Here is a 57,671-nt window from a genome sequence, read left to right as displayed (position 1 = left end):
CGGTCGTCGGATGACGGAAGCGGATGGTGTAACCGGTCGATGGCGTCACACTAGGGAAGCCGTAAGCACCGTTATCGTCAGTAATGGCCGTATCAATGACCGAGCCATTCAACATTAATTCAACGCGCCAACCTTTTATGCGCTCCAGCGGCGAGATATCGTTCTTGATGCGATCATGGTTTTGATCCAGCCATACGTGACCAGATACCGCAGCCGGTTGCGCAATTGCCGTTGGATCTGTTGTCTTGTTATTGCTCTCAAAGCCAGGTGGTTCACCACCACCAGCGACGGTTGCAGTGTTCACCAGAATTTGTCCTGCAGTTCCAACAGCCACAGCGACACGAATCGTGATCGCAGGAGCATTCGCACCAGAAGCGATAACGCTATCCGTAGTACACGTCACCGACGTCACCGCATTGGTACAAATCCAGCCTGTACCACTTGCCGCCACGGCAGTGATACCAATCGGCATGGTATCCACGACTGTGATCGTGCCTGTCGAAGGAACTGCACCGATATTCGATACATTGACCGTGTAAATGCCTGTGCTTGAACCTTCAGCAAAGCTGGCTGGTGCATGCGATTTCACGATAGCCAGATCAGGGAAAGCGCCAGGTACTTCAGCAAAATTGTTATCTCCCGATACGCCGTTAGATGCGAGTGGGATATTGGAGATCGATGAGACAGCAACAGCCGGCAGCGTGGCGGTACCGCCAGTACTGCCAGCGATCGTCTTGCCGTTGATTGTTCCTACTGCTTGCGGTACCGGTTGCGTAATCGTATACGTACCTGCAGCCAAGCCGGTAAAACTGTAAGTACCATTTGCTGCAGTGGTAGTCGTTCTGCTGACGGCGAAGCCGTTCTCATCCGTACCGGTCAAATTAATGACTTGATCACCGATACCGTGATCATTGCCATCAACCAAACCATTGTCGTTAAAGTCGAGGAACACCAGACCAGAGATGCTTCCGCTATTCGGCAACTCAGCAAAATTGTTATTGAGAGAAGTCGTATTCGGCGGCAAGACGATGTTGTTGATCGCACTCACAGGAATCGTAGGTGCAGTTGCTGTACCCGGTGTTCCGCCATTGGGCACCGTACCGGCAACCGTCTTGCCGTTCGACGTGCCTGGTGGTTGCGTAGGCTGAATGACCGAATAATTACCCGGCAAGATGTTGCTGAACGTGTAATTACCGCTAGCGTCCGTCGTCGTGGTCAGATTAACGGTAGCACCATAGATATCGGTGCCGCTCAATCTTATTTCCACATCGGCGAGCGGTGTATCGGCGCCATTCTTGATGCCGTCGTTATTAATATCCTTGAAGACCATTCCTGAAATAGAGGAAGGTGCAACTTCGGAAAAATTATTATTAACAGAACCCGCTACATCGCCAGTACCGTTATCGTTCAAAACAATATTACTGATACGACTGCTGCTTGTTGTCGGATTGGAAGCGATACCGACAGTGCCCGTCGTGCTATTGCGATTGATGATCGTTCCAGCTGTTGTAATGCCGTTCGTCGTACCGACTGGCTGGCCTGGCTGACAAACGGTATATGGACCTGCCGCCAAACCGGAAAACGTATAATTACCCAAGGTATCGGTGACCGCAGTTGCAAGCGGTGCACCGCTGCAATTCGTACCTGCATGCAATTCAATTGCTGATCCTGCAATCGGCGTATCGATACCATTTTCGAAAGTGCCGTTCGGTACAACATTGTTGTCCTTGAATACCTTGCCGGACACATAACCTTGTGTGCTGATGGTCAACACTGCATTCGCAGGCTGTTGGTTATTACCCAAATCTGTTTTCAAACTACCAGCAGGAATATTGTTGGTATGCGCACCTGCCGTCATACCAGTGACGTCAACATCAATGGTGCAACCACCAAGCGGGATCGTTCCACCGTTATTCAGGCGCACACTCGTTGCACCCGCAGCTGCCACGACCGTGCCACCGCAAGTGGTCGCCAAGTTTGGCGGTGTAGCCACGCTGATTTGACCCGGTGCAATCGGCAGTACATCGTCGAAGTTGGCCGTCAAGGTCATTACCGATGCATTGTCATTACCGATCACAATGCTCAAGCGCGACTTGCCCCCTGCTGGAATCACAGCAGGGGAAAATTGCTTGCCCACCGTAGGCGGTGTAGACACGATCAATTTCGCACTCGTCGGCTCTTCATTGACGATGCCTTCGTTCGTTGTCACCGCTCCACTTGGAATCGTATTGAGATATGTGCCGGAAATATTGCTCAGCACATTGACCGTCACAAGACAGAAGCCGTTGGCCGGCACTGTTGCACCAGCCACGCGAATACTGGTGGCAGATGCTGTTGCCACTACCGTACCGCCCGCGCATGTTGTGCTGGCTCCCGGCGTTGGTGCGACCACTAATCCCGTCGGCAAGGCATCATTCACGCCCAATCCAGTCAGTGGCGCGGTATTGCTGTTTTCAAAACGCAGTGTCAATACAGCGACTGCACCTGCAGCCTTGTTATCAACGCCGGTTGTAAAGCCGCTCGGATTACCACTATCTTGCGTACGCAAGCTAAATGCTTTGTGTACTGTCAGTGGCGCTCTGGCGCGCAAGGTATCGCTGGTGGGATCTTTATTTGTTACCGGGATACCGCCAGACGAACCTATGACTGTATTCGCCGGGATCGTATTCACGTAATCGCCTGCGGCATTCACCAACACATCGATTTCTGCCACGCAGCTAGCTGCGGTCAAGCCTGTTGCCGCGATCAAGTTGCCGCCGCTCACTTTCACTTGATGCAAACCACTTACCACCGAAGAAGAAACCGTCGCACCGAGACAAGTCGATGTCGGATTCGCACCGCTAGGTACACTAATATTCGCTGGCAGTACGTCAATAACACTCAGGTTACTCAAAGGCTGCGAAGTAGGATTGAGGAAAGTAATGCGCAAACGTGAACGTTCCCCCGGCTTCACTACATTCGGTATGAACTGTTTCTCGATCCCGACATTGCTACTGGTCGCCAAACTGGTTGATGCAGGACTGCTGTTCGTCAAACCTTGATCGGTATGCAATGCGCCGGCCGGGATCACGTTGGTCACACCAGCGGCAACATTTGATGTGACATTAACCTTGATCGAACAAGCAGCATTAGCTGCCAAGGTCGCGATACTCAGACTGACCGAGCGTGATCCCGGAATCGCCACAACACTGCCGCCAGGGCAAGTCGTTGTAGCCGATGGATTAGCTGTAATGACCCAACCGTTATTAGGAGCACCTGCCGTGCCATCCGTAGTGAAATAATCTGTCACGCCCATATTGGTAACTGCTTGCGTGCCATTGTTGATATCGATCGTCAACTGACTTACTTGCCCTGGGAAGGTCAAGGTAGACGGATTGGTCGATTTCAAAATCGTCAGATTAGTTGACGCATTACGCGTCAATGTCGCCGTCACCGGCACGACATTACGTACACCACCATCGGCTTGAATGCCATTCGCAGGAATGCTGTTGACCCAATTGGTACTGCCAGTTGCCACAACATCAAACAAAAGCGAGCAATTGCCGCCAGCATTAATGTTGGCTCCTGCAAGAGAAATAGTTGCATCGCCCGCGGCACCTGTAATCACAGGTGTACCGGCACATGTTGAATACGCCTTAGGCGGCGTTGCCAATACCATGCCGGCTGGCAGCGGATCCGTTACCTTGACGTTAGTCAGCGGCAGAGTGCTGGAATTTAAAAGTTGAACCGTGACAGTTGATTTACCACTCGAGGCGATACTGGCTGGATTGAAACTTTTGTTTGCAGTTAGTGCAGATGTATACGTCAGGCTTGGCGTGTTCGTCGCAAACGGTACGAGCGCACGCGTTTGATTATCAGCCAATGTTTCAGTGCCGCCGACCGTGGCTGTATTTGGATAAACACCTGCCGGCCCAACCACATCAACGAGTAATACGCACGCGCCATCGGCACCGGTTCCACCATCTGCCCGCGCTGGTACCGTCCCGCCGTTCATTGCTATCGATGTGGAACCGGCAACAGCATTTATCGTCGGAGTACCGCAAGTACTGGCGGCATTCGACGGTGTTGCAATACGCAATTGCCCACCACCAGTATTCGCGAGCTGCAAGGTATCGGAGATGCTTACATTGGTCAGCGGATTTGCTGACTTATTCTTCAGCGTAATCGTCATACGAACGACCGTGCCTTCAGAAAAAGTATTGACGCCCGGAGCCGATTCAGCAAATGCCTTTGTCGCAGCAAGAACAGCTACCGTATTGTTAGGATTTGTTGGATTTGAGGGACTACCGTTACATACGTTTCCAGCGCCGTTGTTGTAACAAACGCCACCGGCATCAATCGTGTTGGCGGTTGAGGTATTGACTGTCAGCGACGTCATTGCCCAGAATTTGACCGTACAGGTACCCGGCACATTGATAGTGTTGCGTCCGGCAACGGAACTGAGCACAAGAACAGCAGAAGTCGCACCGACCACGCTGGTGGAACTTAACGTTCCGCAACCAGCACCTTCCACTGTCGGTGAATAGTTGATGCCATTGATATTGCCGGTCAAATAAGTTTGACCATGGCTGAACGAGTCGGTCACAGTGACGTTGTTAATCACACCTACACCGTAATTTTCCACCGTAACCAAGTATTGAATCGGATTACCCGGTGCGACGACTGTAGGTGTTGCACTCTTCAAGATGCGCAAATCATCGGCAACTAAAATGGTCGCTGAAGCCTCTTGACTGCGTATTGCCGGAATGCCGACATTGACCGCACCTTCAGCCAGAGAATTTGTATAAGTAACGGGTACGCCGGTTAATTGAACACTGCCGGTGAAATTGACGGTGACGGTACAAGTACCGTTAGCGGGGATGCTGCCGCCAGTGAGCGTAATGCCGACTGCAGTATTCGTCGTTGTGCCACCGCATGTATTAGATGCGCCGGTAACCAGCAAGCCCTTAGTCGCGGTCGCTCCGCCCACACCATCGATAGGCGTATCGCTAAAGCTGGTAATAGCCAGTGCCGTATTACCATCATTCTTCAGAGTGATCTGAAAGCTGCCGGCCTCACCGCTGGAAAGTGCCGTTTTCGAGAAGGCCTTGCTAACCTGCAATGGTGAACGTACCGTGATCGTTGCAGTTGCATTCGCAGCTGCCGGCATACCCAAACCCGTACTGAAATCGCTAGTACGATTAATCTGATTGGTTTGTGCCCCGGTTGTGTAAGCACCATTCGTTTGATTTGCTTCGACATTGACAGTGAAGGTACAACTGCCACTTGCCGGCAATGAACCAGAACCGCTTATTGTTTTGACGCCAGCGCCAGCACTGAATACGGGTGTAGAACCGTCACTGCAACTTGCCGTCGCATTCGGTACTGCTGCCACCTTGATAATTGCGTCAGCACCAAGCTGAGGAAAGGCATCGGAAATATTGAAACTACCGATGGCGACCGAATTCGGATTCGTGACTGTCACCGTCAACGGTGTAGATGTACCGCCAAGTATGAGTGTGGAGTTACCAAACGATTTCGCAATTTGCGGTTGTTGCAAGGCTTTTACACCAAATGTTTGTGTGACTAAACCACTGTTTGCCACAGCAGCAAGCCCCTCGACCCCCGTTACTGCACCACTGGCAAGCTGGTAATCATAGCTGGCTGCCGTTCCTGTCGAAGTCCCTGCCGTCACAGGAATATCGATCGTACATACGCCATCAGTGCCACTGCTTGATGCAGGAATAATCCCGTTCACCAGTTTGATTTGTTGCGTGCCCTGCACCGTTGTTAGCGTGCCACCACAAGTAGAAGTAGGTGTACCTGCGATCTTCAAACCATTAGGTAAAGTCCCTGGCAAATTATTATCGAATGCAGTGTTATCGATCTGCGTGCCTACGCTATTAGACAAAGTAATGCGCAAGACTCTCACCTCACCAGGGAAAAATGAAGAAGGGTCCGGCGTCGTCACGGAGGCCGTCAATGCCGCAAATGCAGACATCGGCAACACACCGATCAGCACAGCCAATGACGCTGAGCGCAACACAGAAAGGGAAGAGAATCCGGCAAAAAATGGGGAACGCAACATGACAGGCCTATCTACTTTTTAAATAATTTTCTAAACACGAGGTCGCAACAATCTGCTGTTTAAATAATTGATTTGATGCAAGGGAATTGCCGAACGGAATATAAAGTTCCCCCTCGGAAACCGCATGTAAACGTTCGCAAACATTTGCAAACAGAAATAAAAATGAGGTGTTGGGAGTGACGGGAAAAGACGGTTAAAAGCACCCACGCAGCAATCGTTGCCGGAGGTTAATTAGTTTCAAAATGGAAAGGCTGACAAATCCTGAGACTGCTATGAGGACGCGTAGAAAATCGCGAAGAGAAAAGAAGTGAAGTACAGAGAAGCTGGAAGAAGAATGATGTCTATCGCATGCAAAACAACACACCGTGCACACATGTAAACGCAAAGCACTGAGTTACATCCAAACAACAAGTAGTGATCACTATCCAGCTGAATTTTATTTCCATATGGAAATATTTTTAGATATTGAAGATGAATGAGAAAGGAAATAATCAGACATGCTGCATTGCACGGGCATGAGAAAAGCAAGCAAAGAAAACGAAAAACGATAGTCGAGAAAATGGCGGCAGAAAATAAAAAAGGCCGGGTAAGAACCCGGCCTTTTTAAAGAGATGCAAAGATCAGACGATTAAAACTCTTCCCAATCGTCGCCACCTGTCGCTGCGCCATTCGCAACTTTTTGACGTACGGGTGCAGCGATCGTACGTTGGGCAGGCGAACGATGCGATGCCACCGCTGAGATTTTTGCGGTTCGTTTGATCGGCGCAGACACTTCCACGCCATCCAACTTGAACACGCTAACGGCCTCAGCCAGCTTGGCTGCTTGGTCATTGAGTGATTCAGCGGCGGCCGCCGCTTCTTCCACCAGTGCGGCATTTTGCTGCGTAACTTGATCCATCTGACCGATGGCTTGATTCACTTGCTCGATACCGGCGCTTTGTTCCTGACTCGCCGCCATGATCTCGGACATGATGTCGGTCACGCGCTTCACGCTTTGCACAACCTCGTCCATCGTCACGCCAGCTTCTTCCACCAGTCTGCTACCGGTCTCGACTTTATCAACGGAATCGCCTATGAGTGCCTTGATTTCTTTTGCGGCAGCAGCTGAACGTTGTGCCAGATTGCGCACTTCACTCGCCACCACTGCAAATCCGCGTCCTTGCTCACCGGCACGTGCTGCTTCCACCGCCGCATTCAAGGCCAGGATATTCGTCTGGAATGCAATGCCATCGATGACGCCAATGATGTCCACAATTTTCTTGGCGGATGAATTGATCTCTTCCATCGTATCGACTACTTGCGAAACGACCGCTCCACCCTTTTCTGCAACGCTGGAGGCAGATACAGCCAGTTGATTGGCCTGGCGTGCATTGTCTGCATTCTGTTTCACGGTTGAAGTCAGCTCTTCCATCGAGGATGCTGTTTCTTCCAGTGAACTGGCTTGCTCTTCAGTACGGCTGGACAAATCCAGATTGCCCGCAGCGATCTGGCTCGATGCTGTCGCGATGGTATCAATGCCAGTTCTGACTTCGCTCACACTCTTGACCAAACCGTCGTTCATGTCCTTCAACGCTTGCAGCAATTGCCCTGTTTCGTCGTTCGACTTGGCTTCAATCTTGTTGCGCAGATCACCCGAAGCAACCGTGCGTGCGACTTCGACCGCATATCCCAAGGGACGCGTGATACTGCGCGACAGCAACCAGGCGAGTAAAGCACCCAGTGCCAATGCAATCGTTCCCAAGGTAATCAATACAGCGCGACCAGATACATACAAATCATCGACAGCAGTTTTCGCTTTCTGGAAAATACCTTGCTGATACTCCACCACAGCCAGAACCGATTGGTTATAAGAATCCAATGCTGGATCCATCTTGGTTGCGATCAGTTTTTTTGCCGTTGCCTCAGCGGTGGCATTGCTCTCGCCCTTGAGCTTGAAGACATCCTTGCGAATGTCCATATACTCCTTGCGCTTGTCACCCACCACACTCATCAGTTTTTTGCCTTCATCACTTTGAATCTTGCTACTGATTTGATCTTGCAGCTTGGTGATTTCGATACTTTGTGCTTCCATCTCGGTCTGGAATTGTTTCTGTACTTCAGCATCATTGCTTCTTACACGTGCCGTAGTACGCACCGCATTGGCGATATTACCTAAATACCATTGATGCGATAAACGCTCCGTCTGTGCAGCAGCTTCCATATGCACAGTTGCTTGCGCAACTTCTTGCAGGCGCCAGACACCAATCACTATCATGGATGCCATCAATGCCAGCACGACGGCGAACGCCATGCCCAGCCGTACGCCGATTTTTAAATTCGTTATTTGCATTTTTTACTTAAGATGAGGGAGGATTTGGAAGGTGATGTAAACGATGTATCGCCATGCTGCTGTGTTTTTTCCATTGCAGATAAGGCCATCGATTTGTCCAGACCGGTCGAGAACAAGATGTGTCCCCGACCGTAACAAGATTGATCAGGCAAGCGGCACAGCGCTTACCTGATTACAGCAAGTAATAACTTAAAACTCTTCCCAGTCATCACCACCTGCCGCTACGCCATTCGAAACTTTCTTATGCGCTGGTGCAGGTGCTGCAATCGCACGTTTGGCAGGTGTCACCGCAGCGATCTTTGTTGCTCTCTTCGCTGGTGCCGACGCTTCCATGCGATCCAGTTTGAAGACACTGACGGCTTCTGCCAGCTTGATTGCTTGCTCGTTGAGCGATTCCGCTGCAGCTGCAGCTTCTTCTACCAACGCGGCATTCTGCTGCGTGACTTGATCCATCTGACCGATAGCCTGATTCACTTGCTCGATGCCGGCGCTTTGTTCCTGACTCGCGGCCATGATCTCGGACATGATGTCGGTTACGCGCTTAACGCTGTGAACAACCTCTTCCATCGTGACGCCAGCTTCACCGACCAGCTTGCTGCCGATCTCTACTTTACCGACAGAGTCACCAATCAAGGTTTTGATTTCTTTTGCAGCAGCAGCCGAGCGTTGTGCCAGATTACGCACTTCACTCGCCACCACGGCAAATCCACGACCTTGTTCACCAGCACGTGCGGCTTCCACTGCAGCATTCAAGGCCAGGATATTGGTTTGGAAGGCAATGCCGTCGATAACGCCAATGATGTCCACGATCTTTTTGGCAGAAGTATTGATGTCTTCCATCGTATCGACCACTTGCGACACCACTGCACCACCTTTTTCTGCAACGCTGGAAGCAGATGCCGCAAGTTGATTGGCTTGGCGGGCATTGTCGACGTTCTGTCTCACAGTCGAGGTCAGCTCTTCCATCGACGAAGCTGTTTCTTCCAGTGAACTGGCTTGCTGCTCAGTACGGCTGGACAAATCCAGATTACCTGCTGCGATCTGTGTGGTCGCAGTACTGATCGCAGTACTGCCTTGGCGAACGTTATGTACCGTTTCAGTCAAACTAGTCTGCATTTTTTGCAGGCCGTTCATCAACACACCCATTTCATTCTTGGATTTGACTTCGATACGGCTAGTCAAATCACCAGAAGAAATCGCACCGAAATGACCAAGCATTTCTTGCAACGGTTGCATGATCGCGCGGATCAGGAAGAACGCTGATACTGAAACAGCCAACAATCCAAACAAAACACCCGCAATCGCCGCAATGCGGAACATGCTAAACATGGATTGACTGGATTCATACGCTGCAGCGGCAACCTTCAATTGAAAGTCCGTCAGCGTCTCTGCGCTCTCACGCATATCAGTGAATAAAGGTGAGGTCTTTGTAAACATGAGCTCGCTAGCTTCTGCATGGCGCCCGGCTTGTACCGCAGCGAGCAGAGGAAGTGCGCCATCACGCACATAAATATTGCGTTTTTCGGTGACGATATCAGCCAGTTTCTTTTCATCCGCATTCATAGGCAAGGCGTAGTAATCCTTCCACGCCGCATCAGATTGGGCTCGCAGCGTTGCTGAGCGCGCGATCAAGTCACCGACAGTAGGCGCATCCGGTTTAAGGACGATACGATCAATGGCTGAACGTGCCTGGAACATTCGCGTCATCGACAGATTGATGGCAATAGTAGATGCTAGTTGATTACCATAGACATCCTTCAATGAGTTGTTCGTGCTTTGCAAGCCAAACACGCCCATCGCACCACCTACGATCAGCATCATTCCCATGAAAAGCATCGTGCCGATGAGGCGCATCTTGATTGATAAATTATTGAACATCATTTCCTCAGACCAGTTAATTATGTGAAGCAGCTCTATTCTCAGGCCGCAATTTTTTCGATCAGCCCCATTTCGGAGGATGACATCAGCTTGTCAATATCAACCAAGATCAGCATGCGTTCTTCGATCGTTCCCAACCCGATCAAATAATCCGTATCCATTGCGGTTCCCATTTCTGGTGCCGGCTTGATCTGTTCGTTATTCAGCGTAATGACGTCAGAAACGCTGTCGACCACCATTCCGACTACACGATTGCCAATATTAAGAATAATGACGACCGTGAATTGGTCATACGTCGGCAAACCGAGTTTGAACATGATGCGCATATCCACAATAGGAACAATGATGCCGCGCAGATTAATGACACCCTTGATGAACTCAGGTGCATTAGCGATTTTGGTGACGGCATCGTAACCGCGAATTTCCTGCACTTTCAGAATATCGATACCGTATTCTTCGCTGCCTAGCGTAAACGCCAACACCTCGGTTCCGCCGAGAGATTGTTGTTTGTTTTGCATGGGTTGCCTGTCTAATATGAAGGATTGCTTGCGCGTTGTGAGCGATGCTTTTAGCGCAAAAATAATGGGACATTGAAGAGAAAAAATTTTCTCCACAACTCAATCCTGATTACGTCAATTCAGAGGGAATCTTTAGAGAGAAACGATGCCGTCGCAAAGATATTGCGACTGATGTGTGAATATTGGTTAAATCCGGAAAAACGCTTGTGTATTTGGTACGATTTTTAACGCTTTAATGAGAATGAAAAACGACCCAACCATCTGTGCGCAGACTGTCGATATTGAATCGACAATATGCATCCATTACTGCTTGTCTTTAGCAACCATTACTGACGAGTCAAGAAGCTTTCCTTATTAACAACTGCACGGACACCACAATTGCCATCAACTACTTGTGTCACGCCAAAGTCAGGGACATATTCGACGTAATCATTCGACAACCATCAAGCTCACTACAACTGAGCAGCCTCATCGACACGCATGTCAGAAAATATAGACTTCCGTATGATCGCGTGCACGCCCCAATTACCGTTCACAACCTGCGTCACACCAAAATCAACCGCGACTGAAATCAGCGAAATAGCTTCATCCTCAGTCAGCTTATGTGCGGTCATCAGATAGCGACGCGTTTTTCGAAATGCATCCCGCATCGCCAAATCCAACGTCGCCTTGTTATATACGTCCGTCTGGGCATGCGGCCCTAATTGAACCAAGTGGTTCGCATAGCTAAATCCTTGAATGACCCATTCTGTTTCGGTCTCAAGGAAGGGGTAGTCCAGATCGGCAAAAAAGCCTCCTTCCAAATCTTGTTTCTTGTGCAGAACAAGTTGAAATTTACCGCTCAATGAACATTCAATTGCTGTCCCACACAGCTCGGAATCGCCTTGTGATGCATGAGGATCACCAACTGAAAAAAGTGCTCCGTCTACTGCAACCGGCAAATACAGCGTGGCGCCCTTGGTCGCGCGCCAGTTATCGAGATTTCCGCCAAAATAACTGGGTGGCACGGAGTCGAGAGGCTCATCCTGCGCAGGCGCTACAGCCAGTACGCCAAAATGAGGACGCACCGGGATGCGAGCGTTCTTGAGCACTTCGAAATTTTTGACTATCGTGTCGTGATCTACCGGCACTCCTGGGTAATCTATCGTTTCATGCACGACGCCGAAAGGATCCGTTTGCGGAGTCCAGCGAAAGTTGTAAACAGCCTTGGCGCAGCTACCGTGGTCTGCATCCAGAATTTCATAAATGGTGACAACTTCGCGCGGCTTGGGTTCGGTCAACAGATCGTGATAATGAAAACCCCACCATGAGGCAGCGTTACTGCCAAATGACTGGCCGGCATGATCCGGACTTGCACTTGGTCGCGGCATGACGTCAAGAATGCGTATCTCCAGAACGTCGCCAGGCTCAGCATTTTTTACATAGACAGGGCCGGTACATATATGGACGCCGAAACCCTCACCTGCACCACGTCCAAAAATAGAAGCATTCACTGGACCAGCGCCCCGGCGATCTATCGCCTTTCTATCCTTATCCCAAAAGAAGATACTTTCGGCACCAGGGTCGCCCTTGATCATGCGTTCGTAATCATCGTAAGCATGTTGGGTAACCGTTTCTATCGTGACAAAATCGCCGGAGTTGACCGAGATTATCGGCTTGATCAGTTGGCTGAAATAACCCCAATGGACAGTTTTATCGGAAGCCGGGATGTAGTAATGGGTACTGGCCGAGCCGCCGTCACCTGACTCAGCTTCGAGATCAGATGCAGTTGAACGTTTAGGCGTCAGTGCAAGTGCTGTTTCTATCAGAGCGGCTTCAACCAATACTTCGGCAAAGCGCGCGCCACGCATCAATTCTTCGTCTGGCGTGAGTACCTTGCTATGAATGAGGGCAACGGATTCTTCTCCCTTATGCGCCGAAGAAGTACCAGGGTTTCCGCGTTGTTGATGGTTCTTTGCTACAACACGCGGTTGCGATCGATATGTCTTCGGCGATACCCCAAACTCAAGATGGAAGGCACGGCTGAAGTTTGCCGCATCATTGAAGCCCCAACGAAAACACAATTCCGAAATCGTTAGATTTTTTAAAGACTTATTAGATAGATCGATCCGACATCGATCCAGGCGTCGCTTCTTTACATATTCACCAAAGGTGGTGCCTGCAGAAGCAAACAGTTTTTGTAGATAGCGTGCGGACAATTGTTCTGATCGCGCAATGTCGACCGCGGAAAGATCTGGATCAGTCAATTGTGCTTCGATGGTTCTACAGATGCGTCTTAGATGGTTAAGCTGCATCGAAGTTGTATGCTCGCCATCGTCTTCATCTTTATGCGCCAAACTCGCAACAAACATCGCGCTCAGCGCGCCTTCCATTTGCTCCAAATCTTCCGGATCAAGTGAAGTGAGCTGCAAGGTGATCGCCTTCACAAACTCAAACGCGATGTTGCCTATGCCGGATGCCGAAGATATTTTGCAAATGTCCGTCTTGCCGGTGTGCATCAGTCTGGATATGAAGTTAGCCTTCTCCAAACGGATAACAGCAGCGCGAAATGTGGAATTTAATTCCAATCGCCATTGACGAGATGAATCCAGAAGATAAATATCCCCGGATGAAACTACCGCCGTCTCGGCGCCAACGTCAATTTGTCCGACGCCATCAAATACCACGAATGCGGTTACAGAATCCGTACGCATGAGCATCGCAGGATCACGCGCGGTAAACGCTTGCGGAGATGCGTTCAGCGTACTAAACACCGAATCAGATTGAGAAACGCCGAACGTGATGTAGCCCACCAGAGAGGATTTGTTTTTGCCTGATATCTCTGATGTCAATGCAAGACTGGCGAGCGCATTCTGCCAGGCTGCCTCGCGCAGCTCCACTGGAAACGCGTCAGTAGAAAATGTATGCGCATCGTCATGCATGTTGGACCCTTCCTTATCAATCTCCCCTTGCAATACTAGGGCAACTGACACCTGAGAATCCAGCTTTATCACGTCGAGACTACTTATTTTTTAATACAAACTTGAAGAGTGCTCCCGAAGTTTTAGCAGACTGTTATGCCAAGCTGTCATGCACGCATGCATTTCAGCTCAATTTTTAACCCAGTCTTTTCTCCGGAAGCACAAATGCCATTTTGTTTTTAGCGTAGTTCACAAGAACCATCTGTATAAAAACGTGGCGCAAGTACGCCACGGACCTTAATTACACAAACGCCAGTTGACCACGCAATGCAGCAACAAAGACAAAACCGATAAAGGTACCAAGAATGGCAAAAATGCCACCCAGAACGTTAGGTGCCGGAATCGGTGCACGTACTGAGGTATAGATCAATCCGGTAACAAGCCCGACGCAAGACGCCAGAATTTCGGTTTGACCAAAGCCAATTTCAACCATGAGTGTCTCCTGTTTTCTTTAAATGGTGATTGCGGTTTTTAATTGTTTTTCGGGCGACCGAATACAACCGCTTTGCGCAGACGCTGCACGATCAGGTAACCGATGTAGGTAAAGATGATCGCGAAAATTCCGCCGAGGACCGGTGGTGCAGGGATAGGCAAGCTCAGCCATGAATACAGAGTTCCAGTGATCAGGCCAACGACCAATGCCACGATTTCATTTCTACCGACATAAACGTGTTCAGGTTTCATTTCTATTTCTCCTCCAAGGTGATAGGTCAACATTGCCGCCTAAAATTTTGAAACTAGCCAGCCAGCTCTTCGACAGCTTTTAAGAATTTCCTGCGAACGATTTTTTGCTGCAGGGAAATCTATGCTTTTGTTTTGAAGAGCAAGCGCTTGAATTTTTAAAGTGTGCTGACGGTTTTCTCCCGTCAGCACAGTGCCTAACGATTACTTAGGGAAGATGTTTTTCCTGATGATGGCGTGCACACCCCAGTTACCGTCCACGACCTGCGTGACGCCGAAATCCACCGAGATGGAAATCAGCGAGATGGCCTCGTCTTCAGACAGATTGCGCGTATCCATGAAGAAGCGGCGCGTCTTGTTGAAGGCATCGGTCATTGCCGTGTCAAGGGAACCTTTAATCTCTGCTGCCGGATCTGCAGCGCCCGCGAACTCCTTGAGGTAGTTCGGACTGCTGAATCCATGAACAACCAGTTCGCTTTCGGTTTCGAGCAAGGGATAATCGAGTCCGTACAGCTTGGTGCCTGGCAGATCCGCTTTTTTATGCAGGATGAACTGGAACAGACCTGTCAGGGAGCATTCGATCGCGGTACCGCAAAGTTCTGCATCGCCTTGCGAGGCGTGCGGATCGCCGATCGAGAACATCGCACCCGGCGCCGCGACCGGGAAGAAGCAGGTCGAGCCTTTGCCCGTGCGCCAGTTGTCGAAGTTGCCGCCGGTGTAGCTTGGCGGGTTCGACGAAACCATGTCCGCTTCTGCAGGAGCCACGGTAATCATGCCAAAGTGCGGGCGCACAGGGATTTCATAACCCTTCAGCACATCATAGTTGAGCTTGATCTTGCTACGATCAACAGGAATACCCGGGTAATCGATGGTTGGGTGCGCTCTGCCCCAAGGATCGGTTTGTGACGCCCAGCGATAGTTGTACACAGCCTTGGCTGTGGTTTGCACACCCGTTGCATCCACTTCGTAGAGGGTGATGACTTCGCGCTGTTTTGGTTCGGTGAGCAGGTTGTTATACTGGAGACCCCAGTTGGCCGCCACATTAACCCCAAACGACTTGCCACGATAATCGGGATTGCCCGATGGACGCTGCATCGTGTCGATGATGCGTACTTCCAGCACATCGCCAGGCTCTGCGCCATTGACGTAGATGGGACCGGTACATACGTGTACGCCCATGCCGCCGCCAGCTCCCACTGGGTGATCCATTGGGCCTGCGCCGCGACGATCGATCGCCTTGTTTTCGGCATCCCAATGGAAAATGCCCTCTACACCTGGATCACCCTGGATCATTCTTTCATAATCGTCGAAAGAGTGATGTGTAACGGCTTCCATCGTGGCGTAATCGCCGGATTCCAGCTTCACCAGAGGCTCCATGGACTTGCTGAAGTAACCCCAGTGGACGGTGTCTTTATTGGCAGGAATATAGTAGTGGCTGACGTTCTCGCCGGCTTTCTTTGAAGGCAGAGGACGATACGTGACACCACCTAAACCTGCTTTACCACTAGCTTTTGTACCGGTGATGTTTGAACGTAGGCTGTGACGCGCTTCTGTGAACTCCGCGAGCAGGTCGGGATCGTTCAGGTGAGAGAAGTGATTGCATCCAGTACTGCAAGTATGATCTGACATATGTCTCCTAATCTTTTAAAGCTCCACTTGATCGTGGTCTGGATCAGATCATATGAGGGGAAGATTTTTTATTCTTGTTTGGAGGCGAACTACTTATTGTAAATTCACGCCGATTGTGGATTCGGCGCATTACTGATCACGGCAGGTACCCGTACTACTTTTCAGTTAGGTCCCGGCTCAAGAATTAAGGCAAACAGACCGGTTACTTGAGTGTGCAAGATCCATTGCAAATCCTCAGATCTGCATCGCCAGAAATATCCGATTTACCGACTGGCTCCAACACGCTCAACTGCTCACAATTCATTACTTTTTGCCGATCCCTCAAGATCAGGCCAATTACATTTACTGACAAAAGCTGACATCCTTACCCGAGGCGATCGCTAAAACCGCTAATATCCAGCTAGATACAGCCACCACTTCAACTTCTTCATTTATTCGAGCGGGTATGCAGGTTAACGTGGGCTAACTGCAACGTATTTACAAATGTTAACGTTTGCCCTCTTTATGGCATTTTTCATGCGCCTATAATCCGCAAAATTAAGAAACCATACGCATTTCAGGAATTTAAAAAAGAATTTCCACAAGGCAACAAGTGTCGAAAATTATAGCCAGTATGCTGCTGTCCCTTGCGATCGCTTCATCTGCATACGCTCAGTCCCAATCTGAAAACTCCAACAATATTCAGACGACCCGAAACGGCGTCGTGTATTCGGTTTCTCAGGATGAAACACTGTCCAGCATCTCGCAGAGATTTACCGGACATATCAAGAATTGGCGCAGCATCGGGCAATTGAATCAAATCGACAACGACAGAACCATTCCCATCGGTCGCAAGGTATTGATTCCGACAAAATTGCTTGCTCCTGCCTCCGCTTTTGCCAAAGTGAAAAGCTTTTTTGGTGAAGTCATCATCCGCGCACATGACGGCAAGGCTATCGAAACAAAAGTAGACTTGCTATTGAAAGAAGGCGATACGCTGACCACTTTGGCGAACAGCTTTATTTCACTCATGCTGGACGATGGAACGCAATTTACATTGCCACCGAACAGCACCGTCAGTCTCAAGTTACTGCGCGCTACGCAATATATAGACAGCCCCAAGACGCAACTCTTACTGCAAAAAGGTCGCGTGGAGTCGCATGTCACCCCGTTCAAACGACCAGAAAGCAGATATGAAGTCATCAGTCCGCTTGCTGTATCCGGCGTGCGCGGCACCAATTTCCGCGTCACTGCAGATACAAACAAAGTCTTGAATGAAGTGATTGAAGGCAAGGTAGCGGTTGAACAAAGCACGGTAAAAACCAGAATAAGCAAACAACTGCTCGCGGCCGGCTACGGCGCGATTGTAGAAAATGGCCGCGTCAGCAAACCCGTTACCTTGCTTGCAGTTCCTACGCTGCTTGACGGTTATCAGGAACAGCGACGCTTGCCGATTCAATTTGCACTCACCCACCCGGCTGCTATCGCTTGCCGCATCACCATTTCCACAGATGCGACCGGACAAAACAATATTGCAGAAACCAGTGTCAACAGCGCAAATGGCAAAGCAACCGCCAAACTGGATAATCTGGAAGATGGCGATTACTTTGTACGCTACAGCGCCGTGGATGCGTCTGGCCTTGAAGGCTTCCCTAGCATTCAACCCTTCCGCGTCAATGCACGCCCATTCCCGCCCTTTCTGTTGCAGCCCGGCTCAAAATTTCAAGGTGTAGGAAAAAACGATCGCATTCCAGTCACCATGCAATGGTCGCAAGTAAGCGGGGTCGCCGATTACCGTCTACAAGTTGCTACTGATGCCGCATTCGGTACCATCATCGTCGACCAAAGTACCGGCATCAATACTGACCAATCTGTGGCAATCCTGGCATCAGGCTCCTATTACTGGCGCGTAGCATCCATTATCAAGAATGGCAGCGAACAGAAACAAGGTCCATACGGTGATGCCAAGCAATTGGAAGTAATACAAGGATTGGCAGCACCTGTCGCCAACGTCCATCAGAAGGAAACCCATTTCTCATGGAGTGCGACACCTGGACAGCGCTTTACCTTTCAGGTCGCGGATACGCCTGCCTTCACCAAGCTGCTGCACAATATCGAGACCACTCAAGCTGAGACTTCCATCCCTCGTCCGGATGCAGGCATCTATTACGCACGTGTGCGCAGTACCGACGCTGATGGATTTATTGGCACATTCTCGCCGGCACAAAAATTTATCATCGAGATGCAATGGACCTCTAGTGACGGCCGCCCGGTAGAGTCACTTGGCCAGCCAATAGGGACAAATTTCTGATGCCTTGTCAGTGGATTGCTCCCTCGATAAATTTTCATGATGCCTAAGCCGCGCACCATTCGATCTCCATTAAGAAAAGAATGGCGCATCTTTCTATTACTCATGCTGCTCCTCGCTGCCGTACTGGGGTATCAAAATGGGCTGGGTCAGGCTGATCGCTTCATTTATGACAATCTGGTCAAGGCAACGCAACGTCCCGCACCACCTGAGATTGTCGTCATCGCCATCGATGAATTCAGCATTGCCGCTTTAGGTCGCTGGCCGTGGCAACGCCACACCCATGCTCGATTACTCGATATTCTGACCGAAGCCAGGACCAAGGCAATCGGTATGGATATCATCTTTGCCGAGCCGCAATACATATCGAATGACGATGCATTACTTGCAAGCGCGATTGCCGACAACCAGCGAACCGTATTACCGGTGCTGATTGAGCGTACCTCATCGGGCTTGCAAGCGACCTTGCCGCTTCCCGCATTCAGAAAGGCGGCACACAGTCTTGGGCATATTCATTTTTCCTTCGAAGCGGACGGCGCCGTACGCGGTGTTTATCTACAGGAAAATCTGCATGGCATCTCATGGCCGCAATTTGCACTGGCTGTATTCGATGCAGCACAAAGCAATAAAAACATAGGGAAATCTGCAGTCATTAATGCCAATACATCGGCTACCAGAGACGATAACCATGCTTTACGCGATATCCTGCAAGGCGATTATCTGGAACGCATTCCATACACTGGCGGCCCCGGTCATTTCAAGACTGTTTCCTACATTGATGTCTTGTCGGGGAAAATCCCGGCCAGCTTTTTCACAGATAAATATGTATTGATAGGCGCAACAGCTGCCGGCATTGCCTCGACGTTTTCCACGCCTGTTACCACCGATCATGAAGCCATGTCTGGTGTCGAGATCAATGCCAATATCCTGGCGGGCCTGATTGAAGACCGCAACATACACAGCGCAGCTCGCTGGCAAACCATCTTGTTCACGCTGCTGTCTACATCATTGGCTTTGCTGGCCTGCCGCTACTTCTCTCCTTTTGGCGCACTGGGATTAACGCTGTTTCTCGTCAGTCTGATCAGCGCCCTAACCTATGGTGCATTTCTGGAGGAACTGTGGATACCGCCTAGTGCGGCAGTCTTGATGGTCATCATTGTGTATCCACTCTGGAGTTGGCGCCGACTGGAAGCAGCACTGTCTTTCCTGAGTGAAGAATTTGCGCGTCTGAATCAAACAACGCCCATGGTCTTGCGCCATGCAAGTGAATCGGTTCGCTTCAAGAATTCCGATTATCTTGATAAGCAAATTTCCGCCATACGCATCGCAGCCAATCGCTCCCGCGATATGCACCAATTTGTGATCGACAACCTCAACAGCATGCCGGATGCGACCTTGGTGTTATCACAAACCGGCGAGCTCTTGATGTACAACCGCATCGCACGCGAATATTTCGTGACGCTCGGCTTAGACGGATCACAGACGCCAACACTGGAAACGATTTTTTCCAATTTCGATGCTCCACCAGAGATAAATGCAAAGCGCACGACATGGCGTGTAGCCTTGTTGCACTCCACACCCGGCAATACCGCAGTAGAAATCGAAACGCGCGATATCAACAAGCGTGAATTTCTGATCAAATCCGCACCATCGCGCATGACAGACGGCTCGATGCTGGGATGGATAGTCTCGTTGATCGATGTCACCTCGTTGAGAGAAGCAGAACGACGCCGGGAAGAAAGCTTGAACTTCATCTCGCACGATATGCGTGTACCGCAATCGTCGATCCTGGCCTTGATCCAACTGCAAAGAAATCCAAGTACCGCATTTGCCATTCCAGAATTCCTCAGCCGCATTGAAAAATCAGTAGAGACCACGCTCAATCTAGCCGATGACTTCGTGCATCTGGCCAAGGCAGAATCACAGTCATATCAATTGCAGGACACCAATTTTTCTTCACTGCTGGCAGAAGCTGCCGACGATATGTGGGCATTTGCACATAGCAAGACCATCACCATCGTCGTCGATACCGACGAGGTTGAAAATTGCTGGCTCAATGTAGATCGCTCTCTGCTGATACGCGCCCTCGGCAATCTACTATCGAATGCAATCAAATTCAGTCCACAGGGTTCACAAATCATCTGTAGCGCAAAACCTCTGCATACCGAAGCCGGCAGCCGTGTGGTTTGCAATATTAGCGATCACGGCAAAGGGATAGCCGAAGCAGAGTACACCGCTATTTTTTCACCCTTCCTGCGTGCCGATGAGCAGGATCGTGATGGCGTCGGACTCGGACTGGCTTTTGTAAAGATGGTGGTCGAACGTCACAACGGCACCATTGCGGTAGCAAGTACTGTCGGCAAGGGCAGCACTTTCACGATCACGCTGCCATGCGTCATCGGTTAATACATTTATAAAAACAGAACTAGAGAGCAAGCAATGAGAATAGCATCACTGGAAGATGATCCTATCGAATCACAACTCATCCATCAGGTCATTACCGATGCAGGTCACGAATGCGCTTCTTTCGCTGACGGGAAATCACTGATAAACGCACTGAAGAATCAGACATTCGACATCTTGGTGCTGGATTGGCATCTGCCCGATATGACAGGCAAAGATGTCATCGAATGGATCAGAAAACATGTGGGTGAAAACGTGATCGTGATGTTCCTCACTAATCGCGTGCTGGAAGAAAACATTGTGGCTGGCTTGATGGCTGGAGCCGATGATTACATGACAAAACCGATACGCGAGGCGGAATTATCTGCTCGTATTCATGCTTTATCCAAACGCATTCGTCGTGCATCGGAGGTAGATGCCGCTTTAGCAGCGCCTCAAGTCACTACGATAGAAGTTGGCATTTTTCATTTCGATCTATTCAGAAAGACAGCCACGATACGCGGCGAACCGGTTGAGTTGAAACCTAAGGAATTCGATATCGCAGCACTCTTTTTCCAGAATATCGGACAACTGATTTCCAGAGAAAGGATCATGGAAGATGTGTGGGGACGTGAACTGATGATGACTTCGCGCACGCTGGATACGCACATGTCACAAGTCAGGACCAAGCTGCAACTCAAGCTGGATAACAATGTGCGGCTGACGACGGTGTACACCATCGGCTACCGTCTGGATACTTTCTGATTCTTGCGGATATTCTCAGGCGATGCTGGATAGCCGTGCCAGCTTCAGTTGCGCAGCTGCCAGCATGTCCAGATATTCCTGCGAACGGAAGAAGCGATATTCAACAACGCGTTGCTTTGCAATCGCATCATCTGGATAAGCTTCCGTCGCCGGATGACACATGATCAACATGCCCGGCTGCGCTGCATCCAGCCAGTTCTTGAAACAGGCCGCATAGTCAGCCCGATCAAAACCATATACGCCGGCAAAACCGTGATTACTGGCAATGCCCGAGATCTTCAATCCCGCTGCCAAGTCCGCACCACCCAGATATTTCAGGATTTGTGGTTTGCCACGCCATGCCGGATTGGCCGGTACGGTATTACGCACCCAGAGCGGATGACCTGCGTAACGACGCTTGATGACTTGCAACAATATCTGCCGCACACCCGGTAATTGATGCACATGCTGATGCCCGTCAATAAAGTCAGGCGGCTGACCGAATCCTGCTTCGAACGCATCCAGTTGCCGCTCCAACTCATCCTGCACGCGATCCGCGTTCATACCCTTTAACAAGCTACGCAAAATGACGGCATGCAAGCTAGGCATCTTTGCCTGACCAAAACCTTCCGTCAGATTGAAATGCAAACCGATATCAGCTTGTCCTTTACGCTCACGCAATGCCGGTGCCGCCGTTTGCTGCCAGCTTGGCGCCGTACTGAAGCAACTGACCGCACTCAGACGGCCAAACGCCAGCAGATCGAGTATGCCGGCATCGATACCAGGATTCTGCGCATAATCATCGGAGCAAAGTGCAATCGGTGTCATGGTCGATGTCATCACAGTTTTCGTTTCTCAAGAATGTGCAGCGTGACGGAAGGCCCACAGTCGGCTCAAGACATAAGTCATGACTGCAACCGTGAAGACCACCAACGCCAGTGCCACGTAATACGGCAAACCCACGTAACGCAACAACAGATAAAACAGTAATTGATTCATGCAGAAGCCCAGCACCGCCACCGCCAGAAAACGCAGGAAGGATGGATGATCACCATCCGCATGCGAAGCAATCGCATCAGAAAACGTCCAATGTCTATGGCCGAAGTAACTGACCCAGAACGCCACCACAAAGCCACCAACATTCGCATGCAAAGGTGCAATATGCGCCAACTCCACCAAGCCGATCACGACCCAGTAATGCACAGCTGCAGCCGTCAGGCCGACGATGCCAAAGCGCAGTACCCGCAGCAATTCCATCAAACGCATGGCGGCGCGTCTTTATCGGTCGTCGTTGCCGGGCCGTTATTAATATCGTGCGCCACGACATAGAGAGGACGTTTTTTTACTTCGTCATACACGCGGCCAAGGTATTCACCCAGCACGCCGATGGAAATCAATTGAATGCCAGAGAAGAACATCAAACCCGCCGCCAATGTGGACCAACCCGGCACATCATTGCCAAACAGGATCGATTCACCCGCAATCCAGAACGCATACAGTATGGCGATGATGGAAATCACGACACCCACCGCGCTCCAGATGCGCAAAGGCAAAGTGGTAAATGCCGTCACACCAGCCAAAGCCAGACGGCTCAAGCTACGGTAGTTGAAGCTCGACACGCCGGTCGCACGATCAGCCGGTACAAACGGCAAGGCGATGCTGCTGAAACCAACCCAGGCATACAAACCCTTCATGAAACGATTGCGTTCCGGCAACTGGCGCAAGGCATTCACCACCTTCTTGTCCATCAAGCGGAAGTCACCGGCATTGCGCGGGATGGTGATCGGCGAGCCTGATTCCATCAATTGATAGAACATGCCGGTACCCCAACGCTTCAGGCGCGATTCATTACTGCGATCGCTGATGACGCCGTACACCATATCGATACCGCTCTGCCACAGACGCGTCATTTCCGGCAGCAATTCCAACGGGTGCTGGTAATCACTATCCATCAAAATCACCGCATCGCCCTGCGCTGCATCAATGCCAGCCGACAAAGCCGCTTCCTTGCCGAAATTGCGGGAAAAGCTGATATAGCGCAAACCGCCCTCGCTCAGCAAAGACGCCATAACTTCATCGGTATTGTCTTTGCTACCGTCATTGATGACGATAATCTCGTAACGCGTTGCAAAGGTGGCAAGCGTTTTTTTCAGATCCCGTAAAAAGTCGGCCAGATGCGCCGCCTCGTTATACGCCGGGATCACACAAGAGATCAGGGCATCGGTAGGGCGATTTTTCGGCAGTGCGGTCACTGTCACCATGAGAAAAACCTTTCTGGTTTGAATTGCAAAGCCACTTCCGGTTCTGCGAAAATCAAGGATATATGCATGGTTACGCGGCAAAAATTTCGTAGGTCATCTGACCAGCGATTATAATTCACCGCCACTGTATGCGATTGCTAAACTGGAATAGTTTCCACGCCAGACATACACCACTTCTCCTTTTTCTTACCGATGATGCCAACTCAACCAGTTTCTTCGTCCAAGCTATCCAGCCGGCTCTTTTCGCTGAATTCGTCCAATCTGGTACCGCTGGTTCTCGTGCTGTTGCTGCTCCATCTGGTTTTATGGAGCTTTTTCACCGGCATCAGCCACCGCGCGCCCGACTGGGACAATATGGAAGAGCTGGTCTGGGCGAGCGGATTGGAATGGGGTTACTACAAGCATCCACCGCTACCTTCGTGGATTTTGTATGGATTGGTATCCATCTTCGGCCGTCCGGTCTGGCTGACATTCTTCACCGGCCAGCTCAGCGTCGTACTGACCTTATGGATAGTCTGGAAATTCGGTTGCGAAATCACAACGCAAAGCCGCGCGCTCATCGCCACTTTGCTGGTATCCGTCATCGCCTACTTCACCGTGCGCGGCGTGATGAACAATCACAATACGATGCAACTGTGGTCAGTTGCCGGCGCGATCTGGATGTTTTACCGCGCCACCCGTACCGACAGCATGAAGGCATGGGCTGCGCTAGGCTTTTTCTGCGGTTGCGCCTTCCTGACTAAATACAGCGCGCTGATCCAGTTCGCCACCTTTGCCCTGTACTTGCTGATTACCGGCGGCCTGCTGCGCGCCAAAACATGGAAAGGCATCGCACTTGCGACCGCCATCCTGATCGCAATGGTCACGCCGCATCTGCTGTGGCTCAAACAACAAGCAGCCGGCCCGATAGCCTACGCTGGCAGCGAGATGATTCCGCAAGCGACTTACTGGCTGGAAGTACAAGACTTGTTCAGCTTCTTGCTAACCAATCTGGGACGTATTGCCGCGCTGATCCTGGCCGTACTGATCATCGCCTTCTGGGCTGGCCGCCAATATAAATTGACGCCAAAATCCGCTCGTCCGCCAACCATAGCCAGCGAACTGGCTGCATCGGATCGCTTCTTCCTGCTGTTTGTCGGTCTGACGCCACTATTGATAACCATGCTGGTTGCAGGCGCGTTCAAGATTCCTTTGGCGGCGCATTGGGCGACCACCTTCTTCGTGCTGTTCGGCTTCTTCTCTTTCTGGTTTCTCAAAAGCGGCAATGATGCAGCCTTGCTGCGCAAAACCATCATCGTCGTCATCGTGATGCAGGTTCTGGGTGCCGCAGGTTACGGCTTGGCCCGCGGACCATTGGCAGATAAATCCGGCCGCGCCAGCCGCGCCACCTTCCCTGGCGCCGAAGTATCACGTCAAGTGCATGCACAGTGGAAAGCGCACATGCAAACACCGTTGACGCTGGTTGCATCCGATACCTGGTTGGGCGGCAATATCGCGACGCATATCGGCCCTCAAGTGCAAGTCTTGATCGATGGCGACTTCCATAAATCGCCATGGGTCAATGAAGAGAAAGCAGAAAAATGCGGGATGCTGGTTGCGATCAACCGCAGCAAGGTCAACCCGGATCAAATCGATATCGATGCAATTGCATTGATGGCGCAAACCACAGAACACGGTACGCTGGAAATTCCTTGGACCAAGAAAGCCGGTGGCCCTACAGTTGTCGTTGAGTGGGGCATCATCCCACCGCAGCCAAGCTGTAAAGATGTGAAAGATGCCAAGTAACTCTATCTAATTCAGCTCCTCGTTCGCAGTACGGTACAAGCTGCAAACTGGAGCGAACATCAAAGATCTACCGCAATAAAAAAGCCGCTTCCCAAAAGGAGCGGCTTTTTTGTTTCCAGTAGAAACAGGCTGAACTTAGGGCTGCAAGCGTTGCCGCTGCCACTTCCCGTCTTTATCCAGCGCGTACACAATCCTGTCGTGCAAACGCGAACGACGCCCCTGCCAGAACTCGATGTAATCCGGCTTCAAACGATAGCCACCCCAATTTTCCGGCCGCGGTGGATGCTCGCCATACTTTGCTTCAACTTGTGCGTACTGTGCCTCCAGCGTCTCACGATCGGCAATTGGATGGCTCTGCGATGAAGCAAGTGCACTCAAGCGACTTTTAACCGGACGACTCTGAAAGTAGTGCTCACTTTCCTCGCTGGATACACGCTCGACCCGGCCTTCAATCCGTACTTCACGCTCCAGCGGAATCCAGTGAAACAGCAATGCTGCATGCGGATTCTTTTCCAGCTCCATGCCCTTGCGGCTGCCGTAATTGGTAAACCACGTAAAGCCGCGCTGATCGAAATCCTTGATCAGCAAAATACGCGACGATGGACGACCATTTTCACCAACAGTAGATACGCTCATGGCATTCGGCTCAGGGACTTCCGCACACAGCGCCTCATCAAACCATTTGGCAAATTGCGCGACAGGATCGGGATCGATATCGTGCTCTGACAATTTCGCTTGCGTGTAATCGGTACGAATATCTGCGATGGACATAATTGTTCTTTCTCCTTATGTAGCAATGCCACGACGTAGACGCATGGCATCGCCGAGCTGGGTCATTTGTTCCTGATCGAACAAGCGCTGTGCCATCGGCGTGACAATCGCGTCTTCTTTTTCCATGTGTGCATTGTAAAGCTTGACGAACAGATGCACATTCCCTGCCGACAATTCTGCAGCCTCGGCTGTTGCGATGGCACGTAATTGCACAGCGAGCGGCTGCCAGAGTTGATCCATGTGCCGGTGTTCGCCGATGATTTCTGCTGCAGTCGTGTTCAACAAAGCCAAATCCTCATCGATTGCGCTCGCCAACAACATCGGCAACAAATCCTGCTCTTCGTCGGCATGATGATTCGGTGCCGCATGATCAAAATAGCGCAACACTGCCATCGCCGCCTGTTGCGCATCCGGCATCTGTCCGACGGCCTGCAAATGCTCTACAAGCTTCTGCATGGTATTCAACTGCTTGCGTATCCGTCCATGGCAATGCTTCAGCACTTCTAGCGGCTGACTAAAGTCCGGTGCGGATTCGAATAAGGTATTCATCTTGTTATCTTCCTACCTGTTTGACTACATTATCCGATGCTACGCCACCTGGATTTGATCCATCGCAATCATTTTCGAGAATATCGAAAATGAATTAGCCCCACTCTTCTCTTGCCAAAGAATTATCAAAGATAAACTTAAGCACCGCCGTCCGTTAAAATGGCGACATGACTTCAATTGCCGCCTCATCTTCCCCTTCTGCCGTACCTGATATCGATTACGACCGTCGCTTCGGCGGTATTGCACGCCTGTACGGCAATGCCGCGCTGGAACGCTTCCGCAATGCCCATGTATGCGTAATAGGCGTCGGTGGCGTCGGTTCCTGGGTAGTCGAAGCTTTGGCGCGCAGTGCCATCGGTAAGATCACGATGATCGATCTGGATAATCTGGCCGAATCAAATATCAACCGCCAAATCCACGCGCTGACCGATACCTTGGGTAAAGCCAAGGTCACCGCTTTGGCCGAACGTATTGCACAGATCAATCCGTACTGCGTGGTCACCGAGATTGAAGACTTCCTCAGCGCCGACAATCTGGATGAAATGATAGGGTCGCGCCAATACGACTACATCATCGATGCCATCGACAATGTCCGCGCCAAGACCGCATTGATTGCGTATTGCCGCAAACATAAATTAAAGCTGGTCACGATAGGTGGCGCGGGTGGACAAATTGATCCAACCAAAATTGAAGTGCTCGATCTGTGTCGTACCGAGCAAGAACCGTTATTGGCGAAAGTACGCAAACGCTTGCGTGCCGAGCACGGCTTTCCACGCGGGACGAAAAACAAATTCGGTATCGATGCCGTCTTCTCGACTGAACCACTGCGCTTCCCGGAAACAGAAGAAGTCTGTGCCGTCGATGGCGATGATCAAACAGGAATTACAGGATTGAATTGCGCAGGCTTTGGTTCTGCGATGGTGGTCACTGCATCGTTCGGGCTGGTGGCTGCCGCGCATGTATTACGCAAGCTGGCAGCAGAAGCAACTGCGGTCACACCCGTCAAAACAGCTGATGACGAAGTGAAGTAAGCGGGAAGTTACTCTTCAGGATTTCCCAAACACTTCATTCAACTGCTGCGTCACGCGGATGAAGGTCGTACGCTTGGTCAGTTCCTTCAGCTTGTGCGCGCCCACATAAGTACAAGCTGAACGCACACCGCCGAGTATATCTTGCAGCGTATCTGCTACCGCACCACGATACTCCACTAACACTTCCTTGCCTTCTGCCGCTCTATACTCGGCTACGCCACCGGCATATTTCTCCATTGCTGTGCGGCTGCTCATGCCGTAGAAGCGCTTGAATTTTTTGCCATCGCGTTCTATCAAATCACCGGCACATTCATCATGACCGGCCAGCATGCCACCCAACATGACAAAATCCGCACCACCACCAAACGCCTTGGCCAAATCACCAGGTACCGAGCATCCGCCATCAGCACAAATCTGCCCACCCAAGCCATGTGCTGCATCGGCACATTCGATCACTGCAGATAATTGCGGATAACCAACTCCAGTCATCTTGCGTGTAGTGCATACCGAACCTGGACCGATACCAACCTTGACGATATCTGCACCCGCCAGTATCAATTCCTCCGTGATATCGCCCGTCACCACGTTACCGGCCATGATCGTCAGTTGCGGATAAGCCTTGCGTACCTTCTTGACGAAGTTGATAAAGCCTTCGGTATAACCATTTGCCACATCGATGCAAAGATACTCAAGCGTATCGTGGGTACGCGCCATCACGGCGGTAAATTTTTCATATTCAAGCTGGCTGATGCCCATCGAATAAAACGCGCTCGATGCGGCAATGCCCGAAGCCTGCAACGAGAGAAAATACGTCGCTAATTCATCTGCGGAATAGTGTTTGTGCAATGCTGCCGACAAGCTGTAGGAAGCCAGAGCTTGTGCCATCGCCATGGTACCGGTGGTATCCATATTCGATGCAATGATGGGTATACCGCGATAGGTATTGTGCGAATTGCGGAAGATGAATTCGCGATGAATATCGACATCCTGACGCGATGTCAGCGTAGAACGCTTGGGGCGTATCAGCACATCCTTGAAATCCAGCTTTACTGATTCTTCGATATGCATGATGCGCCTCCTGCTGGTCAATCAGCGAGTCAAATCATGTCCTCTCTGATTTTGTCGCTGAAAGTCTTTCTGACTTTGGAAACCTTAGGTGCAACGATGAAGGCGCAATAACCTTGCATCGGATTCTGGCGGAAATAATTCTGATGATAATTCTCAGCCTTGTAATACGTCTCCGCCGGGCTGAGTTCCGTCACGATAGGCGCATCCCACACGTTCGCCATTTCGGCAATGACATGCTTCGCCGTATCTTTCTGTTCCGGTGTGTGGAAATAAATCACTGAACGATATTGCGTACCAACATCGTTACCCTGGCGGTTCAATGTCGTTGGATCGTGGATAGTGAAAAACACTTCGAGAATTTCACGGAAGCTCACCACTGCAGGATCGAATGTCAGGCGCACCACTTCGGCATGGCCGGTCGTGCCCTCACAAATCTGCTCATACTCGGGGTTCTCAATATGACCGCCGGTATAACCAGATTCAACCGCCTTGATGCCTTTAAGCTGCTGAAACACAGCCTCAGTGCACCAAAAACATCCACCACCCAGCGTTGCGATTTCCATTGCCATTCGATTACTCCGTTAGTGTATGCCTATGACTTTAGCGCAAACTATACGACCTGCATACAGAATCGCAGGTAAAACCTCATTCCGGCCATAGTTGATTATTCAGGCCATCCCTTGCTATGCGCTACGATCAGCGGAAAACTATGGTGCCGCCCGCGACCAATGTCGACAGCACCTGTGGCGCAAAAACGTCAGTATCGAACAATGCTGCGACAACCCGGAACTCACCTGCAGAGCCTGTTGCCGTATCGGATGCCAGTTGATACACACTCTTTTGCTCCGACATCAAGACACCTTTGCTGTCGCTTGCAAGGGAAATCAGACTAGGCTGATGCGCATCCTCTTCGACCGGTGGCGTGTGATGGCAGCGCGTTGCAATCAAGGACGACAAGTTAACAATGGCTGGTACTGCAGGTGGCACATCGAATACCACATCATCGTCATGCAATAGAATTTTTACAGGGAATTCACGCAGAATCGCTGCATTGGCTTCTTGCAATGATGCATGCTCCAGAGGCAGCAATTTTGCACCGCAGCGCGCGGTCGCAATGTAGAGCATCAACGCATCCTGATGCCCTAATCCCCAATAGGCAACCGTATCGCCGGCCTGAACGTTCCATTCGCTTTTCAAACGCGCGGTGCCACGTTCTATGCGCGACCAGAATTTGCGATAAGTCACAACGCGCCGACTGGAACGCGAGGCGATCGTAGTCGGTTGCGTCATTGCGCGCTCGCGCAGGATATTAAAAAGATTCATGTTCAAGGTTCTCCGTACGCATGATTTTACGGAAACGTGAGGCCAACAACGAGGCGTTTCTTCATGAAAACTTCTTTTTTCGGCATAATGGATGAAATTTCATGGAACATCGATGTCTACTACTTCTTCACGCAACGCAGTGCCCACATTGGATGCACGTCATTTTCGCGATGCCTTGTCTCAATTTGCCACCGGCGTCACGATAATCACGACGCGCCTGGAAGATGGCAGCTTTCTCGGCTTGACTGCCAGCTCCTTCAATTCCGTCTCGCTGACGCCGCCATTGGTATTGTGGAGTCTCGGACAAACGGCAAAAAGTTTACCTGTCTTCACCGGCAATTCGCACTACGTCATCAACATTCTGTCCGCTGATCAAGCCGCATTGGCAATACAATTTTCCAAGCCTAGCAAGGATCGTTTTGCTGGTGTGGATTTCACCCTGTCACCAACCGGCTTGCCGATTCTATCTGGCGTGGCGGCCTGGTTTGAATGCCATAATCGCAGCCGCTATCCTGAAGGCGATCACGTCATCTTTGTGGGTGAAGTGGAATGTTGCGATGTGCGTGCGCAAGCACCGCTGGTATTTCATGGTGGTCGCTTCCTGTCTGAATAAACTGCATGACGCGTTATCGCGTCTTCAGATCAATCTTGCAACAGCTTCAGCAAAATCCCGGAAGAATCATGCGCGGCGCGGCGCAATCTGTCGTTGACGCCATTCCAGGCGTCTTCGCTCGGTGGCGTCTGCACCACGATCACATCGGCATGTGCACCATCCATCGCACGCAAGGCGGCGTACAAATCATGCGCATAAGATGCTGGTGTGGTGGATAAAGCGATGCTTGCCACCACCGGCAAGTTTGCTGCTCCCGCATATTGCATCAACGCAACGCGTCGGCCATGCGCATGCAATTTTTGCAGCGTCTCAGACAAACGCTCACTATCGACCAGTACAACCGGCGTCGCTGGTGCGTAATGCGATTCCAGCGTGCCGGAAGCGCGTGGTGCGCCTTGATCCGGTAAAGCAGGCAACACGCCGATGACTTCTGCAATCTGTGCTGCACTGATATGTCCTGGACGCAACAAAACCGCATGACCACGCGACATATCAACTATCGTCGATTCAATACCGACTTCGCTTTGTCCACCATCGAGTATGCAAGTCAGAAAACCGTTTTGATCGTTGCCGAATTCATCGCGCACATGTTGCGCGGTAGTTGGACTGACGTGGCCGAATTTATTGGCAGAAGGCGCAGCAACGCCGCCTTTGCCATTCTTGAATGTACGCAACAAGGCTTGCGCCACAGGATGCGATGGGCAACGTAATCCAATCGAATCCTGACCGCCAGCCACAGTATCCGGAATATGCGTAGCGCGTTTGAGTATCAGTGTGAGCGGACCTGGCCAGAATGCAGCGATCAATTTGCGCGCATCGGGTGTAACCGCTTGCGCCCAGTAATCCAGATCAGCTTCCGGTGCGAGATGCACGATGACAGGATGATTGGAGGGGCGACCTTTGGCCGCATAGATATTGGCAACTGCAGCCGGATTCTCTGCATCCGCACCGAGGCCATACACAGTCTCGGTGGGAAAAGCGACCAGCTCGCCCTGCTCCAGCCTGCGTGCTGCATCGTGTATCGCCGGCCAGTCCAGTTGTTCTTCAAGCATGGTGTAACTTCGTCAATTCAACTCAGGCTGCAATGCCGAGTATGTCGCAGGCTTTACACAGATTGGCTTGCGCTTCTTCCAGCGTTGCAGCGACAAAAGTGATGTGCCCCATCTTGCGTGCACGACGGGCTGTGTCTTTGCCATACAGATGCAGGTTCGCACCCGGCAATGCCAGCACTTTATCCCATGCCGGTTCGCGCGCTTCGTCGGAATTGCCTTCAAACCAGATATCACCAAGAATGTTCAACATCGCAGCAGGTGAATGCTGACGCACATCGCCCAAAGGCAAGCGCGCCATCGCACGCGCTTGTTGCGCGAACTGACTGGTGATGCAGGCATCGATGGTGTAGTGACCACTGTTATGTGGACGCGGTGCCATTTCATTGACGACCAGCGAACCGTCGGTCAGTACGAAAAATTCTATGCACAAGACGCCAACATAACCAAGCTGCTCGATCACAGCCAGCGTTGCCGCCTGTGCTTTCTCGGCAGATGCCTTGGTGATGTTCGGGCCTGGCACGGTAGTCGTAAACAAGATGCCGTCACGATGTACGTTTTCTGCAATCGGATACACCACTGCTTTACCGTCCGCGCCACGCGCAGCCAGCACGGAAATTTCATACGCCAGCGGCAGCATTTTTTCCAGCACGCAAGCAACGCCGTTCATGTTGCCGTACGCAGCGTGCAATTCTTCGCGTGTCTTGACGCGAACCTGCCCCTTACCGTCGTAACCCATGCGCACCGTTTTCAGGATGCCTGGCAATAAATCGTCAGACACGGCATCAATATCGGCTGCCGAATTGATTTCCTTGTGCGATGCCGGGAACACGCCCGAAGTCGTTGCGCATTCGATGAAGAAACGTTTTTCCGCCATGCGATCTTGCGCAATCGAGACGCACTCGGCAGATGGTGCAACAAAGGTACGTTCAGCCAAAAAGCCTAAGCTCTTCGCCGATACGTTTTCAAACTCTGTCGTCACTGCAGCACATTGCCCAGCCAACTTCACCAATGCATCGGTATCGGTGTAATCAGCGCAATGCAGGTAATCAGCAGCGTGGCTGGCCGGGCAATCGAGCGCCGGTTCCAATACTGCAACCTTGAAACCCATTTGTTGTGCAGCATGCGCGAACATGCGACCCAACTGGCCGCCGCCCATCACACCCAGCCAGGTGCCAGGTGTTGCGGAAGGATTGATAGGTGAAAATTGATTCTTTTGGCTCATGTCGGCAAGGTCATTTCTACAGCGATTTGCGTTTGTTTGGCGCGGAACTCTTCCAGGCTGGAAGCCAGTTTGTCATCGGTAGTAGCGAGGATGGCAATCGCGGCCAATGCTGCATTCGCCGCACCTGCTTCACCAATGGCAAAAGTCGAGACGGGAATTCCTTTCGGCATTTGCGCGATAGACAGCAGTGAATCTTCACCACGCAGATATTTTGATGGCACAGGCACACCGAGTACAGGCACGATGGTTTTCGCTGCCAACATGCCCGGCAAATGCGCTGCACCGCCGGCACCAGCGATGATCGCGCGCAAGCCGCGTGAACGTGCGGACTCAGCGTAAGCAAACATCTGATCCGGCATGCGATGCGCAGAAATCACTTGAGCTTCATGCGCAATGCCAAATTCCTTCAGGATCGCAACCGCATGTTGCATCACATCCCAATCGGATGAAGAGCCCATCACTACGCCAACCACTGGCTTTGTCGTCAATGCATCTGCCATATCTCAGCCTTTCAGTTCTTCACCGGTCAAACGGGTCAATGCTTCGCGATATTTCGCGCCGGTTTTTTCGATTACATCGGCCGGCAAGTTAGGTGCCGGTGCTGTCTTCTTCCACTCGGTCACTGTTTCCAGATAATCGCGTACGAATTGCTTGTCGAACGATGGTGGCGAGATACCGGTTGCGTATGAGTCGACAGGCCAGAAACGTGAGGAATCGGCAGTCAATACTTCATCCATCAAATGCAGCGTGCCGTCTTTATCAAGACCGAATTCAAACTTGGTATCGGCAATGATGATGCCACGCGTTGCTGCGTAGTCAGCCGCAGTTTTGTACAGCTTGATGCTGACGTCCCGTATCTTGTTCGCCAATTCTTTACCGATGCGTTGTTCCATTTCAGCGAAGGTGATGTTCTCATCATGCTCGCCCATCTCAGCTTTGGCAGCCGGCGTAAAAATCGGCTCAGCCAATTTCTCTGCCTGCTTCAATCCTGCCGGCAATTGCACGCCGCATACTGCACCAGTCGCCTTGTAATCATTCCAGCCGGAACCGATCAAATAACCACGCACAACTGCCTCAACCAAAATTGGTTGCAAGCGCTTCGCGACAACCGCGCGATTCTTTACCTGCGCCACTTCGTCTGGAGCTACTACCGATTCAGGAGCAATACCTGTCAAATGATTCGGCACGATATCTTTCAGTTTCTCGAACCAGAAATCAGACATCTGATTCAGCACCTGGCCTTTGGTCGGAATCGGCTCGTTCATCACCACATCGAATGCGGAAAGACGATCGCTGGTAACGATCAAAATCTTGTCGTCGCCAACCGCATAATTTTCGCGAACCTTGCCGCGACCAAGTAAAGGCAATGAAGTAATAGAGGATTGATACAGACTAGTCATGACGTTTCCATAAATCTGAAACGGCGATTCCAGGAATCGCCGAGGGTTTATTCACTGCTGAATATATTTACTAAATATATTGTTAAATACGACGCTTACTGAATGATTTGCGACAGCTCGCCTTTTTTGTACTTCTCTGCAATTTTTTCCAAAGGCAGTGGCTTGATCTTGGCAGCTTGACCTTCGCAACCGAATGCCAGGAAGCGCGCTTTACATACTTGCTTGGCCGCTTCTTTTGCTGGCTTCAGGTAATCGCGTGGATCAAACTTGGATGGATTCTCGATCAGGTAACGACGAATCGCACCGGTCATCGCCAGACGGATATCGGTATCGATATTGATCTTGCGCACGCCGTTCTTGATGCCTTCTTGAATTTCTTCTACTGGCACGCCATAGGTTTCTTTCATGTCGCCGCCAAATTCACGGATTTCCGCCAGCAATTCTTGCGGTACCGAAGAAGAACCGTGCATCACCAAATGGGTATTAGGAATACGGGTGTGAATTTCACGAATACGCTCGATAGCCAAGATGTCGCCTGTTGGCTTCTTGGTGAATTTATATGCGCCATGCGAAGTACCGATTGCGATTGCCAATGCATCGCATTGTGTTTTCTTGACGAAGTCTGCTGCCTGCTCGACGTCAGTCAACAATTGTTCACGGGTCATTTTGCCGTCAGCGCCGTGACCGTCTTCCTTGTCACCCATCATGGTTTCCAGCGAACCGAGTACGCCCAGCTCTGCTTCTACTGTGACGCCAATCGCGTGCGAGAACTCGACGACCTTGCGTGAAACTTCGACGTTGTATTCGTAGCTGGCCACCGATTTGCCATCTTCATTCAAGGAACCGTCCATCATCACCGAGGTGAAGCCGGAGCGTATGGCTGCCATACAAACTGCCGGCGACTGGCCGTGATCCTGATGCATAACGACTGGAATGTGCGGATAAGCTTCAACTGCTGCTTCAATCAAATGACGCAAGAAAGGTTCGCCCGCATATTTACGTGCGCCTGCGGATGCTTGCATGATTACCGGTGCGCCGACTTCATGCGCCGCTTCCATGATGGCTGTAACCTGTTCAAGATTGTTGACGTTGAACGCAGGCAGACCGTAGCCGTTTTCGGCTGCGTGGTCGAGTAATTGACGCATGGATACGAGAGGCATGGTAATTCTCCAAAACAGTAATGAGGGTTTATCGAACAGATGATGCTTGCAAAGCCGAGCGTTTGTTCCACATCAGCCATGCAACATTCATCGTCACAACAAATTAATTTTTAAAACAAAACTTCTTGCTGGGAAGACTTCTACATTCCCGCATTAGTCTCTGGCGCGTTGCTCCAGAATTTCAACAGCCGGCAAGGTTTTTCCTTCGAGGAATTCAAGGAAAGCACCACCACCGGTCGAGATATAACCAATCTTGTCTGCAATATCGTACTTGGCAATCGCAGCCAGCGTATCGCCACCGCCAGCCACCGAGAAACCTTTGGATTCGGCAATTGCCAAGGCCAATATTTTGGTACCGTTGGCAAATTGATCGAACTCAAACACACCAACCGGGCCATTCCACACGATGGTGCCAGCTTGTGCAATTTGCTTCGCCAAAATTGCCGATGTCTTCGGACCGATATCCAGAATCATGTCATCGTCAGCCACATCAGCGACATCCTTGACCGTTGCAACTGCAGTCGGCGAAAACTCCTTCGCGCACACTACATCAACTGGAATCGGTACCGATGCGCCTCGCTTGGCCATCATATCGATGATCGTCTTGGCATCGCCAACCAAATCCGCTTCTGCCAGCGATTTGCCGATTTTCAAACCAGCAGCCAGCATGAAGGTATTCGCGATACCACCACCAACGATCAAATTATCAACCTGGCTGGCCAGCGTTTTCAAAATAGTCAGCTTGGTCGAGACCTTGGAACCGGCAACGATCGCGACCAGCGGACTGGCCGGCTCACCCAATGCTTTGCCCAATGCATCCAACTCGGCTGCCAGCAAAGGGCCAGCGCAGGCAATCGCCGCGTATTTTGCAATGCCGTGCGTAGTCGCTTCAGCACGATGCGCAGTACCGAACGCATCATTGACGTAGACATCGCATAAGGCAGCAATCTTTTTAGCCAGCGTGTCGTCGTTCTTTTTCTCGCCTTTATTAACGCGGCAGTTTTCCAGCAAGACAACCTGACCCGGCGCAACATCCACGCCATCGATCCAGTTTTGCTTCAACTCAACAGGCTGACCCAGCAACTCTGCCAAACGTTGCGCAACTGGCGCCAACGTATCGGCAGGCTTGAACTCACCTTCGACAGGACGTCCCAGATGCGACGTCACCATGACGGCAGCACCTGCTTGCAACGCTTGTTGAATAGCCGGCACCGAAGCGCGTATGCGCGTGTCTTCGGTAATATTGCCCTCGCTGTCTTGCGGTACATTGAGATCGGCACGGATAAATACGCGCTTGTCCTTCAGTTCATTACGCGCGATCAAATCGCTCAATCTTTTAAATTGCATGTGCTCGTAAATTGGAGGGTTTAAAGAAAGACCGCTATTTTACCGCACCAGATGGCTCAAAAACCTTGGTTTCATGCCAATGTTCCGGCTCAAGAAAGCCGAAAGGTCAGATAAAAGCGGAAATAACGATCTGTGTCGAGGAATATTGCCGCGTTGCAGCAAATCCATCTGTTAGAAGCACTGCATCCGAATTGATTCAATTTTTACAATAAATTTATTCTTTTCGGCCTATGACTACGCATAACCGTTGTCGCGACGCATATAAAAACGACATTATTTCAGCGACTATTCTCAATGTTGGTTTTTCCTGATTAGCCGAATCCGTTAAAATCGTGGTCTTGCTCAATTTACTGGAGATCCCGAAATGTCGATGTCTGATCGCGACGGCAAAATTTGGAAAGACGGCCAACTCATAGACTGGCGCGATGCAACCATCCATGTCCTGACGCACTCGCTGCATTACGGTATGGGCGTGTTTGAAGGCGTACGCGCTTACAAGACCGCACAAGGCACCGCCATCTTCCGTCTGCGCGAACATACAGAACGACTCTTCAATTCAGCCAAGATCTTCCAGCTGAAGATCCCTTTTGATCTCGAAACCGTCATGCAAGCGCAACTGCAAGTCGTCCGCGAGAACAAGCTGGAAAGCTGCTATCTCCGCCCATTGGTCTGGATCGGGGACGAAAAACTCGGCATCTCCGCCAAGGGCAACAAAATTCATATCGCCATCGCCGCTTGGCCATGGGGCGCTTATCTAGGCGAAGACGGTCTGAACAAAGGCATACGCGTCAAAACCTCGTCATTCAGCCGTCATCACGTCAACGTATCCTTGGTACGCGCTAAAGCATCCGGCTATTACATCAATTCCATCCTCGCCAATCAGGAAGCGCTGACTGACGGCTACGATGAAGCATTGTTGCTGGACACCGACGGTTACGTCTCGGAAGGCTCAGGCGAAAACGTATTCATCGTCAAGAACGGCAAAGTGTACACACCGGACCTGGCATCTTGCCTCGACGGCATTACCCGCGACGCGGTGCTGACCATGGCGCGTGACCTCGGCATCGAAGTCATTGAAAAACGTATTACCCGCGACGAGATGTATTGCTGTGACGAAGCCTTTTTCACCGGTACGGCAGCAGAAATCACGCCTATCCGCGAACTTGATAACCGTCAGATCGGCGACGGCAAACGCGGTCCGGTTACAACCAGACTGCAATCCCTGTTTTTCGACGTGGTCGCAGGCAAGGCACCGCAATACAGCCACTGGCTGACGATCGTCTAAAAGCGTGTGATCAAAACGGCGCGATTATTTGCTATACGACCGCGCCAGTTCACACGATATGCACTATATTTGCAGCACACTAGAATCAAGCATCAAGACAATAACCAGCAATTCGGAGAATTAAATGACTGACGCAACACACGCCGTAGCCGCAATCGAACTCGACGGTAAAGATTTACCAGCTTACTGCCCTAATCCAGCCATGCCTGCATGGAGCTCGCATCCACGCGTGTTCCTCGAGTTTTCCCACGGTGGCGAAGCAAAATGTCCGTACTGCGGCACCCTCTATCGCTTGAAGCCAGGCGCAGCTGCGCACGGCCACTAAAACCAAATTCCATCATGCCTAAAACCCGCAAACAGTTCGGTACAGCAGACGATATTGAAGTCGCGTTGTATGACGCCATAGGCCGTGCCGATCTGGATGCATTGATGGCATTGTGGGCAGACGATGAAGAAATCGTCTGCATCCATCCCGACGGCACGCGATTGATCGGCTATGCCGCGATCCGTGCCTCGTGGGAAGAAATTTTTACGCGCGGCGGTGTACATATCCGTCCGACGCAATTGCATATATCGCAGAACACGATGAATGCCGTGCACAATCTGATCGAAACAGTGAATACGACAGATGCACAACGCGATATCCATATCATCGCAACCAATGTCTACGTCAAAACGCCGCTTGGTTGGCGCATCGTCTTGCACCATGCGTCGATTGCACCAGGCAAACCACGCGCAGAGCTGGCCACCCCCAGCACCGTATTGCATTGAGCGCACACTGCGCAACGCCGAATTTATTCGGTCACTCAATTCGACAGCGTATTCTGCCAACTCACCCACATCCTATTTAAGCCGCAGTCACTTCCCCCTGACAATATGCGCAGCTTGATATTTCCGCACACACCTATTCCAGATTCAACAGGACTATCGCACCGATGATCTATCCCGCTCCATGCTGGTTACCCGGCGGCCATCTGCAAACCATCTATCCCGCGAAATGTATAACCAAACCGGAGGTTACCTACCGGCGCGAACGATGGGATACGCCGGATGGTGATTTCATCGATCTCGATTTTGTCGATGGCAAGAAAGACTTGCCATTCATCGTCCTGTTCCATGGTCTGGAAGGTTCATCCGATAGCCATTACGCACGTGCATTGATGGCACACATTGCAACGTTGGGTTGGTCGGGTACTGTTGTTCATTTCCGCGGCTGCTCTGGTGAGTTGAATCGCGCACCACGCTTTTATCATTCGGGCGATGCTCCAGAGATCGACTGGGTTTTGCAACGGCTGGTACCTTATGCACGCGAACGAGGCGCAGGGAAATTTTATGCGACTGGCGTATCTCTCGGCGGCAATGCGCTTCTACGCTGGCTGGGCGAATCACAACATCATGCGGAAATCGTTGACGCTGCCTGCGCTGTTTCTGCCCCACTCGATTTGACCGGCGGTGGCACTGCCTTGTCACGCGGCTTCAACATGATTTACACGCGTATATTCCTGGAAACATTGAAACCAAAATGTCTGGCCAAGCTGGCGCAATTTCCCGACTTGTTCAATCGTGATGCGATGATGCAAGCACGTGACTTGTACGCTTTCGACAATATCGTCACTGCACCTTTACATGGTTATCTGAATACCGAAGATTACTGGCGTCGCGCCAGCGCCAAATACGTACTCAATGACATCACGGTGCCGACCTTGGTATTGAATGCACGCAACGATCCTTTTTTACCTGCACAATATTTACCAAACAAAGCGTCCAGCAAGGTAACTCTGGAATATCCTGACCACGGCGGTCATGTCGGTTTTGCCGTTGGCTCAATACCGGGTAAATTGAACTGGTTACCACAACGCATGGTCAGATTTCTTGAAGGCGTTGGCGCTTAACAGCGCAAAGGACACGACATGGATGCGATCGTCGCGCAAGCATTAGCGAAATGGCCGAACGTACCGCACTGCTACGGCTGGCTGGCACTCGACGCGCGCGGCAACTGGCGCATGCGCAACGAACATGCGCAACAGAACAATCTACCTGGTGACAAGATTGTCCATCTCGCTTTAATCGGCTTCATCAATCGCAACTACGCATGTGATGAACAAGGTCGCTGGTATTTTCAGAATGGCCCGCAACGCGTTTATGTCGATCTGGAAGTCACACCTTATATTGCTCATACTGAACCGGTACATGGCTTTGTATTACAGACCGGTCAGCGCTTGCTGAATATTGAAGCAGCCTACTTGAGCGATCAGGGAAGATTGTTTTTGCAAGATGATGACGGAATCGCATTGCTAGACGATAGGGACATGGCGCAATGTCTGCCGCAACTGCGTTTGAATGATACCGTCATCGAAGATGAGCAGTTATTGGCATGGCTGGAACAAGGTGGCACCAACGGTCATTTGACGTTGCATTATGCCGATAAAAAAATATCCGTCAATTACATTGACGATGCAGTCGTCAGCGAACAATTCCACTTCGTACAATTGCCGCGTCCACCAGCCTGATTTGTACTTGCCAGCTATCTTCTTGTGATAAAAATATACTGGAGAATCAGCCTTCTTTCTCTAGTCGTATTTCTTCCAAACGTTGTGCTTTCATTTCCCGTTCGCGTGCATCTATGATCGATAGCTCATAAAACGATGCATCCGGTGCCTTGCGCGCAATCGATAACTGATCAAGCGCCGCCGGCAAACTACCATTCAAGGCGTACGATTCTGCTAGTGCAATATGTTGCTGCGCCTGCATTTTAAGCGCGGCATAGACCTTGGCCAAGCGATCATATAGATCCGGCTCATGTCGATACATCTGCGCCTGATCACGTAAATAAGCCACGGCATCGTCATACTGCCCGGCAGCAAACAAGGCATCGGCGTATTGATGTGCAATCCCGCGCGACAAGGGGAATTGATTGTGTGCTACGTCTGCTTCAGCTACTGCCTCTTTAAACTGATGCGCCGCCAATTTGATATCTATCGCCAAACTCGCCAACACTGCACTCGTTGCCGTAGGCGCTCCGTTTTTCAATGCCGCACGTGCTTCATTGAGCAAGGTTTGCGCTTTGGCAGGATGACCTTGTTTCAGCGCGACAAAAGCCAAACCATACTTGCCTGCAACGATTGCCGGACGTGTCTTTATTTGTAACTGACGCTCAAAACTCGCCGCTGCATCCAGCGCGCCCTGATGGCTAGGATCCTGCAACACTTTGACACGCGCCTGTATAAGTCTGAAGTCCAGGCTATCAGCATGCTGTCTGTAACGCTGATCCCGCGTGCGTGCCTGAATATCGGCTATCCTTTCGCTCGTCATCGGATGCGAACGCAAATAAGGCGGTGCCGTATCGCTATAAGCGCGACTGGCTTGCTGCAAACGACCGAAGAAATTGATCATGCCCGTTGTCTCGAAGCCCGCTTCGCTCATGATATCCAGACCAACACGATCAGCTTCACGCTCTGCATCGCGACTGAAGTTAAGTCGTCGCTGCAATGCCAATCCTTGCCCGCCCATAATCATGGCCATACCGGCATCCGGGCTGGAACTAATTGCCAGCGCACCCAATACCATCGCTGCCAGCGGAATCAACATATCCTGCTTTTGCTTACCCAACATACGCGCGATATGCCGCTGCGCCACGTGACCGATTTCATGCGCCATCACCGATGCCAACTCTGACTCATTCTGTGCCGCCAACACCAAGGCCGAATGCACACCGATAAAACCACCCGGCAATGCAAACGCATTCAACATCGGATCGCGCACCGCGAAAAAGAAGAAGTCGTATTGTGTCTCACCACGTGCTTCCGGCCGCACAGCCAGCAAGCTAGCACCCAGATTATTCAGATACTCCTGCAAAGGCGCATCATCCAGATAATCGCGGTTGCGCTTGATATCACGCATGATCTGCTCGCCAAGCTTGCGCTCCATCAACGGCGACAACTCTTCCCGCTCGGTATCACCCAAGCTAGGCAAGGATTGTGCAATCGCCAACGATGGCGCAACCATCGACGGCAATGTGCAAACCGTCAACAAAGCCGCCATCGCTAACGCCCGTAGCGAAAATCGTGGCATGTAAATAGTAAGAGAGAGAATGGATTTCAGTTTCACGATGCTATGATACCTGCTCATTGCAATCGTTCCCCCATAGCCATCTGCTCTACCACATCATCATGACTGCACACAAAGACAAGACCGTAAGTACAAACGCCAACGATGGCCTGACCCATTTCGACGCCACTGGCCAGGCACATATGGTCGATGTCGGCAGCAAAGACGAAACCCATCGCATCGCGATTGCCAGCGGCCTCATCCGCATGAAACCGGAAACGCTAGCGATCATCACATCCGGCACCGCAAAAAAAGGTGACGTACTAGGCATCGCCCGCATCGCCGCCATCATGGCTGCAAAACGCACCAGCGATTTGATCCCTTTATGCCATCCGCTGGCATTGACGCGTGTCACGGTTGATTTTGCAGTGAATGAAGCACAATCCAGTGTGGGCTGCACTGCACAGGTTGAAACATTTGGTAAAACTGGTGTGGAGATGGAAGCGCTTACTGCTGTGCAAATCGGGTTATTGACGATTTACGATATGTGCAAGGCAGTTGATCGTGGGATGGTAATGAGCGACATTCGAGTTGAGGAAAAGCATGGTGGGAAATCGGGGAGCTGGTCAACCACAGATGGCAGCCTCAGCACCTCATAAAATCCTCTACTCAATCAAGGCAAGCGCTAGCACCAAACGCTTGCTTGCCTTGGCTTTGCACCACCTTATTCTTCTCCATATCTTCCAGTTTCAGCTTCGCAACGCGATTCCCCATTGCCATACTGGCAGCAAACGCTTGCTTAGCTTCAATCAAGCAACCACGGCGTTCAAAAATCAAACCACGTACGTATTGAACAGAATTATCCTTGGTATTCAATGACGCGACATGGTCAAGATCCGACATCGATTCCGAGTAGCGTTCCAAGGCATAGTTCGCCAAAGCGCGATTGTAATAAGCCTGATTAACTTTGGGACTCAACTGAATCGTACGAGAAAAATCAGCAATCGCATCCTCGTATTTTTTTTCACGCATATACGCCAGTCCGCGATTATAAAAAATCCGGTCGCTGCCAACGAGAGTAGGCGACTCAAGTTTCGCTGCAGCATCCTTCCAGACATTGGCCTCTGTTGACAGGCTGGTCAGCCTATCCCTTGCCAATAAGAAAAAAACGACGAAGAGTGGAATTGCTGCCATCAGCAACCAACGACGCGGCATTCGTGCGCATACAGCCACCAACATCATTGCGTAACCAGGTGCCCACAGATAACTGCGATATAAAACAAATGGTTCCTGAAAACGTACTGCAACCAACTCTGTCATAAACAAGAACCAGGAATACAGAAAGCCACAGCAAAAAAGCGCGACCAAGCCTTTCTTACGTAGAAAATAAAACGCAATAAACGGCGACAAGAAAAAAAGAAATGCTTTCGGGAATATCCACCAAGAAGACCAAATATGCACGAAGTCAAATCGCATATCAGCTGAAAGAAAGCGCACATCCGGCGCGATCCAGAATGCCAGATAATCAAAAAAGAAACCTGCTTGCAAAATGATGCTAACCAGCCACTCACCATGCGATTGCGCCATTACTGCAATGCTTTGCATCTGTGGCAACATTGCCGCTGCATCAGGCTCATAGCTGCTCGCGACGATATGTTTAGTCGCCAACAAAACTGTCAGAGCTGCGGGCAAGCAAAGCACCAAATACAGAGTCATGCGCTTAAAATGCGTGCGCCAGTTTCCTTCATATAGCGCCACCAATGGCAAGGCAGCCAATGGCAACATGATTGCGTGTTCTTTAGAAAATACTGCCAGTGAATAAAACAAGGCAGCAGTGATTACATCTATCGTTCTATTTTTGGCAAAGGCGCGACGATAAAACCAAAGGGAGAGAAGCGAGAAAAGTGTTGCGAAGAGAATCGTGCGTTGTGCCAAATAGCCCGCACCATATACGGCGATGGGATTAAATAGAAACCACACACTACAAACGAGCGCAATAATTTGATTGTGAAAATTATGCTGGAAATTTTCTGACGTCTGATCATTCAGCTTCGGTATCACTACATCCTTGAGAAACAAGCCTGCCAAGATGTATATGAAATATGAACAGACTATATGTAGAAGCAAACTAAAAATACGATTGGCCTCAATATTTCCAACTAATACCTGGACGAGTCCTAATGTGAAATATGGAAACTGACGCGGCTGCAATGAAAAAGGAACTTGGGCATAGTCATAGACAGATAACCCCGCAAAGAAGCTCCGGTCATCAAAAACAACGGAATTACTTAAAAATGGGAGATACAGAAGACTCGCAGCAGTGGCAATCGACAAAAAAACAATAAAAAATAAGAAAAGTCGGCGATATGGATATGTATTCATATTTCCAAAATGGAAATCAGATAGAAAAAATAACGCCCGCAGCGCGGGCGTTATTTTTTAAGTCAGCAGCTATCTTAGCAGCCCACAACTTTCTTCAAATTATTGAGATCTTTACCTGTCGTAGTGTAGCTGCAAGCAACGCCCCAAGTCACGGCAGAATTACCGACAGTAGGAGTATATGTCACCGTCGTAGTATCGTAAGGAGAGCCGATTCCTTGCAAAGTAGCTACGATTGCACCTGTTGCAACAGTTACCGTAATACCGGACACCTCGGTCGTACCAGTTGGGGCACCAGCAAGACCCAATGAGTCCCATCCATTCGCAGGAATTAATGCAACGCCGTTATTTTCTTGTGCAAACATTGCAACGGCTGTTTTTACAGGTTCGACTGCGACATTAACTTTAGCTAATTTCGCGCGAGTCACATAATCCTGATACTGAGGAATTGCCACCGCCGCCAAAATACCAATAATCGCCACAACGATCATCAATTCGATCAGCGTAAAACCGCTTTGTGCTTTCTTCATCATCTTCATCGATTTCATTTATTTCTCCTGTTTGGGAATAAAGGCAGCTTTTCCACCCTGCTTGTCATACAGCAATCGGTGTGCCAGCTCAAATCAGGCTAAAAACGGAGATTTTCCGCATAGATTTAACCAAAAGTAACAATTTTGGTTATAGGGCAGCCAATTTTTGTCACATTGAATGAAAATTTTGTCTTACAAATGCTGTTCCTGAATACGAAAAATTTTCTGATATGACAATTCTTAGTCATCAACCAAAAACATCATTTCAGTGTCCGCCAGACTAATCCGATCACCGCTCACCAGCGACTGAGTCAATACACCTATCGAAATACCGTTAACAACGGGATAAACCTCGCCTTCAACATGCGTCAGGCTGTGGCCTTGTTCGCTACTGGCTAATACCGCGACATGCAATCCCGGACGACCGATGGTCGTTAATGCCTTGGTCAGCGCAATTTCCTTTCCTGCACCGAACCCACTCAAAATTCTAATTGCAGCCCTGTTCGTTGTGACTGTCATATCTCTTTGTGATGGCACCGTAATCTGCTCCATATCGCCCAACCCTTCTTCAGCGATACCGGTAGAAGCAGATGATGTTATTACGCTCGACACAGTCTCTTCCGAGCAATATTGAAGGGTATACGTTGCGAGCTCAATCAAGTCTCTATCTTGCAGCAGATGTTTTTTTATTGGCTGACCGTTGAGCTGGCTACCGTTCGTACTTTCCAAGTCTTCGAAATGAGATTCGTCGGAGCTAGTAACGATCACTGCATGTTCGGCACTAATACCAGGCGCATCTATCACGATGTCGTTGTATGTTCTGCGCCCAATAGTTGTGCGCTCTTTCGAAAGGGGAAACGTCTGTAACGCCACACCGTCTTTCGCCAAAATAATCGTGGCCATACTCTCTTCCAACATCCTTTCCAGCTTCAAACGGGAATGCAACTCACACTAATCGCAAAACAACGTTAGGAATCTAATCAAACATCTATCTATAAAAATATCAATACTGCCAATAATCACAACTTGAATCTGACGGCAAGTCGCCCCCACAAACCCAACGGCGCAGGTGAACTTGATTCTATCTTCGCCAAAATTACTGAAATATTATCGCGCCCACCGTTGTTGTTTGCTGCTTGCACAAGCGAGCTGCATAATAAATCCAGATCTGTATCATTATCATCAAGCATCGCAGCCATCTGCTCACCTGCCAACATATCGGACAGACCATCCGAACACAGCAGGTAAACATCCCCATCCTCAATCGGATAATCATTCACTTCCACATCGATTTGTGACGCGACACCTAAGGCACGCGTAATCAAATTCTTGTTTGGTGCAAAACGCGCCCACTCAGGACTTACCAATCCGGCATCGATCTGTTCCTGCAATTGCGAATGGTCGCGGGTGAGCTGCGTCAACACACCCTGCCGAAACCGATACGCACGCGAATCGCCAACATGTGCCAGCACCACTTTATCGTGATGGAATAACGCGGCAACCAAGGTCGTTCCCATGCCGCTGAATTGCGGTTGAGCACGTGCGACCTCTAATATTTGCGCATTAGCGGAAGCAACTGACTCAACCAGCAAGCGCTGTAAAGTTTTACTACTTGCCGCACGTCCTTTTGTCTGCAACTGCAGCAAGTGTTGTTCCAGCGTCGATCTGAACATGGCCGTGGCGATACCGCTTGCGACTTCACCAGCGTTGTAACCACCCATGCCATCTGCCAATACTGCAATTTGGTAATCTGCACTGACTTCAATTGCATCTTCATTATGCGAACGCACCAATCCCGTATCGGTTTTGGCGGAAAATTGAAGCGCGACGGAAGACGTCATAGAAGATGAGGGGTGAACTGTAGTGTCAGATGACGTCGGAAACAGGAATTTTTCTAGTTCTAGTGAGCAGGATCATGTGTGAGATTATCCCTCAGCCTGTCCCAAACATTTCATTTCAGATACAAATCATATCTGCTTTCCTTACATAAACCCTAGCTTCCACGGCTGCTTGTCTCTTTTTCTCAAAAAATACACGCAGCAAGAAACAACGAGTATCGGAAAAATAGTATGCATTTGTGACGCAAAGATCCACTTGGTCGCCAAGCATGGAGCCGACCTTTATAATGATCAGGATTCACTTGCCGGGTTGCCACATTGCGCCCTCCAATCAGGTTTTCATAATGGAGAAGATGCCTCATACCGGGCCTCAATAATAAAATATGACCACAGTTATCTATACCCACGAAGCTTGTCTAGAACACAAACCAGGTCCTAGTCATCCTGAATCCCCAGAGCGCTTGAAAGCTGTGTTACGCGCCTTGCGTGTACCGGAATTCGATGCCGCTGAATGGCGCGAAGCGCCTATGGGCACGCGTGAACAGGTGTTATTGATACATACCGAAGACTTCGTGACAGATGTCGAAGATGCATCACCGCATCGCGGTTACATGCCGCTCGATGGTGGCGATACGGTGATGTCACCTGGTTCGCTGGAAGCCGTGATGCGTTGCGTAGGTGCCGCTTGCGCTGGTGTCGACCTGGTTCTGGACAATGAAGCGCACAACGTATTCTGCGCTACCCGTCCATGCGGTCATCACGCTGAGCCAAGCAAAGCCATGGGATTCTGTATCTACAATCAAGCCGCAATCGCGGCGGCTTATGCTTATGAAGTACATAAGCTGGAACGTGTGGCCGTTATCGACTTCGACGTGCATCATGGCAACGGCACACAAGCAGCGTTTTATGATCGTCCTGAATTGTTCTACGCATCCAGCCACCAGTCACATTTCTATCCGGGCACAGGGCTGGAAGCGGAAACTGGTGTCTCGCACAATATCGTTAACGTCCCTCTGCCACGCGGCTGTGATTCTGCATTATTCCGTGAACAAACTGCAGCGAAAATGTTACCGGCCATTCGCGCATTCAATCCTGAACTGATCATTATTTCAGCCGGCTTTGACGCACATCATCTCGATCCGCTGGCAGGCTTGAATCTGCAAGACGACGATTTTGATTGGGTCACACGTGAATTGATGAAAATTGCGGATGAAACATGCGAAGGTCGCATTGTTTCGATTCTGGAGGGTGGTTACAGCTTGGAAGGTTTGGCTTCAGCTACCGCCGTTCACGTCAAAGCATTGATGGATCATTAATCAGCAATGAATACTTCTTGCTTGTCGACATTGCGTCGGCAAGCATGGAAATCCAGCAAATAGAAACGTAATATCCGCTTCACCCTCAATTTAAGATCCAGCGCCAGTTTTAATCTTCATTCTTGTCCGCAGCACGCATCGCAGCCTGTATCGCACGATGAGAAAATCCGCGCTGCATCAAGAAGCGCATCTGCTTCACCTTATCTTCTGCATTGGTCGCAATAGTGCCGAACTTCCGCTCCCACACTGCACGCGCACGCGCAACTTCATCCAACGCCAGATTTGCCTTGATATCCGTTAATGAATCGGGATCTATGCCGTGACTCTTCAGCTCGGACATGATCCGGCTGTTGCCAAAACGCGCCGCACGTCTATGTACCAAGGATTCGGAAAAACGGCTTTGCGAAAGAAACTTCGCCGCCTCCAAGGTATCAAGCAAGGCCTCGACGTCGTCGCCCTCTTGTGCATACCGCGCCAACTTGCGACCAAGTTCTTGTCGGCTATGTTCACGGGCTGACAAATAACGAAGCGCCCGCGCTTTCAGACTCACTTGCAGTTTTGCCATATGAGTCCGTCAGCGCGGGCGCTAGTTAACATTCTTCGTTAGATCAAGTGCAGCTCGGCTAGGCCTATGCTTTACTCGACTTCTTTCAGTTCTTTGACTTCTTTGCTTTCCTTGGCAGTCGCTTTTTTTGCAACTGGCTCGTCGGATTTGATTGCGCCAAGTTCTGGCACACCCAAGGAAACACGCACTTTATTTTCGATTTCACGCGCCAATTCAGGACGTTCTTTCAAATAGTTACGTGCATTGTCTTTACCTTGGCCGATGCGTTCGCCGTTGTAGCTATACCAGGCGCCCGACTTTTCAACGATTTTGGCATCGGAACCCAAATCGAGAATTTCACCTTCACGTGATGTGCCTTCGCCATACAGAATGTCGAAATGCGCTTCCTTGAATGGAGGTGCGATTTTGTTTTTAACGACTTTGACCTTGGTTTCATTACCGATCACTTCGTCGCCCGATTTGATCGAGCCGGTACGACGAATGTCCAAACGCACGGATGCGTAGAATTTCAAGGCATTACCGCCGGTAGTGGTTTCCGGATTACCGAACATCACGCCGATCTTCATACGAATCTGGTTAATGAAGATAACCAGTGTATTCGTGCGGTTGATGCTGCCTGTCAGCTTGCGCAAGGCTTGCGACATCAGACGTGCTTGCAAACCCGGCAGCGAATCACCCATATCGCCTTCGATTTCAGCGCGTGGCGTCAATGCAGCAACCGAGTCGATGACGATCAGGTCAACAGCACCCGAGCGTACCAACGCGTCGCAGATTTCTAGTGCTTGTTCGCCGGTATCTGGTTGCGAGATCAACAGATCTGATAAATTGATACCAAGCTTTTGTGCGTAAGTGACGTCCAGTGCATGTTCAGCATCGATAAACGCGCAAGTACCACCCAGTTTTTGCATTTCTGCGATGGTTTGCAGTGTCAGCGTTGTTTTGCCTGATGATTCCGGGCCGTAGATTTCGACCACGCGGCCACGCGGCAAACCGCCAACGCCCAAGGCGATGTCCAGTCCCAGCGAACCAGTGGAAACAACCTGCACTTCCTCGACGACGGCGCCGTCTTCCATGCGCATCACCGAGCCTTTACCGAATTGCTTTTCGATTTGCGCCAGTGCGGCGGCGAGTGCTTTACTCTTATCAGAGCCAGGAGCGTTCTTTTTGTCGTCCATGAAGATTCTTTCGACTGTTGGTTGAAACGAAACGGGTTTTATACAGTGTTTGAAGCCAGAAACCATACTGTATAAAAAAACAGTGCTTTACGCAAGCAAGTCTTGCAATTTTATTTGCAATGACCAAAAAGGCAACTTTTTAATGCATTGTGGCAACACACTTCTACACCCGCTTGCCAGATGCAGATAGCATTCAACGTAAGATATACACAGCCAACTACTCCGTACTCTCATGCATTCGTACAACGATCTATTTGAAATAGCCTACAAGAAGGAAAAAGCTACGGGGCGTCGGTTGGCAAAAGCAAATACCTTATCCGAAGAAGCAGCGTTGCAAGTCGTACTGCAAGCAGTTGCGGGGAAAATGTCGCTCAACGACCTGATCGCTATACGCAAACAAGAAAAAAACGATGCAGCGACCAGAATCGCCGTTCGCAAACAGATCAAGGCAGATGACAGACAGAAAAAGCTAAGGGCTACACAAGTTGATCCGACCGCTTGGTTAGCCTGGTTTGATGGCGCCAGCCACCCAAATCCCGGCAAAATGGGCATAGGCGGCTTACTCAAGGATCCCAGCGGCAAGACAAGCAACATCAGCTTCGCTGCGGGTCTGGGAGACAGCAGCGAGGCCGAATACATTGCACTAATTGCCGTGTTGGAGGCAGCCATCGACGCACATGCTGACAAACTGGTTATCTATGGCGACAGCCAAGTCGTCATTAATGATGTACAAACCAAGAATGGTGGTGCGGCGATCTTGAGCGAGCCACGTCAACGAGCACAAAAGCTCATTACCCAACTCAAGGATGTCACCCTCACCTGGATTCCACGGGAGAAAAATACCATGGCCGATGCCTTGTCGCAGCAAGCAGTTCAGATGATTGCCGCAGCACCAATGTAATCAGCTACTCTGTATATATAAGAAACAAGCCTAAAAGCGATGCCGACTTGTCTTGCCGCTCTGGGCGAAACCCAATAGACTACGAGCCAACTTCCTCCTACCTCCATCCCATGCGAATCCTGCTTGCTGAAGACGATAGTGTTCTTGCCGACGGTTTGACGCGTTCACTGCGTCAGTCCGGTTATGCAACCGATTGCGTTAAAAATGGCCAGGAGGCTGATTCCGTCTTGTCTACACAAGACTTCGATCTTCTGATACTTGATCTGGGCCTACCCAAAATGTCCGGTCTCGAAGTACTGCAACGCTTGCGCGCGCGCAATTCTCGCTTGCCTGTCTTGATCCTGACTGCCGGTGATTCGATAGAGCAGCGCGTTAAAGGACTGGATCTGGGTGCCGATGATTTCATGGCAAAACCGTTTGCGCTGTCCGAACTGGAAGCACGCGTACGCGCGCTTACCCGACGTGGCGCAGGCGGTGGCCCAACCGTCATCAAGCACGGTCCGCTCTCTTACGACCAAGTCGGCCGTATCGCCTACATCAACGAACAAATGCTCGACTTGTCTGCACGCGAACTCGGCTTGCTTGAAGTGTTGCTGCAGCGTAGCGGCCGTCTGGTATCGAAAGAACAGCTAGTCGATCATCTATGCGAATGGAGCGAAGAAGTCAGCAATAACGCAATCGAAGTCTACGTCCATCGTTTGCGCAAGAAAATTGAAATCGGCGGTCTGCGCATCGCCACCGTGCGCGGCCTCGGTTATTGCCTCGAAAAATTTACCGAACCAGCCAATACCATCGCGCCTAACACGATTACACCTCCAGGCTGAACTAGCCCAAGCACATGCAAGACATCCACCGACTGGACGCGCCCGCTGTCGATGTAGATACATCGCATCAGTCCATCGAGACACAGCCGGAAGAACGCACGCAGCGCTCATTGTTTGGTGAAATTCTGGATTGGATGCTGGTGCCCTTGCTGCTCTTGTGGCCACTTAGCATTGCGATTACCTACCTCGTTGCAAAATCCATCGCGAACGAACCATTCGATCGTGCACTGGAAGATAAAGTCACCGTCGTTGCACAACAAGTCAAAGAAGTGGATGGCAAGGTCATCACACGATTGACCGGTGCTGCAACAGACATTCTGCATGCTGACGATATAGACAATATCTACTACCAAGTGCGCGATCCGCATGACAAAGTAGTCGAAGGCGATCCGGAAATGCCTTTGCCGAAAGATGCCGAAGCACCGCCACCATGGTCCACGCAATTTCGTTACGACTTTGTTCGCGGCAGCGAAGTGCGCATCGCTTATATCTATGTCGATCTGCATAAAACCCAAACCGCACCGCAACTGACTATCGAGCCACGCTTGGCGCTGGTGCAAGTGGGCGAAACCCTGGACAAGCGCTCACAACTGGTCAATCAAATCATCAAGGGCGTCATCGTGCCGGAATTCATTATCCTGCCGATCGCGCTCGTACTCGTCTGGTTCGCACTCACACGCGGCTTGCGTCCTCTCGCCGAATTACAGCAACGCATACGCGCACGACGACCGGATGACTTGAGTCCGATCGATTCCGGCTACGTCCCGGAAGAAATTCTGCCGCTGGTCGGATCACTGAATGAAATGCTGGAGCGTCTGTCGCAAAGTATCAAGATACAAAAACGCTTCATCGCCGATGCCGCGCATCAGATGAAGACGCCGCTGGCCGGTATGCGCATGCAATCCGAACTCGCATTGCGTCAAACTGATCAGGCAGAAATCCACAAGTCGCTGGAACAACTCGCCAAGAGCTCCAAGTCCGCCACCCGCATGGTCAATCAATTGCTGGCATTGGCGCGCGCAGAAAACCAGACGCCAGAAACCAAACCATTCCAGACACTGGAACTATCCGAGCTGGCGCGTGACACCGTGCAGGATTGGGTGCAAACATCCTTCAGTCGCAAGATCGATCTTGGCTTCGAGGCACCGGACTATCAAGTCGTGATCATGGGCGATCCAACCATGTTGCATGAGCTGCTGAATAATCTGATTGACAATGCACTCAAGTACACACCTGCCGGCGGACAGGCAACCGTGCGCGTGCGCGCCGATGAAAAAAATGCCTTAGCCTTTCTGGAAGTCGAAGATACCGGCCCCGGCATTGCTCCGAATGAGCGTACGCATATTTTCGAACGCTTCTACAGAATCCTGGGAACCAATGTCGAAGGCAGCGGATTAGGATTGGCTATCGTGCGTGAAATCGCGCAACAACACGATGCCGAGATTGATATCATCTGCAATCCAAACTGCACCGATCCAAAACGACCCGGCTGCTTGATGCGCATCACACTTCATCTGGAACAACCTGCACCATTTTTCGATGGCACGATATGACCCCGAAGAATCGCAAAGAAGCGCCGGAAAAAGATAGCCTTTACTGGCAAAAAACCAGGCGCATGACGCTGTGGCTACTGCTGCTCTGGTTTGCTGTCACATTTAGCGCTATTTTCTTTGCGCGCCACTTATCCACATACACTTTATTTGGCTGGCCGATTTCCTTCTTCATGGCGGCACAGGGCAGCATCCTGATTTTTTTCGGCATCATCGCTTTCTACTCATGGCGCATGCAGCGTCTCGACGAGGCATACCAACACGATAGAGAACATGGCGAATAAAGCATTCTTCCAGCGCCTGCGACGTTATTACCTGCTGTACACAGCAGGCTTCGTGTTGTTCCTGTTCGGCGTCGCGATTCTGGAGCATGAAGGTTTTCCGCGTGTGTGGATCGGTTATGTCTTCATGTTCTCCACCATCGTGGTGTACGCCACCATCGGCGTCATCAGTCGCACCTCGGATGTGCAGGAATACTATGTAGCAGGTCGTCGCGTCCCGGCATTTTTCAACGGCATGGCAACTGCTGCCGACTGGATATCTGCCGCCAGCTTTATCAGCCTCGCAGGTGGTTTGTATTTGTGGGGCTTTGATGGCTTGGCTTACATCATGGGCTGGACCGGCGGCTTCGTGCTGGTCGCCTTATTGATTGCGCCCTTCCTCAGAAAATTCGGCCAATACACAATTCCTGATTACCTCGCGGCACGCTATACCGGCCAGTACAGCGATAACGTCGTGCGCATCATCGCGGTGATCGCAACTATCATCGTTTCCTTCACGTATGTGATCGCTCAGATTTACGGCGTGGGCCTGATTACTTCACGCTTTACCGGCGTTGATTTTTCAGTCGGCATTTTTCTTGGTCTAGCCAGTATCTTGGTGTGCTCCTTCCTCGGCGGTATGCGTGCGGTGACGTGGACGCAAGTTGCGCAATACATCATCTTGATCATTGCCTACATGATTCCAGTCGTATGGCTGTCGATGAAGCACACCAATATGCCTATACCGCCTATCGCTTATGGTTCAGCGATCGCGCAATTGAGCGAACGTGAAAACGTATTGATCAACGACCCCAAGGAAAAAGAAGTACGCGCCATCTTCAGACAGCGCGCCTACGATCTGGACGACAGACTGTCATCGCTGCCGGAATCGTGGGAAAACGGTCGCGCTGAAATTCAACACAATCTGGAAGCGCTCAAGCTCGGGAATGCAGCGTTACAGGAAATCAAACAAACCGGACGTGAGTTGGCGGCCTATCCCAAAGATGCAGATGAAGCCGAACGCGTATGGAAGGAAGAACGCATACTCAATCTGGAGTTAGCCAAACCACCGACTCGACATACCGAACCCTTCCCCGGTGACACGGAAGAAGCATCGAATATCAAGCGCAACAATTTCCTGGCGCTGGTGTTTTGTCTGATGCTGGGGACTGCGGCGCTGCCACATGTACTGGTGCGTTATTACACCACGCCGACAGTCAAGGAAGCGCGCCACTCAGTGGCCTGGACGCTGTTCTTTATCATGGCGCTGTACATCACCATCCCGGCGCTGGCGGTATTGGTCAAATATGACATTTACAGTTCGCTGGTCGGTAGTGATTTTTCCAAATTGCCGGAATGGGTCTCGTACTGGGCCAGCATAGACAAGCTACATCCGCTCGTCAGCATCAATGACGTCAATCGAGATGGCATCGTGCAATTAGCCGAGATTGTAATGGACGTCGATATTGTCGTCCTCGCCACACCGGAAATTGCCGGTTTGCCTTACGTCATCTCCGGCCTGATCGCAGCTGGCGGTCTGGCGGCCGCCTTGTCCACTGCCGATGGCTTGCTGCTCACCATCTCCAATGCCTTGTCGCACGATATTTATTACAAGACTGTCGATCCAAAAGCATCGACGCAAAAACGCGTCACGGTTTCCAAACTGCTGCTCTTGATGGTCGCATTGGTCGCCGCCTATGTTGCCTCATTGAAGCCAGGCGATATTCTGTCGCTGGTCGGTGCGGCTTTCTCGCTGGCGGCATCGGCCTTGTTCCCGGCACTAGCATTAGGCGTGTTCTGGAAGCGCGCCAATCAGCAAGGCGCCATCGCCGGCATGCTGATCGGTTTTGCCATTTGTGCCTACTACATGATCCACACGCTACCTGCTTTGGGCGGCTCGGCCGCACAACAATGGTTTCATATCGCGCCTATCTCGGCCGGCATATTTGGCGTCCCCGCCGGATTTTGTGCGATTATTATCGTCAGTCTGTTGACGAAGGCACCCGACCAAAGAACGGAAGCCTTGATCAAGCATCTGCGATCGCCATAAGCGGCTCTTTCTCGATCTGGCATATTTCTTGATAGAGCTGGTTATCATCTCCATGAAAACCAAGACAGAGCGATGCCATGCGAAAATTTTTCGACGAGATGTATATCGACGGTACGGCCAATGTCCGTGACCACTATCGTGAATTCGAAGCCTGGCTGGCGACACAGTCTCCCAAGACTGTCGCCCGCAAGCGTGCCGAAGCCGACCTGATATTCCGCCGCGTCGGCATTACCTTTGCCGTCTACGGCAATGAGGCCGGTACCGAGCGCGTTATCCCCTTCGACATCATTCCGCGCATGATCACCGCACAGGAATGGACGCACATGGAGGCGGGACTGGTACAGCGGGTACGCACGCTGAATATGTTCATCCACGACATTTACCACGACCAAAACATCGTCAAGGCCGGCATCGTGCCGCCTGAGCAAATCTTCCGAAATGCGCAATATCGCCCTGAGATGCAAGGCATCTCGGTCGCGTCCGACATCTACGCGCATATTGCCGGCGTCGATATCGTACGCGCCGGCCAAGGCGAGTTCTATGTACTGGAAGACAATCTGCGCGTACCGTCCGGCGTGTCCTACATGTTGGAAGACCGCAAGATGATGATGCGCCTGTTCCCAGACCTGTTCGCACGCCATCAGATTGCGCCCGTCGCGCATTACCCAGACATGTTGCTGGACAATCTACGCTCGGTCGCGCCTATCGGTGTCACCGACCCTACCGTGGTCGTCATGACGCCCGGCATGTACAACTCGGCTTACTTTGAACATGCCTTCCTCGCACAGCAAATGGGCGTGGAACTGGTCGAAGGCCAGGATCTGTTCGTCAATGACAATGCTGTCTATATGCGTACCACGCGTGGTCCAAAACGGGTCGACGTCATCTATCGCCGTATCGACGACGATTACATGGATCCACTCGCCTTCCGCGCCGACTCTACCTTGGGCGTGCCGGGCTTGCTGTCCGTCTATCGCTCCGGTCGCGTCACGCTGGCCAATGCCATCGGCACTGGCGTAGCTGACGATAAATCGATCTATCCATTCGTACCGGACATGATTCGTTTCTATCTGTCGGAAGAGCCTATCCTCAACAATGTGCCGACTTATCAGTGCCGTAAAAAGGATGAGTTGTCTTATGTGTTGGCGAATCTGGCAGAGTTGGTCGTCAAGGAAGTACACGGCGCCGGCGGCTACGGCATGCTGGTCGGCCCGGCATCGACCAAGGCCGAGATTGAAGATTTCCGCCAGCGCATCATCGCGCGACCAGATGGTTACATTGCACAACCAACGCTGGCCTTGTCGGCCTGTCCAACCTTTGTCGATTCCGGCGTGGCACCGCGACATATCGATTTGCGGCCTTTTGTGCTGTCAGGCAAAACCATCTCCATGGTGCCGGGCGGCCTGACGCGCGTTGCGTTGAAAGAAGGCTCACTGGTAGTCAACTCCTCCCAAGGCGGCGGCACAAAAGATACCTGGATACTGGAGAACTAAGATGCTCAGTCGCACAGCCGATCACCTGTTCTGGATGGCGCGCTACACCGAGCGCGCCGAGAATACCGCCCGCATGCTGGATGTAAACGTTCAGACTGCCTTGTTGCCACAATCTGCGCACACTGCCGAACAAGGCTGGCGCGCGACGCTAGGCATCTCTGAATTGCAGGATGCCTACGATCAAAAACATCCGAAAGTGACATCAGACAATGTGCTGCACTTTCTGGTGCGCGATACCACGCATGCATCGTCGATCGCATCCTGTCTGCGTGCTGCACGTGAGAACGCGCGCGCCGTGCGCGGCACACTCACCACTGAGGTCTGGGAAACACACAACACCACTTGGCTGGAGATGCACAATCAGCTCAATGAAAGTGAGTTTGAACACGATCCCAGCCAGT

At 50.9% G+C, this 57,671-nt stretch carries 49 protein-coding genes (2 of these 49 cut by a window edge); 20 read left to right on the top strand and 29 right to left on the bottom strand.

From position 1 onward, the window contains the following. The 8 genes from AC07N2_RS08485 to AC07N2_RS08450 form a co-directional block, all read right to left on the bottom strand. Positions 1 to 6,067, bottom strand: the 5' portion of a protein-coding gene (locus AC07N2_RS08485) for a DUF7933 domain-containing protein (protein ID WP_494777839.1). Its footprint begins 1,643 nt before the window's first position; the window shows 6,067 of its 7,710 coding nt (coding positions 1-6,067); its start codon is at positions 6,065 to 6,067; its stop codon lies off the left edge, out of view. Positions 6,068 to 6,695: 628 nt separating this feature from the next. Further along, positions 6,696 to 8,396 carry a methyl-accepting chemotaxis protein gene (locus AC07N2_RS08480; protein ID WP_494777838.1) on the bottom strand — a complete coding sequence of 567 codons (1,701 nt, stop codon included), beginning with the start codon at positions 8,394 to 8,396 and terminating at the stop codon, positions 6,696 to 6,698. Positions 8,397 to 8,585: 189 nt separating this feature from the next. Next, positions 8,586 to 10,274, bottom strand: coding sequence for a methyl-accepting chemotaxis protein (locus tag AC07N2_RS08475; protein ID WP_494778135.1), 1,689 nt, complete (start codon positions 10,272 to 10,274; stop codon positions 8,586 to 8,588). A gap of 41 nt (positions 10,275 to 10,315) precedes the next feature. After that, entirely contained in the window at positions 10,316 to 10,792 is a 477-nt protein-coding gene (locus AC07N2_RS08470) for a chemotaxis protein CheW (RefSeq protein ID WP_076593530.1), read from the bottom strand. A 452-nt stretch (positions 10,793 to 11,244) separates the two neighbouring features. Beyond that, positions 11,245 to 13,713: an acetamidase/formamidase family protein gene (locus tag AC07N2_RS08465; RefSeq protein WP_494777837.1), complete on the bottom strand. Its 2,469-nt coding sequence runs from the start codon at positions 13,711 to 13,713 to the stop codon at positions 11,245 to 11,247. A gap of 280 nt (positions 13,714 to 13,993) precedes the next feature. After that, positions 13,994 to 14,185, bottom strand: a complete 192-nt coding sequence (locus AC07N2_RS08460) for a DUF1427 family protein (RefSeq protein WP_076593523.1) — start codon at positions 14,183 to 14,185, stop codon at positions 13,994 to 13,996. Between the two features lie 38 nt (positions 14,186 to 14,223). Further along, positions 14,224 to 14,436, bottom strand: a complete 213-nt coding sequence (locus tag AC07N2_RS08455) for a XapX domain-containing protein (RefSeq protein WP_076593522.1) — start codon at positions 14,434 to 14,436, stop codon at positions 14,224 to 14,226. 201 nt (positions 14,437 to 14,637) lie between these two features. Next, on the bottom strand, positions 14,638 to 16,062 hold the full coding sequence (locus tag AC07N2_RS08450) for an acetamidase/formamidase family protein (protein WP_494777836.1): 1,425 nt from the start codon (positions 16,060 to 16,062) through the stop codon (positions 14,638 to 14,640). Between the two features lie 613 nt (positions 16,063 to 16,675). On the opposite strand from AC07N2_RS08450, the gene AC07N2_RS08445 reads away from it, so the two are divergent. From AC07N2_RS08445 to AC07N2_RS08435, 3 genes are all read left to right on the top strand, one after another. After that, positions 16,676 to 18,352 carry a FecR family protein gene (locus tag AC07N2_RS08445; RefSeq protein WP_494777835.1) on the top strand — a complete coding sequence of 559 codons (1,677 nt, stop codon included), beginning with the start codon at positions 16,676 to 16,678 and terminating at the stop codon, positions 18,350 to 18,352. Between the two features lie 102 nt (positions 18,353 to 18,454). Next, entirely contained in the window at positions 18,455 to 20,755 is a 2,301-nt protein-coding gene (locus tag AC07N2_RS08440) for a CHASE2 domain-containing protein (protein WP_494777834.1), read from the top strand. A 33-nt stretch (positions 20,756 to 20,788) separates the two neighbouring features. After that, a complete protein-coding gene (locus AC07N2_RS08435) occupies positions 20,789 to 21,496 on the top strand; it encodes a response regulator transcription factor (RefSeq protein WP_494777833.1) in 708 nt (235 codons plus the stop codon). Between the two features lie 15 nt (positions 21,497 to 21,511). On the opposite strand, the gene AC07N2_RS08430 is transcribed toward AC07N2_RS08435, so the two are convergent. Genes AC07N2_RS08430 through AC07N2_RS08420 form a run of 3 tightly spaced genes read right to left on the bottom strand, consistent with a single transcriptional unit; the run spans position 21,512 to position 23,736 of the window. Then, positions 21,512 to 22,315 carry a ChbG/HpnK family deacetylase gene (locus AC07N2_RS08430; protein WP_494777832.1) on the bottom strand — a complete coding sequence of 268 codons (804 nt, stop codon included), beginning with the start codon at positions 22,313 to 22,315 and terminating at the stop codon, positions 21,512 to 21,514. 15 nt (positions 22,316 to 22,330) lie between these two features. Beyond that, positions 22,331 to 22,741, bottom strand: a complete 411-nt coding sequence (locus AC07N2_RS08425; RefSeq protein WP_494777831.1) for a GtrA family protein — start codon at positions 22,739 to 22,741, stop codon at positions 22,331 to 22,333. Beyond that, on the bottom strand, positions 22,732 to 23,736 hold the full coding sequence (locus tag AC07N2_RS08420; RefSeq protein ID WP_494777830.1) for a glycosyltransferase family 2 protein: 1,005 nt from the start codon (positions 23,734 to 23,736) through the stop codon (positions 22,732 to 22,734). The genes AC07N2_RS08425 and AC07N2_RS08420 overlap by 10 nt, the downstream gene beginning before the upstream one ends. Before the next feature lie 192 nt (positions 23,737 to 23,928). On the opposite strand from AC07N2_RS08420, the gene AC07N2_RS08415 reads away from it, so the two are divergent. Next, positions 23,929 to 25,521 carry a glycosyltransferase family 39 protein gene (locus tag AC07N2_RS08415; protein WP_494777829.1) on the top strand — a complete coding sequence of 531 codons (1,593 nt, stop codon included), beginning with the start codon at positions 23,929 to 23,931 and terminating at the stop codon, positions 25,519 to 25,521. A gap of 135 nt (positions 25,522 to 25,656) precedes the next feature. On the opposite strand, the gene pdxH is transcribed toward AC07N2_RS08415, so the two are convergent. Beyond that, positions 25,657 to 26,292 (bottom strand): pyridoxamine 5'-phosphate oxidase, encoded by a 636-nt coding sequence (pdxH, locus tag AC07N2_RS08410; protein ID WP_494777828.1) that lies wholly within the window; start codon positions 26,290 to 26,292, stop codon positions 25,657 to 25,659. A 15-nt stretch (positions 26,293 to 26,307) separates the two neighbouring features. After that, complete coding sequence (locus AC07N2_RS08405; protein ID WP_494777827.1) at positions 26,308 to 26,841, bottom strand: hemerythrin domain-containing protein; 534 nt, start codon at positions 26,839 to 26,841, stop codon at positions 26,308 to 26,310. Positions 26,842 to 27,008: 167 nt separating this feature from the next. Here AC07N2_RS08405 and tcdA point away from each other — a divergent pair, with 167 nt between their 5' ends. After that, positions 27,009 to 27,872 (top strand): tRNA cyclic N6-threonylcarbamoyladenosine(37) synthase TcdA, encoded by an 864-nt coding sequence (gene tcdA, locus AC07N2_RS08400; protein WP_494777826.1) that lies wholly within the window; start codon positions 27,009 to 27,011, stop codon positions 27,870 to 27,872. Positions 27,873 to 27,887: 15 nt separating this feature from the next. Here the strand turns inward: tcdA and AC07N2_RS08395 are convergent, their stop codons facing one another. The 3 genes from AC07N2_RS08395 to AC07N2_RS08385 form a co-directional block, all read right to left on the bottom strand. Beyond that, positions 27,888 to 28,940: a GMP reductase gene (locus AC07N2_RS08395; RefSeq protein WP_494777825.1), complete on the bottom strand. Its 1,053-nt coding sequence runs from the start codon at positions 28,938 to 28,940 to the stop codon at positions 27,888 to 27,890. Positions 28,941 to 28,969: 29 nt separating this feature from the next. Next, positions 28,970 to 29,509, bottom strand: a complete 540-nt coding sequence (gene msrA, locus AC07N2_RS08390; protein WP_494777824.1) for a peptide-methionine (S)-S-oxide reductase MsrA — start codon at positions 29,507 to 29,509, stop codon at positions 28,970 to 28,972. Between the two features lie 127 nt (positions 29,510 to 29,636). After that, positions 29,637 to 30,263, bottom strand: a complete 627-nt coding sequence (locus tag AC07N2_RS08385) for an AMP-binding protein (protein ID WP_494777823.1) — start codon at positions 30,261 to 30,263, stop codon at positions 29,637 to 29,639. A gap of 112 nt (positions 30,264 to 30,375) precedes the next feature. On the opposite strand from AC07N2_RS08385, the gene AC07N2_RS08380 reads away from it, so the two are divergent. Further along, positions 30,376 to 30,876: a flavin reductase family protein gene (locus AC07N2_RS08380; protein ID WP_494777822.1), complete on the top strand. Its 501-nt coding sequence runs from the start codon at positions 30,376 to 30,378 to the stop codon at positions 30,874 to 30,876. Between the two features lie 29 nt (positions 30,877 to 30,905). Here the strand turns inward: AC07N2_RS08380 and AC07N2_RS08375 are convergent, their stop codons facing one another. The 6 genes from AC07N2_RS08375 to AC07N2_RS08350 all read right to left on the bottom strand — a co-directional run bounded on the left by AC07N2_RS08375 (position 30,906) and on the right by AC07N2_RS08350 (position 37,057). Further along, entirely contained in the window at positions 30,906 to 31,928 is a 1,023-nt protein-coding gene (locus AC07N2_RS08375; protein ID WP_494777821.1) for an L-threonylcarbamoyladenylate synthase, read from the bottom strand. 22 nt (positions 31,929 to 31,950) lie between these two features. Next, positions 31,951 to 33,150 carry a 5-(carboxyamino)imidazole ribonucleotide synthase gene (locus tag AC07N2_RS08370; protein WP_494777820.1) on the bottom strand — a complete coding sequence of 400 codons (1,200 nt, stop codon included), beginning with the start codon at positions 33,148 to 33,150 and terminating at the stop codon, positions 31,951 to 31,953. Next, positions 33,147 to 33,650 (bottom strand): 5-(carboxyamino)imidazole ribonucleotide mutase, encoded by a 504-nt coding sequence (purE, locus tag AC07N2_RS08365; protein WP_494777819.1) that lies wholly within the window; start codon positions 33,648 to 33,650, stop codon positions 33,147 to 33,149. The genes AC07N2_RS08370 and purE overlap by 4 nt, the downstream gene beginning before the upstream one ends. Before the next feature lie 3 nt (positions 33,651 to 33,653). After that, positions 33,654 to 34,550 (bottom strand): phosphoribosylaminoimidazolesuccinocarboxamide synthase, encoded by an 897-nt coding sequence (locus AC07N2_RS08360; RefSeq protein ID WP_494777818.1) that lies wholly within the window; start codon positions 34,548 to 34,550, stop codon positions 33,654 to 33,656. Positions 34,551 to 34,645: 95 nt separating this feature from the next. After that, positions 34,646 to 35,710 (bottom strand): class II fructose-bisphosphate aldolase, encoded by a 1,065-nt coding sequence (fba, locus tag AC07N2_RS08355; RefSeq protein ID WP_076593502.1) that lies wholly within the window; start codon positions 35,708 to 35,710, stop codon positions 34,646 to 34,648. A gap of 153 nt (positions 35,711 to 35,863) precedes the next feature. Then, positions 35,864 to 37,057 (bottom strand): phosphoglycerate kinase, encoded by a 1,194-nt coding sequence (locus AC07N2_RS08350; RefSeq protein ID WP_494777817.1) that lies wholly within the window; start codon positions 37,055 to 37,057, stop codon positions 35,864 to 35,866. A 364-nt stretch (positions 37,058 to 37,421) separates the two neighbouring features. Between AC07N2_RS08350 and AC07N2_RS08345 the strand changes: the two genes are divergently transcribed. From AC07N2_RS08345 to AC07N2_RS08325, 5 genes are all read left to right on the top strand, one after another. Continuing rightward, the gene (locus tag AC07N2_RS08345; protein WP_494777816.1) at positions 37,422 to 38,342 is read left to right on the top strand and encodes a branched-chain amino acid transaminase; all 921 of its coding nucleotides are present in this window, start codon (positions 37,422 to 37,424) and stop codon (positions 38,340 to 38,342) included. Positions 38,343 to 38,466: 124 nt separating this feature from the next. Next, the gene (locus tag AC07N2_RS08340) at positions 38,467 to 38,667 is read left to right on the top strand and encodes a zinc-finger domain-containing protein (protein WP_494777815.1); all 201 of its coding nucleotides are present in this window, start codon (positions 38,467 to 38,469) and stop codon (positions 38,665 to 38,667) included. Between the two features lie 14 nt (positions 38,668 to 38,681). Then, the gene (locus tag AC07N2_RS08335; RefSeq protein ID WP_494777814.1) at positions 38,682 to 39,113 is read left to right on the top strand and encodes a YybH family protein; all 432 of its coding nucleotides are present in this window, start codon (positions 38,682 to 38,684) and stop codon (positions 39,111 to 39,113) included. 164 nt (positions 39,114 to 39,277) lie between these two features. Then, positions 39,278 to 40,234 carry a YheT family hydrolase gene (locus tag AC07N2_RS08330; protein ID WP_494777813.1) on the top strand — a complete coding sequence of 319 codons (957 nt, stop codon included), beginning with the start codon at positions 39,278 to 39,280 and terminating at the stop codon, positions 40,232 to 40,234. 18 nt (positions 40,235 to 40,252) lie between these two features. Beyond that, positions 40,253 to 40,852, top strand: coding sequence for a DUF2946 family protein (locus tag AC07N2_RS08325; RefSeq protein ID WP_494777812.1), 600 nt, complete (start codon positions 40,253 to 40,255; stop codon positions 40,850 to 40,852). Positions 40,853 to 40,898: 46 nt separating this feature from the next. On the opposite strand, the gene AC07N2_RS08320 is transcribed toward AC07N2_RS08325, so the two are convergent. After that, positions 40,899 to 42,413, bottom strand: a complete 1,515-nt coding sequence (locus tag AC07N2_RS08320; RefSeq protein WP_494777811.1) for a M48 family metalloprotease — start codon at positions 42,411 to 42,413, stop codon at positions 40,899 to 40,901. A 98-nt stretch (positions 42,414 to 42,511) separates the two neighbouring features. Between AC07N2_RS08320 and moaC the strand changes: the two genes are divergently transcribed. Continuing rightward, positions 42,512 to 43,048, top strand: a complete 537-nt coding sequence (gene moaC / locus AC07N2_RS08315; RefSeq protein ID WP_494777810.1) for a cyclic pyranopterin monophosphate synthase MoaC — start codon at positions 42,512 to 42,514, stop codon at positions 43,046 to 43,048. A gap of 10 nt (positions 43,049 to 43,058) precedes the next feature. Here the strand turns inward: moaC and AC07N2_RS08310 are convergent, their stop codons facing one another. The 4 genes from AC07N2_RS08310 to AC07N2_RS08295 form a co-directional block, all read right to left on the bottom strand. After that, entirely contained in the window at positions 43,059 to 44,771 is a 1,713-nt protein-coding gene (locus AC07N2_RS08310; protein WP_494777809.1) for a tetratricopeptide repeat protein, read from the bottom strand. Positions 44,772 to 44,845: 74 nt separating this feature from the next. Continuing rightward, positions 44,846 to 45,316 (bottom strand): pilin, encoded by a 471-nt coding sequence (locus AC07N2_RS08305; RefSeq protein WP_494777808.1) that lies wholly within the window; start codon positions 45,314 to 45,316, stop codon positions 44,846 to 44,848. Positions 45,317 to 45,538: 222 nt separating this feature from the next. Beyond that, the gene (locus tag AC07N2_RS08300) at positions 45,539 to 46,201 is read right to left on the bottom strand and encodes an FHA domain-containing protein (RefSeq protein ID WP_494777807.1); all 663 of its coding nucleotides are present in this window, start codon (positions 46,199 to 46,201) and stop codon (positions 45,539 to 45,541) included. Between the two features lie 116 nt (positions 46,202 to 46,317). Further along, positions 46,318 to 47,139 (bottom strand): Stp1/IreP family PP2C-type Ser/Thr phosphatase, encoded by an 822-nt coding sequence (locus tag AC07N2_RS08295; RefSeq protein WP_494777806.1) that lies wholly within the window; start codon positions 47,137 to 47,139, stop codon positions 46,318 to 46,320. Between the two features lie 380 nt (positions 47,140 to 47,519). Between AC07N2_RS08295 and AC07N2_RS08290 the strand changes: the two genes are divergently transcribed. Then, the gene (locus AC07N2_RS08290; RefSeq protein WP_494777805.1) at positions 47,520 to 48,452 is read left to right on the top strand and encodes a histone deacetylase family protein; all 933 of its coding nucleotides are present in this window, start codon (positions 47,520 to 47,522) and stop codon (positions 48,450 to 48,452) included. Between the two features lie 109 nt (positions 48,453 to 48,561). On the opposite strand, the gene recX is transcribed toward AC07N2_RS08290, so the two are convergent. Both recX and recA read right to left on the bottom strand, forming a co-directional pair. Beyond that, positions 48,562 to 49,017, bottom strand: a complete 456-nt coding sequence (gene recX / locus AC07N2_RS08285) for a recombination regulator RecX (protein ID WP_494777804.1) — start codon at positions 49,015 to 49,017, stop codon at positions 48,562 to 48,564. Positions 49,018 to 49,088: 71 nt separating this feature from the next. Then, positions 49,089 to 50,192, bottom strand: coding sequence for a recombinase RecA (gene recA, locus AC07N2_RS08280; RefSeq protein ID WP_494777803.1), 1,104 nt, complete (start codon positions 50,190 to 50,192; stop codon positions 49,089 to 49,091). 232 nt (positions 50,193 to 50,424) lie between these two features. On the opposite strand from recA, the gene AC07N2_RS08275 reads away from it, so the two are divergent. From AC07N2_RS08275 to AC07N2_RS08245, 7 genes are all read left to right on the top strand, one after another. After that, the gene (locus AC07N2_RS08275) at positions 50,425 to 51,093 is read left to right on the top strand and encodes a ribonuclease HI family protein (RefSeq protein WP_494777802.1); all 669 of its coding nucleotides are present in this window, start codon (positions 50,425 to 50,427) and stop codon (positions 51,091 to 51,093) included. Positions 51,094 to 51,203: 110 nt separating this feature from the next. Next, positions 51,204 to 51,917, top strand: a complete 714-nt coding sequence (locus AC07N2_RS08270; RefSeq protein ID WP_076593486.1) for a response regulator — start codon at positions 51,204 to 51,206, stop codon at positions 51,915 to 51,917. A gap of 14 nt (positions 51,918 to 51,931) precedes the next feature. Then, positions 51,932 to 53,470, top strand: coding sequence for a sensor histidine kinase (locus AC07N2_RS08265; protein ID WP_494777801.1), 1,539 nt, complete (start codon positions 51,932 to 51,934; stop codon positions 53,468 to 53,470). Continuing rightward, positions 53,467 to 53,751 (top strand): DUF4212 domain-containing protein, encoded by a 285-nt coding sequence (locus AC07N2_RS08260; protein ID WP_494777800.1) that lies wholly within the window; start codon positions 53,467 to 53,469, stop codon positions 53,749 to 53,751. Before AC07N2_RS08265 ends, AC07N2_RS08260 begins: the two co-directional genes overlap by 4 nt. Continuing rightward, a complete protein-coding gene (locus AC07N2_RS08255) occupies positions 53,741 to 55,777 on the top strand; it encodes a sodium:solute symporter family protein (RefSeq protein WP_494777799.1) in 2,037 nt (678 codons plus the stop codon). The genes AC07N2_RS08260 and AC07N2_RS08255 overlap by 11 nt, the downstream gene beginning before the upstream one ends. A gap of 77 nt (positions 55,778 to 55,854) precedes the next feature. Next, positions 55,855 to 57,270: a circularly permuted type 2 ATP-grasp protein gene (locus tag AC07N2_RS08250; RefSeq protein WP_494777798.1), complete on the top strand. Its 1,416-nt coding sequence runs from the start codon at positions 55,855 to 55,857 to the stop codon at positions 57,268 to 57,270. A 1-nt stretch (position 57,271) separates the two neighbouring features. Then, a protein-coding gene (locus AC07N2_RS08245; protein ID WP_494777797.1) for an alpha-E domain-containing protein crosses the window boundary here: on the top strand, positions 57,272 to 57,671 show its 5' portion. It continues 557 nt past the right edge of the window; only the first 400 of its 957 coding nucleotides appear in the window; it begins with the start codon at positions 57,272 to 57,274; the stop codon falls past the right edge of the window.

The sequence above is a fragment of the Herminiimonas sp. GW821-FHT09C12 genome (assembly GCF_059416385.1).
Note: the sequence above shows the minus strand (reverse complement) of the source record. Positions and strands in the feature narration are given on the sequence as shown.

What these genes read in the sequence shown, in the direction of transcription:
- AC07N2_RS08310 (WP_494777809.1), bottom strand. Translation starts at nt 44,771, where the DNA reads ATGAATACATATCCATATCGCCGACTTTTCTTATTTTTTATTGTTTTT.
- tcdA (WP_494777826.1), top strand. Translation starts at nt 27,009, where the DNA reads ATGACTTCAATTGCCGCCTCATCTTCCCCTTCTGCCGTACCTGATATC.
- recA (WP_494777803.1), bottom strand. Translation starts at nt 50,192, where the DNA reads ATGGACGACAAAAAGAACGCTCCTGGCTCTGATAAGAGTAAAGCACTC.
- AC07N2_RS08270 (WP_076593486.1), top strand. Translation starts at nt 51,204, where the DNA reads ATGCGAATCCTGCTTGCTGAAGACGATAGTGTTCTTGCCGACGGTTTG.
- AC07N2_RS08275 (WP_494777802.1), top strand. Translation starts at nt 50,425, where the DNA reads ATGCATTCGTACAACGATCTATTTGAAATAGCCTACAAGAAGGAAAAA.
- AC07N2_RS08450 (WP_494777836.1), bottom strand. Translation starts at nt 16,062, where the DNA reads ATGTCAGATCATACTTGCAGTACTGGATGCAATCACTTCTCTCACCTG.
- AC07N2_RS08460 (WP_076593523.1), bottom strand. Translation starts at nt 14,185, where the DNA reads ATGGTTGAAATTGGCTTTGGTCAAACCGAAATTCTGGCGTCTTGCGTC.
- AC07N2_RS08445 (WP_494777835.1), top strand. Translation starts at nt 16,676, where the DNA reads ATGCTGCTGTCCCTTGCGATCGCTTCATCTGCATACGCTCAGTCCCAA.
- purE (WP_494777819.1), bottom strand. Translation starts at nt 33,650, where the DNA reads ATGGCAGATGCATTGACGACAAAGCCAGTGGTTGGCGTAGTGATGGGC.
- AC07N2_RS08370 (WP_494777820.1), bottom strand. Translation starts at nt 33,150, where the DNA reads ATGAGCCAAAAGAATCAATTTTCACCTATCAATCCTTCCGCAACACCT.
- AC07N2_RS08300 (WP_494777807.1), bottom strand. Translation starts at nt 46,201, where the DNA reads ATGGCCACGATTATTTTGGCGAAAGACGGTGTGGCGTTACAGACGTTT.
- AC07N2_RS08480 (WP_494777838.1), bottom strand. Translation starts at nt 8,396, where the DNA reads ATGCAAATAACGAATTTAAAAATCGGCGTACGGCTGGGCATGGCGTTC.
- AC07N2_RS08305 (WP_494777808.1), bottom strand. Translation starts at nt 45,316, where the DNA reads ATGAAATCGATGAAGATGATGAAGAAAGCACAAAGCGGTTTTACGCTG.
- AC07N2_RS08375 (WP_494777821.1), bottom strand. Translation starts at nt 31,928, where the DNA reads ATGCTTGAAGAACAACTGGACTGGCCGGCGATACACGATGCAGCACGC.
- pdxH (WP_494777828.1), bottom strand. Translation starts at nt 26,292, where the DNA reads ATGTCCATCGCAGATATTCGTACCGATTACACGCAAGCGAAATTGTCA.
- AC07N2_RS08465 (WP_494777837.1), bottom strand. Translation starts at nt 13,713, where the DNA reads ATGCATGACGATGCGCATACATTTTCTACTGACGCGTTTCCAGTGGAG.
- AC07N2_RS08360 (WP_494777818.1), bottom strand. Translation starts at nt 34,550, where the DNA reads ATGACTAGTCTGTATCAATCCTCTATTACTTCATTGCCTTTACTTGGT.
- moaC (WP_494777810.1), top strand. Translation starts at nt 42,512, where the DNA reads ATGACTGCACACAAAGACAAGACCGTAAGTACAAACGCCAACGATGGC.
- AC07N2_RS08395 (WP_494777825.1), bottom strand. Translation starts at nt 28,940, where the DNA reads ATGCATATCGAAGAATCAGTAAAGCTGGATTTCAAGGATGTGCTGATA.
- AC07N2_RS08430 (WP_494777832.1), bottom strand. Translation starts at nt 22,315, where the DNA reads ATGACATCGACCATGACACCGATTGCACTTTGCTCCGATGATTATGCG.
- AC07N2_RS08335 (WP_494777814.1), top strand. Translation starts at nt 38,682, where the DNA reads ATGCCTAAAACCCGCAAACAGTTCGGTACAGCAGACGATATTGAAGTC.
- AC07N2_RS08420 (WP_494777830.1), bottom strand. Translation starts at nt 23,736, where the DNA reads ATGGTGACAGTGACCGCACTGCCGAAAAATCGCCCTACCGATGCCCTG.
- AC07N2_RS08405 (WP_494777827.1), bottom strand. Translation starts at nt 26,841, where the DNA reads ATGAATACCTTATTCGAATCCGCACCGGACTTTAGTCAGCCGCTAGAA.
- AC07N2_RS08350 (WP_494777817.1), bottom strand. Translation starts at nt 37,057, where the DNA reads ATGCAATTTAAAAGATTGAGCGATTTGATCGCGCGTAATGAACTGAAG.
- recX (WP_494777804.1), bottom strand. Translation starts at nt 49,017, where the DNA reads ATGGCAAAACTGCAAGTGAGTCTGAAAGCGCGGGCGCTTCGTTATTTG.
- AC07N2_RS08295 (WP_494777806.1), bottom strand. Translation starts at nt 47,139, where the DNA reads ATGACGTCTTCCGTCGCGCTTCAATTTTCCGCCAAAACCGATACGGGA.
- AC07N2_RS08325 (WP_494777812.1), top strand. Translation starts at nt 40,253, where the DNA reads ATGGATGCGATCGTCGCGCAAGCATTAGCGAAATGGCCGAACGTACCG.
- AC07N2_RS08455 (WP_076593522.1), bottom strand. Translation starts at nt 14,436, where the DNA reads ATGAAACCTGAACACGTTTATGTCGGTAGAAATGAAATCGTGGCATTG.
- AC07N2_RS08345 (WP_494777816.1), top strand. Translation starts at nt 37,422, where the DNA reads ATGTCGATGTCTGATCGCGACGGCAAAATTTGGAAAGACGGCCAACTC.
- AC07N2_RS08470 (WP_076593530.1), bottom strand. Translation starts at nt 10,792, where the DNA reads ATGCAAAACAAACAACAATCTCTCGGCGGAACCGAGGTGTTGGCGTTT.
- AC07N2_RS08380 (WP_494777822.1), top strand. Translation starts at nt 30,376, where the DNA reads ATGTCTACTACTTCTTCACGCAACGCAGTGCCCACATTGGATGCACGT.
- AC07N2_RS08415 (WP_494777829.1), top strand. Translation starts at nt 23,929, where the DNA reads ATGATGCCAACTCAACCAGTTTCTTCGTCCAAGCTATCCAGCCGGCTC.
- AC07N2_RS08255 (WP_494777799.1), top strand. Translation starts at nt 53,741, where the DNA reads ATGGCGAATAAAGCATTCTTCCAGCGCCTGCGACGTTATTACCTGCTG.
- AC07N2_RS08385 (WP_494777823.1), bottom strand. Translation starts at nt 30,263, where the DNA reads ATGAATCTTTTTAATATCCTGCGCGAGCGCGCAATGACGCAACCGACT.
- AC07N2_RS08250 (WP_494777798.1), top strand. Translation starts at nt 55,855, where the DNA reads ATGCGAAAATTTTTCGACGAGATGTATATCGACGGTACGGCCAATGTC.
- AC07N2_RS08290 (WP_494777805.1), top strand. Translation starts at nt 47,520, where the DNA reads ATGACCACAGTTATCTATACCCACGAAGCTTGTCTAGAACACAAACCA.
- AC07N2_RS08260 (WP_494777800.1), top strand. Translation starts at nt 53,467, where the DNA reads ATGACCCCGAAGAATCGCAAAGAAGCGCCGGAAAAAGATAGCCTTTAC.
- AC07N2_RS08330 (WP_494777813.1), top strand. Translation starts at nt 39,278, where the DNA reads ATGATCTATCCCGCTCCATGCTGGTTACCCGGCGGCCATCTGCAAACC.
- AC07N2_RS08340 (WP_494777815.1), top strand. Translation starts at nt 38,467, where the DNA reads ATGACTGACGCAACACACGCCGTAGCCGCAATCGAACTCGACGGTAAA.
- AC07N2_RS08320 (WP_494777811.1), bottom strand. Translation starts at nt 42,413, where the DNA reads ATGCCACGATTTTCGCTACGGGCGTTAGCGATGGCGGCTTTGTTGACG.
- AC07N2_RS08435 (WP_494777833.1), top strand. Translation starts at nt 20,789, where the DNA reads ATGAGAATAGCATCACTGGAAGATGATCCTATCGAATCACAACTCATC.
- fba (WP_076593502.1), bottom strand. Translation starts at nt 35,710, where the DNA reads ATGCCTCTCGTATCCATGCGTCAATTACTCGACCACGCAGCCGAAAAC.
- msrA (WP_494777824.1), bottom strand. Translation starts at nt 29,509, where the DNA reads ATGGCAATGGAAATCGCAACGCTGGGTGGTGGATGTTTTTGGTGCACT.
- AC07N2_RS08475 (WP_494778135.1), bottom strand. Translation starts at nt 10,274, where the DNA reads ATGTTCAATAATTTATCAATCAAGATGCGCCTCATCGGCACGATGCTT.
- AC07N2_RS08440 (WP_494777834.1), top strand. Translation starts at nt 18,455, where the DNA reads ATGCTGCTCCTCGCTGCCGTACTGGGGTATCAAAATGGGCTGGGTCAG.
- AC07N2_RS08425 (WP_494777831.1), bottom strand. Translation starts at nt 22,741, where the DNA reads ATGCGTTTGATGGAATTGCTGCGGGTACTGCGCTTTGGCATCGTCGGC.
- AC07N2_RS08265 (WP_494777801.1), top strand. Translation starts at nt 51,932, where the DNA reads ATGCAAGACATCCACCGACTGGACGCGCCCGCTGTCGATGTAGATACA.